The 46,751-nt window shown below is 70.7% G+C and carries 3 protein-coding genes; all 3 read right to left on the bottom strand.

Annotated features, from left to right (window positions below):
* Positions 1–19,718: non-ribosomal peptide synthase/polyketide synthase (locus tag ACFTZC_RS39135; protein ID WP_382898527.1), on the bottom strand; the 19,718-nt coding region annotated here is incomplete at its 3' end.
* 132 nt (positions 19,719–19,850) lie between these two features.
* Positions 19,851–32,972 carry an amino acid adenylation domain-containing protein gene (locus ACFTZC_RS39130; protein ID WP_382898525.1) on the bottom strand — a complete coding sequence of 4,374 codons (13,122 nt, stop codon included), beginning with the start codon at positions 32,970–32,972 and terminating at the stop codon, positions 19,851–19,853.
* A 60-nt stretch (positions 32,973–33,032) separates the two neighbouring features.
* The coding region (locus ACFTZC_RS39125) for an amino acid adenylation domain-containing protein (RefSeq protein ID WP_382898524.1) at positions 33,033–46,751 on the bottom strand (13,719 nt) is incomplete at its 5' end.

Genomic DNA, 46,751 nt, shown 5'->3' with positions numbered 1-46,751 from the left:
CGCACCCGATCCACCGGCAACTCCAACACACCCAAACCAGCCAACTTCCCCCGCCAATACTCAAGCTGCCCCTCCAACACCACACCCCCCAAACGTTCACGCTGCCACACCGCAAAGTCCGGATACTGCACCGGAAGAGCAGCAAGCACCGCACCCACACCACGCACCGCCGCCCCATACAACTCACTCAACTCACGCGTCACCACACCCATCGACCACCCATCCGTCACGATGTGATGCATCGACAGAACCAGCACGTGATCGTTGTCTTCGATCTCGGCGAGCAGCACCCTGACCAGTGGCCCTGTCGTCAGGTCGAAGGGTGCGGCGGCCTCGGCCCGGAGAAGGGCGTCCAGTTCTTCCGGGGTGCTGGTGACGACACGGCGTACCGGCACGTCCACGGAGTCGTGCACCACCTGCACGCCACGACCCGCGACGGAGTCGAATGTCGTACGCAGCGCTTCATGCCGCGCGACCAGTCCCGCTATCGCGGTTTGCAGGGCGGGGAGATCGACGGCTCCGGTGAGCCGAAGGCCTCCCGTGATGTTGTACTCCACTCCGCCGGGCGTGAAGTTCTCCAGGAACCAGAGGCGTTCCTGGGCGAAGGACAGGGGCAGATAGCCGTCCCGGGCCGCCGGCTCGATGGCCGACCCGATGGCCGTCTCCGCGACCTCGTCACGGGTGGTGATCTCCTCGGCGAGCCGGGCGACGGTGGGGTGGTCGAAGAGTGCGCGCGGCGACAGCCCGGCCCCCAGCGCGGCCCGGATACGGGACACCACCTTCAGGCTGGAGATGGAATCCCCGCCCAGCTCGAAGAAGTCGTCCTCCACCCCCACCCGCTCCACACCAAGAACCTCAGCCCACACCTCGGCCACCGCCCGCTCCGCCTCGGTACGCGGAGCGACATACTCGTCCCCCGCCTCGAAAACGGGCTCCGGCAACGCACGCCGGTCCACCTTCCCGTTGACCGTCAACGGCAACGCCTCCAACACCACAAAGGCCGTCGGCACCATGTACTCGGGCAAGAGGGCCGCCGTGTGCTCACGTACGGCGGAGAGATCGACATCGTCGGTCGCACCCGACGGTACGAGATAGCCCACCAGGCGCTTCACACCCGGCCGGTCCTCCCGCGCCACCACCGCAGCCACACCCACCGCAGCGTGCCGGACCAGCACCGCCTCGATCTCCCCCACCTCGATACGGAACCCCCGCACCTTCACCTGACCATCACCCCGGCCCAGGAAATCCAACCGCCCATCCCCACGCCACCGCACCACATCACCCGTCCGGTACAACCGCCCACCCGAACCGAACGGATCCGCCACAAACCGCTCCGCCGTCAAACCACCCTGACCGTCATACCCCCGCGCCAGCCCGGTGCCACCCAAATACAACTCACCCGGCACCCCCACACCCACCGGCCGCAACACACCATCCAGCACATAACCCCGCGTGTTATCCATCACCCGGCCCAACGGAACCGAACCACCCACCACATCCCCCACACCCACCGGACCACACACAGCGAACGTCGTCGACTCCGTCGGACCGTACCCATTCACCAGCACCGTCCCCGCGCAGGCGGCCAGCATCCGCTCCGCCGCGACCGCGGGAACAGCATCACCACCCGTCCACACCTCACGGAGCCCCGCAAAACACCCCGCATCCTCCTCCACCAACACCCCGAACAACGCCGCCGTCACCCACAACCCCGTCACCCCACACCCCACCGCACCCCGCACCACACCCACCGACAACTCAGCCTCAGCCACCACCACCGTCCCACCATTCAGCAACGGCACCCACACCTCATACGTCGCCGCATCAAACGAATGCGGAGAGTGGAACAGCACGCGCTCATGCGCACCCGACGACCAACGGGAATCAGCAGCCAACGCCACCACATCCCCATGCGTCACACCCACCCCCTTCGGCACCCCCGACGACCCCGACGTAAACATCACATACGCCAGCCCAGCGGCCCGTACCGCATCCGGTAGCCGCACCTCACCCGCCGGTTCCGCGTCCACCTCCGCCACCGGTACGCCGGCGACCGCGGCCCGTGCCCTCAGGGCCGGGTCCGTCAGGATCAGGGCCGCGCCGCTCTGCCCCACCACCTGGCGTATCCGCTCATCCGGATACCCGGGGAACAGCGGAACGTACGCACCGCCTGCCTTCAGCACGGCGAGCATCGCCACCACCACGTCCACCGAGCGCTCCAGCAGCAGGGCCACCCTGCTCTCCACGCCGCTGCCCGCGCCCACGCCCGCGTACGCACTCATGCCCGCGCTCATACCCGTACCCGCACCAACGCCTCGTTCGACGAGCACCCGCGCCAGCCGGCTGGACCGCTCGTCCAACTCTGCGTAGGTCAGTTTGGCTTCGCCGCACTCGACGGCCACGTCGCCCGGTGCGAGGGCCACCCGCTCGGCGAAGGTGCTCACCACCGTGCGAGGGGAAGGAGCCTCCTCGACCGTGCCGCTCCACTTCTGGATCACCCGCTGCCACTCCGTGTCCGGGAGGAGCGAGAGCCCGCCCAGAGGTGCATCCGCGTCCTCGGTCAGAGTGGTGACGGCCTGGTTCAGTCGGCCCGCGAGGAGTTCGACCGTACCGGCGTCGAAGAGGGCGGGATCGTATGCGAGCACCATGTCCAGTTGGTCGCCCATCGCCGAAGCCACCAGCGTCAGGGCGTAGTTCGTCGACTCGACGGCCTGTACGCCCCTGACGCTCAGCCCGTGGCGTGCGGCGGACTCCGTGTCGACCGGGTAGTTCTCGAAGACCACCAGGCTGTCGAAGAGCGAGACCCCGGGCTGCACGCCCGAGTCGATGTCCGTGAGGGCCACGTACTCGTACTGCCGCGCCTCGGCCATGTCCGCCTGTACCTCACCGAGCCAACGGGCGGTAGGCAGCTCGGCGTTGACCTTCACGCGCACCGGCAGCGTGTTGATGAAGAGGCCGAGGATGTCCTCGGCTCCCGGCAGATCCGTCGGCCGGCCGGAGACCGTCGTACCGAACACCACGTCGGACGTGCCCGCGTACGGGGCGAGGACCAGTGCCCAGGCACCCTGCACCACCGCGTTCACCGTGAGGCGGTGCCGGCGTACGAAGGCGCTCACGCGCGCAGCCACCGCCGGTTCCACCGGCACCCGCACCCGTGCGCTCGACTGCCCACGCCGGGCCTGCTCGGGCGCGCGGTCGTACGGCAGTTGCACCGGATCGCCGAACCCGGCGAGCGCCGCCCGCCAGTAGTCCTGACCGGCCTTCTGGTCCTGACCGGCCAGCCAGCGCACGTAGTCACCGAACGATCCACGCGCGACCGGGGCCGCTTCCAGGGCTCCGCCGAGCGCCGCGTACTCGGCCACCACGTCGGAGAGCAGTGCCGCGTTGCTCCAGCCGTCGAGCAGCAGGTGGTGGAAGGTCCACACCACGCGAACGTCCTGGGGCGAGAGCCGCGCGAGTGCCACCCGCAGCAGGGGGCCCGCTGTCAGGTCGACCCCCCGGGCCCTGTCCTCGACCAGTAGGTCCGCCAGCAGCTGATCCTGTTCGGTCTCGCTCGCGTCCGACCAGTCCAGGGTCCTGACCGGGAGTTCTGCCTGACGGTGCACCACCTGTACGGGGTCGGGCACACCTTCCCAGACGAGGGATACGCGCAGCGCGTCCGAGCGCTCGATCACGCGCTGCCAGGCACGGGTCAGCCGTTCGAGATCGCTGACGCCTTCCAGAGTGAAGGCCAGCTGCTCCAGGTAGGCGGCGGAGTCGGGCTCGGCCAAGGCGTGGAAGAGCATGCCGGACTGGAGGGGCGTCAGCGGGTAGATGTCCTCAACCGCGTTTCCGTCCCCGGCGATCCGGTCCACCTCGTCCTGCGTGAGGCGGACCAGGGGGAAGTCCGAGGGGGTGCAGCCGCCGGCGTCCGGCCGGGCGCAGTGCTCGGCGAACGCCACCAGCTCCGCCGCGAATCCCTCCGCCACACTCCGGACGGTCTCCTCGCGGTGGGTGACGTCGGAGTAGAACCAGGAGAACACCAGCCGGCCGTCCTGCACCGCGCCCACGACGTCGAGCAGATGCGGCCGGAACTCGGCGGGGGCATGGTCGGCGCCCTCCGTGGGGAGGGCCTCCCTGAGCAGGCCGCCCTCCGTACCGTCGCCGGACACATCGAACTGACCGTGGTAGTTGAAGCTGATCTGCGGGTCCAGGGCGGCCAGGGCACCGACCGGTGCGTCGCCCAGGTAGCGCAGCGCGCCGTAGCCGACACCCCGGTGGGGAACGGCCCGCAGCTGCTCCTTCACACTCTTGATCGTGGCGGCCCAGTCGTCGGCCTCCGGTGCGTCGGAGCAGTCCTCGCCCCCGGGAAGCGGGGGAAGCGTGAGGGCGACCGGGTAGATGGAGGTGAACCAGCCGACGGTACGGGTCAGATCCGTGTCGTCGAAGATCTCCTCCCGGCCGTGCCCCTCCAGGTTGACCGCGACCCGGTCATGCCCGGTCCACGTACGCAGCGCACGGGCGAGGGCGGCCAGCAGGACGTCGTTCGCCTGGGTGCGGTAGACGGCAGGGACCCGGTGGAGCAGGGCCTCGGTGTGTTCCGGTGTGAGCGCCACGGAAACGGCGCGCTGCGAAGCGACAGTGTTACGTCCGTCGGGAAGATCGCCGGGGAGCCGGGTCGTCGCGCCGTCCGTGACCGCCTGCCAGTACGGAATCTGGTCGTCGAAGCCGCCGGCGGCCGTGTGCTCGGCGAGCCGCGCCGCCCACTGCCGTACGGACGTGCCCTTGGGACCGAGATCAGGCTGCCGACCGGCCACGATCTGGTCGTACGCCGTCGACAGGTCCTCCATCAGGACACGCAGCGACACTCCGTCCATGACCAGGTGATGCGCGATCACGGCGAGCCGGGCAGGTCGGTCGGAGCCCCCCGAACCGTGCCTGCCGAGGACGAACCGGATCAGGGGCCCCTGGGCGAGATCGAGTCCGCACTGCGCGTCGACGACGGCACTGTGCCAGCGCGCGTCCGCGTCGGCCGCCGGCTGCGGCGGTTCCGCAAGCTCGGGCGAGTCCGTCAGGTCGTGGACCTCCAGCACGGACTCCACCCGCAGAGCATCCCCGTAGACGGCATTCCTGGTGCCGTCGACGGTTGACGGCGCTCCGAAGGTCATGCGCAGTGCGTCGTGGTGGGCGAGTACAGCGGCGAGCGCGGCGCGTAGCGCGCCCTCGTCGTAGCCGGGCGCGAGAGCGACCGCGACGGAGAGGTTGAAGTGCCCGGGCGCCACAGGATGGGTCTCGAAGAACCACTCGTGTGCGGGCAGGGTGAGCACCGCTCCCGACAGTGCGCCCTGCTCGGCAAGGGTCTCCGTGTCGCCGTCGGAGGGCTGGACCGCCAGCGCAAGTGCGGAGATGGTGGGGTGGAGGAAGACGTCGCGGGAGGAGAGGGCGAGTCCGGCGCGGCGGGCGCGGGAGACGACCTGGAGGCTGATGATGGAGTCACCGCCGAGGTCGAAGAAGTTGTCCTCGGTTCCTATTCGTTCCAGCCCGAGGACTTCGGCCCAGACCTCGCACAGCACGCGTTCGGCCTCGTTGCGCGGCGCGACGAAAGCCGTTCCCTGGGCCTCGAATTCGGGTGCGGGCAGCGCACGCCGGTCCAGCTTCCCGTTCGCGTTCAACGGCAGCGCGCCCAGGACCACGAAGGCGGCCGGGACCATGTACTCCGGCAGCGCGGACGCGACATGCGCACGCACGGCAGCGATGTCCACGTCCCCCGCGCGCTCGGCCACCACATAGGCGGCCAGCCGCTTCACCCCCGGCACATCCTCCCGCGCGACCACCGCCGCACGGGCCACCCCCGGATGAGCCGACAGTACGGACTCGATCTCACCCAGCTCGATACGGAAACCCCGCACCTTGACCTGGTCATCCCCACGCCCCGCATACTCCAACGACCCATCCACATGCCACCGCACCACATCACCCGTACGGTACAAACGCCCACCCGAACGGAAAGGATCAGCAACAAAACGCCCAGCCGTCAGACCCGGACGCCCGAGATACCCCCGCGCCAAACCACCCCCCAGATACAACTCACCCCACACACCAACCGGAACCGGAACCAACCCACCACTCAGCACATACGTCGCCTTACCGGCCACCGCACGCCCGATCGGCACCACCGGACCCTCAACATCCTGATCACGGTCCGAGAACCAGCCCGTCGCATAAACGGTCGCCTCGGTGGGGCCGTAGATGTTGGCCACCACAGCACCCGGGATCGCCTGCCTGGTCTGCTCCAGCAACCCCGCCGGGAACGCCTCACCCGCCAGCACCACCAGACCAGCAGACACCTCCGTCCCCTGACCCAGCACTCCCGCGAACGCCGACGGCACCGCCGACACCAGCGAACCCGACCAGCCTTCCCCCTCTGTCAGAGCCAGCACATCCCGGACGACCTCCACCGTCCCACCCGCAGCCAACGTCCCGAACAACTCGAACACCGAAACATCGAAGTTCAACGACGTCGAGAACAACGTCCGCGCAAACCTCTCCACCCCCAGACCCACCGCCCACTCCACCAACCCCGCCATCGCCCCGTGCGACACCACCACACCCTTCGGACGCCCCGTCGAACCCGACGTATAAATCACATACGCCGCAGACAACAATGAAACGGGGACGGGAACCGGCACCGGCACCGGCACCGGCACCGGCACATCCACCACATCCAGAAGACCCGCCAGCATCCCCTCGTCCACCACCACCCGCACACCACTGTCCGCCTTCATGAACTCCAGACGATCCACCGGATAACCCGGATCCAACGGCACATACGCACCACCCGCCCACAACACACCCAACACCCCCACCACCAAATCCACCGACCGCCCCAAACACACACCCACCCGCGACTCCACACCCACACCCAAACCACCCAAATGCCCCGCCAACCTCCCCGCCCGAACCCCCAACTCCCCATACGTCAAAACCTCACCACCACCGATCACCGCAACCGCATCCGGCGACTCCACCATCCGCTCCCGAATGACAGCCATCACCGAACGGTCCGACACCCCCTCCCCAGAACCCGCCCACCCCATCAACAACCGCTCAAGCTCCCCCGCATCCAACATCCCCAACCGCGCCAACGGCACCGAAGGCTCCACCACCACCCGCTCCGCCAACGCCACCCAATGCCGACACAACCGCTCCACCGTCGCCACATCGAACAGATCCGTATTGAACTCCGCGACACCGACGAGTCCGCCGTCCCCGCCCTCTTGGAAATGCAGACCGAACTCGAACTGGGCTGCGGTACGCGGGACTTCGTACTCCGAGACTTTCAGCCCGGGCAGCTCGAAGGCGCCGACCGGCGTGTTCTGGAGCGTCATCATCACCTGGACGAGCGGGGTCCGGCTGGTGTCCCGCTCCGGGGACAGCTCCTCGATCAGCCGGCTGAAGGGCACGTCCTGATGGGCGAAGGCATCGAGTGTGGTGTCCCGTATGTCCGTGAGCAGCTCGCCGAACGAGCGCGCCTCGTCGATCCGGGACCGCAGTACGAGCGTATTGACGAAGAAGCCGACCAGTCCCTCAAGTTCGGCTCGCTCACGGCCGGAGACCGCGGTTCCCACCGCGATGTCGCGCCGACCGCTGTAGCGGGAGAGGAGAAGCTGCGTCACTGCCAGCAGCCCCATGAAGAGGCTCGCGCCCCGAGGATGTCCGAACGCCGTGAGCCGTTCCGTCAGCTCCGCAGGAACCGAGAAGACATGCGTGTCCCCTGATGCCGTCCTGACCAGGGGGCGCGGCCTGTCGGTAGGCAGTTCCAGCGGCTCCAGTCCCTCCAACTGGGAGCGCCAGTAGCCGATCTGGGCATCCAGCGCATCCCCGCCCAGGCGCTCGCGCTGCCACACCGCGTAGTCCGGGTACTGCACCGGAAGGTCGGCGAGCGCCGCGTCCTCGCCACATACGGCCGCCGCGTACAGATCGCTCAGCTCACGGGTGATCACACCCATGGACCAGCCGTCGGTGACGATGTGATGCATCGAAATGGTAAGGACGTGCTCGTCCGGGGCGAGCCGTACGAGCAGTACGCGCACGAGAGGGCCGGTGCGGAGGTCGAACGGTGTGACGGCCTCGGTCCGCAGCTCCGTATCGAGCCCGGACGGGTCACTCACGGCGACCGTGCGTACGGGCACGTCGAAGGCGTCGTGCACGACCTGGACCCCGCGGCCGTCCACCGAGTCGAATGTCGTACGGAGCGACTCGTGCCGGGCGACCAGGCCCACGAATGCGCTTCGGAGCGCGGCCTCGTCGAGCACGCCGGCCAGCCGGAGCGCGCCGACGATGTTGTACTCGATCGCGCCCGGAGTGAAGTTCTCCAGGAACCAGAGCCGCTCCTGGGTGAGGGACATCGGAAGCTGCCCACCCCGGGCCACCGGTACGACCGCGCCCGGGTCGGCCGGACCCGTTGCCGCAGGTCCGCTCGGCTCCGCCTCCGTCAGAGCGGCGAGCCGGGCGACCGTGGGGTGGTCAAAGAGCGCGCGCGGCGAGAGCCCCGCCCCCAGCGCGGCCCGGATACGGGACACCACCTTCAGGCTGGAGATGGAGTCCCCGCCCAGCGCGAAGAAGTCGTCCTCCACCCCCACCCGCTCCACGCCAAGTACCTCAGCCCACACCGCGGCAAGAGTCCTCTCCGCCTCGGTGCGCGGAGCGACATACTCGTCCCCCGCCTCGAAAACGGGCTCCGGCAACGCACGCCGGTCCACCTTCCCGTTGACCGTCAACGGCAACGCCCCCAACACCACAAACGCCGACGGCACCATGTACTCCGGCAACAGACCCGCCACGTACTCCCCCAGCCCCACCACATCCAGATCCCCGTCAGCAACCACATACGCCACCAACCGCTTCACACCCGGCCGGTCCTCACGCGCCACCACCGCAGCCACACCGACCGACCCATGCCGGACCAGCACCGCCTCGATCTCCCCCACCTCGATACGGAACCCCCGCACCTTCACCTGACCATCACCCCGGCCCAGGAAATCCAACCGCCCATCCCCACGCCACCGCACCACATCACCCGTCCGGTACAACCGCCCACCCGAACCGAACGGATCCGCCACAAACCGCTCCGCCGTCAAACCACCCTGACCGTCATAACCCCGCGCAAGCCCCGCACCACCCAAATACAACTCACCCGGCACCCCCACACCCACCGGACGCAACACACCATCCAGCACATAACCCCGCGTACCATCCATCACCCGGCCCAACGGAACCGAACCACCCACCACATCCCCCACACCCACCGGACCACACACAGCGAACGTCGTCGACTCCGTCGGACCATACCCATTCACCAGCACCGTCCCCGCGCAGGCGGCCAGCATCCGCTCCGCCGCCACCACCGGCACAGCATCACCACCCGTCCACACCTCCCGAAGACCCGCAAAACACCCCGCATCCTCCTCCACCAACACCCCGAACAACGCCGCCGTCACCCACAACCCCGTCACCCCACACCCCACCGCACCCCGCACCACACCCACCGACAACTCAGCCTCAGCCACCACCACCGTCCCACCATTCAGCAACGGCACCCACACCTCATACGTCGCCGCATCGAACGAATGCGGCGAATGGAACAACACGCGCTCATGCGCACCCGACGACCAACGGGAATCAGCGGCCAACGCCACCACATCCCCATGCGTCACCCCCACACCCTTCGGCACCCCCGACGACCCCGACGTAAACATCACATACGCCAAAGACTCCGACGACAGCCGACCGGACAGCGTCTCCCGCCCCCGCTCAGGCGTTTCCCGACCCGCCGGCTCCATGGCGACCTGAACCGTCGCCACGCCACCGATCGTGTCCACACGCCGGTCGGTCAGTACCAGCAGAGCGCCGCTCCGCTCCACGACGTCACGCAGTCGCTCCTCCGGATATCCCGCATGCAACGGAACGTACGCACCGCCCGCCTTCAGCACCGCGAGCATCGCCACCACCACGTCGACCGACCGCTCCAGCAGCAGTCCCACGCGGGAGCCCCCTAGGACGCCGTGCGCCGCGAGTACCCGCGCAAGCGCCTCCGCTCGGACGTCCAACTCGGCGTACGTGAGCGAGACTTCGCCGCACTCGACGGCGACCGCTTCCGGCCCGGCGGTGACCCGCCCGGCGAACGCCTCGGGAATGGACACGCACGGGGCCTCTCCCGGCCCGCGGCTCCACTCGTCGAGCACCTGCGCCCGCTCGGCCGCGCTCAGCAGGTCCACTTCCCCGACCGGCGCCTCGGCGTGCTCGATCAGGCGCGTGACCGCGGTGGAGAGCTGGGCCGACAGGCGTTCCGCCGTCGCGAGGTCGAAGAGCGCCGGATCGTAGGCAAGTGTCATGTCCAGCCCGTCACCGACGGCCGCGGCGATCAGCGTCAGGGCATAGTTGGTCGACTCGATGGCCTCTGCCCCGCGGATGCCGATGCCGTGCCGCTCCGCGGCGGCCTCGTCCACGGGGTAGTTCTCGAAGACCACCAGGCTGTCGAAGAGCGAGGCACCGGCCGGCACGTCCGTGTCGATGTCCGACAGCGCCACGTACTCGTACCGGCGCGACTCTGCCTGTGTGTCCTGGACTTGTCGCAGCCAGTCCGCGACCGACTGCCCGGGGGCGGCCGTGACACGGACGGGGAGGGTGTTGATGAAGAGGCCGAGGATGTCCTCGGCGCCCGGCAGATCCGCCGGGCGGCCGGAGACCGTCGTACCGAACACCACGTCCGACGATCCCGCGTACTGCGCGAGCACCAGTGCCCACGCCCCTTGGACCAGGGCGTTGGCGGTGATCCGGTGGCGGCGTACGAAGCCGCTCACCCGGGCGGACACCGGCTGCTCCAGGGTCACCGGGACCCGCGCGCTCGACTGTCCACGCCGCGCCTGCTCGGGCACCCGGTCGTACGGCAGCGGCACCGGCTCCTCGAAGCCGGCCAGCACGCCACGCCAGTAGTCGCCGCCCGCCGCCCGGTCCTGTTCCATGAGCCACCGCACATAGTCGCCGAACGCGCCCCGAGAGACGGGAGGTTCGGCTGCGGTTCCGTCGAGGACCGCGTACTCGGCCAGCACGTCCGAGAGGAACGCGGAGGTGCTCCAGCCGTCGAGGAGAAGGTGATGGAAGGTCCACACCACCCGGACCGTGCCGTCCGAGGTACGGGCCAGGGCGACCCGCATCAGTGGGGCGGAGGTCAGCTCGATACCGCGGGCGCGGTCCGTCCGGAGGAAGTCCTTGAGCAGTGCTTCCTGTTGGGCGTCGTCGGCGCCGGTCCAGTCCAGGTGGAGCATGGGCACGGTGACCCGGCGATGGACCACCTGAACCGGCTCGCCGATCGCCTCCCACACCAGTGACACACGCAGGGCGTCCGAGCGGTCCACGGTCCGCTGCCAGGCACGCGCCAGCCGGTCGGAGTCCGTGACCCCGTCCAGAGTGAAGGCGAACTGCTCGACGTACGCGGGAGAATCGGGCTCGGCCAGCGCATGGAAGAGCATGCCCGACTGGAGGGGCGTCAGGGGATAGACGTCCTCGACGTCCTGAGCGGCGCGACCGTTGCCGCGTACGATCCGGTCCACCTCGGTCTGTGTCAGCCGCGCCAAGGGGAAGTCCGACGGCGAGCAGCCGCCCGCCTCCGGCTCGGCGCAGTGTGTCACGAAGGCGGTGAGCTGGGCGGCGAAGTCGTCCACCAGGGCCTGGACGGTCTCCTCGCGGTGCAGCCCGGCCGAGTAGTGCCACGAGAAGACGAGCCGGCCGTCGAGGAGTCCTGCCGTGATGTCGAGGAGGTGGGGACGGTTCTCCCGAGTGCTGTGCTCTCCCCCGGGGTTCAGGGTGGCCGACCGGTACCAGTCGTCCGTGCCACCGCCCGCCGCCATGTCGAGTCGGCCGAGGTAGTTGAAGCTGATCAGGGGATGGGCGTGCTCGGCGAAGACATCGCCCAGATAGCGCAGCGCTCCGTACCCCACACCCCGGTCGGGAACGGCGCGCAGCTGCTCCTTCACCGACGTGACGGCCGCTCCCCAGTCGTCACCGCCGGGGAGGGCGAGGGCAACGGGGTAGATGGAGGTGAACCAGCCGGCCGTGCGGGTCAGATCGATGTCGTCGAAGATCTCCTCGCGGCCGTGGCCCTCCAGATCGACGGCCGTCCGGTCCTGCCCCGTCCAGGTACGCAGGGTGCGCGCCAGGGCCGTCAGGAGTACGTCGTTGATCTGGGTGCGGTAGACGGCGGGGACCTGCTGGAGGAGGTCTTCCGTCGCCTCCCGTGTGAGTGCGCCGGAGACGACCGCCTGCGCCGCGACGGTGTTGTCGCCGTCCGGACGGTCGAGCGGTACGTCCGTCTCCGCGCCCTCCAGAACGGCGTTCCAGTACGGGATCTGGACGTCGAAGCCACCGGCTGCCGTGTGCGCGGCGAGCCGCGCCGCCCACTGCTGCACGGAGGAGGTCTTCGGCCGCGGAACGGCGGGGGCGCCTGCGACGGCGCGGGCGTAGCCGGACCTCAGGTCTTCGAGGAGGATGCGCCAGGTCACACCGTCCACGAGAAGGTGATGGGCGACGATGAGCATGCGTACGGTCCGTTCAGACCGTTCGGTACGTTCGGTACGGTCCGCGTCGTCGGCGCCTCGCGTGCCCACGAGGACGCGGAACAGCGGTCCGCTGTCCGCCAGGCTGAAACCGGCCTGCGCCGCGTCCTTCAAGCCCTGCCAAGTCACCGTCTGGGCGCAGGCGGCTTCGGCCTCGGCTTCGGCGAGGTCGTGAACCGTCAGGATGCCGTCGATGTCCGCGTCGGGGGCTATCCGTCCCGTCCGGTGTCCGTCCGGCCCTTCCTGCCCTTCCGGCCCTTCTGTGAACGTCATCCGCAGGACGTCGTGCTGAACGAGCAGCCCGCGCACCGCCTCGCGGAGCGCCGGCAGGTCGGTGTCCGCGGGGAGTTCGACCTCCATGGACATGTTGAAGTGGGCGGGGTGGACGGTATGGGTGGCGAAGAACCACTCACGGACAGGTGTCGGGCCCACCTCTCCCGACACCACACCCTGGTCCGCCGACACCGCGGTGGCGGACCCGGTCGCCCCGGCCCCCGCGGCGAGCGCGGAGACGGTCTGGCGGGCGAAGACGTCACGGGAGGAGAGTTCGAAGCCGGCCTGCCGGGCCCGGGAGACGACCTGGATGCTCAGGATCGAATCGCCGCCGAGGGAGAAGAAGTTGTCGTCGACCCCGACGCGTTCCACTCCGAGGATCTCGGTCCAGATCTCCGTCAGGACACGCTCGGCCTCGGTCCGGGGAGCGACATACGCGTCAGCGGGCTCGTCGGAGGGGACGGGAAGCGCCCTGCGGTCGACCTTGCCGCTGGCATTCACCGGCAGCGCGTCCAGCACCACGAAGGCCGAAGGCACCATGTACACCGGCAACCCACGCGCCGCGAAGTCCCGCAGCTCGACCACGTCGACGCCGTTCACGACGACACCGTCCGCTTCGACGCCGTCCGCCGGACCTGCGGCGGGCACGACGTAGGCGACGATCCGCTTCGCCCCCGGACGGTCCTCACGCACCATCACCGAGACCTGGGCCACCGCCTCGTGCCGCCCGACCACCGCCTCGATCTCACCCAACTCGATGCGCAGGCCGCGTACCTTCACCTGATCGTCGCCACGGCCCACGTACTCCAGCTGGCCGTCCTCACGCCAGCGCACCACATCGCCCGTCCGGTACAAGCGGCCTCCCGAACCGAACGGGTCGGCCACGAAACGCCCGGCGGTCAGCCCACCACGCCCGTGATATCCGCGCGCCAGCCCCACGCCCGCCACATACAGCTCGCCGGGCACGCCCACCGGCACCCGACGCAGCCAGCCGTCCAGCACTGCCACCCGCGCGCCACCCACCGGGACACCGATCGGCGGGACCTCCCCCGGCCCCGCACCACCGGGGAGTTCCCCGCTGATCGACGCCGCGATGGTCACCTCCGTCGGGCCGTACGCGTTGAACATCCGGCGCCCCTGCGACCACCGCTCGACCAGCCCCGCGCCCAACGCCTCGCCACCCGACACCAGCGCCTTGAGCGCCGGCAGCTCGCCCGCCGGAACGCTTCCCAGCACCGTCGGCGGCACCAGGGCGTGCGTCACCTCCTCGCCCGCGAGCACGTCGAACAACTCGCGCCCCGCCAGGGCCCGGCCGCCCTCCGGAACGACCAGTGTCCCGCCGCCGCCCAGCGCCATCAGCAGCTCCATCACGGAGGCGTCGAAGCCCGCCGAGGCCAGCTGCAGCACCCTCGACGAGCCATCCAAGCCGAAACGCTCCACGACGGCGGCGACAAAGCCCGCCACGCCCGCGTGCGACACCACCACGCCCTTGGGCACACCTGTCGACCCGGACGTGTAGATCACATACGCGGCGGACAGCAGGGACACCATCGGAACGACACCCGCGCCGAACTCGGGGGCCGCGCCAGGCCCCGTCCCGAAGGCCGGCAGCCCTGCCAGCCACTCCTCCGTCATCACCAGCGTCACCCCGCTGTCCGCCCGCACGAACTCCGACCGCTCCACCGGCCACTCCGGATCCAGCGGCACATACACACCACCCACCCGCACCACCGCCAGCAGCCCCACCAGCCAGTCCACACCCCGCGGCAGGCACACCCCCACCCGCGTCTCCACCCCGACACCCTCGGCCACCAGCCACCCCGCCAGCCACTCCACCCGCCCGGCCAGCTCCCCGTACGACAGGGACGCCCCGCCGCACACCACCGCGGTCCGGTCGGGAGACGACGTCACGCGGGACTCCACCAGGCCCCACAGGGAGACCCCCGCCGCACGGCCGCCTACCCTCGACACTCCCCAGGCGCCCGCCAGCACATCCCGCTCGGCACCCGAGACCAGCCCCACACCGCACAGCCGGCGCCCCGCGCCGACGCCCACGACCACACCGGCCAGCTCCAGCCAGTGCCGGCACAGCCTCTCCACCAGCACACCGTCGAACAGGTCCGTGCTGTATTCGGCCGCCGCGAGCAGCCGGCCGTCCTGCTCGGAGAACGCGAATGTGATGTCGAACTGGGACGCGTCCCTGACCGAGGGGATCGCCTCGGCCCGCAGGCCGGGCAGGTCGAACTCCGCGTGCGGCGTGTTCTGGAGCACGATCATGGCCTGGACCAGCGCGGTCCTGCTGGTGTCACGCTCCGGGGACAGCTCCTCGATCAGCTTGCTGAACGGGACGTCCTGGTGGGCGAAGGCGTCCAGTACGGTCGTACGGACCCGGGAGAGCAGCTCCTCGAAGGTCTCGGACTCGTCGATCTCCGTCCGCAGAACGAGCGTGTTCACGAAGAACCCGACCAGGTCCTCCAGTTCCGGCCGCTCCCGACCCGACACACCTGTTCCGAGGGCGATGTCCGTCCGGCCGCTGTAGCGGGCCAGCAGGAGCTGTGTCACGGCCGTGAGCACCATGAACAGGCTGGCGCCCCGGTCGCGGCCGAGCACCGTCAGACCGCGCGTGAGCTCTGCCGGTACCTCGAAGGTGTGCAGGGCGCCGGCCGATGTGCGGACCGCCGGGCGCGGCCGGGACGTCGGCAGCTCCAGCGGCGCCAGTCCGTCCAGCCGCGCGCGCCAGTAGTCGAGTTGGCCGTCCAGGGCGGCGCCGGCCAGCCGGTCGCGCTGCCAGACGGCGTAGTCGGGGTACTGCACCGGGAGGTCGGGAAGAGCTGGGCGCTCTCCCCGTACGGCCGCGGCGTAGAGCGCGCTCAGCTCACGGGTCACGACCCCCATCGACCAGCCGTCCGTGACGATGTGATGCATCGTCAGCATGAGCGTGTACGTGTCGTCGCCGGTCGTGGCGAGCAGTACGCGCAGCAGGGGCCCGGTCCGCAGGTCGAACGGCTCCGCCGCCTCTGCGCGGAGTACGGCGTCCAGCTCGGCGTCCGTGGCGGGGGCGGCGGTCCGTACCGGCACCTCCACCGTGTCGTGGACCAGTTGGGTCCCCCGGCCGTCCACCGCCTCGAAGGTGGTGCGCAGCGCCTCGTGGCGGGCGACGAGGCCCGCGACGGCGGTGGTCAGCGCGGTGCGGTCCAGTGTGCCGGTCAGCCGCAGGGTGCCGCAGACGTTGTACTCGGCGGCGCCGGGCGCGAAGTCGTCGAGGAACCAGAGGCGTTCCTGGGCGAAGGAGAGCGGCAGCCGGCCGTCCCGCGGCGCCGGGGCGATCGGCTCGGTCCCGACCCCGACCTCGACCCCAACGTCGGCCCCGGCCCCGACCTCTGCCTCGGCCTCCGCCTCTGTCGCCAGCAGGCCGTCCACAGCGGCGGCGAGGTCGGCGAGCCGGGGCGCCTCGAAGAGGTCGCGTACGGTCAGTTCCGCGCGCAGGCCGTTCCTGATCCGGCTGATCACCCGGGTGGCGAGCAGGGAGTGTCCGCCGAGCGCGAAGAAGTCGTCCTCGGCGCCGACCCGTTCGGTACCGAGCACCTCGGCCCAGATCGCCGCGAGCGCCGTCTCCGTGGCGGTGCCCGGCGCGACATACGCGGCGGAGTCCGCCCAGTCGGGGGTGGGCAGCGAGCGGCGGTCGAGTTTGCCGCTGGAGGTCAGCGGCAGGGCGTCGAGCGGAACGAACGCGGCGGGCACCATGTAGTCGGGCAGGCTCTGCCGGACGAGATCGCGCAGTGTGCGCGCCGCCGGCAGGGAGTGCCCCCCGGCCGGTACGACATAGCCGGCCAGGCGCGCCGTGCCCTGGCCGTCCTCCCGTACGACGACCGCGGCATCGGCGACGGCGGGGTGCAGCCGCAGGGCGGCCTCGATCTCGCCGGGTTCGATACGGAAGCCGCGCACCTTCACCTGGTCGTCCGCGCGTCCGAGGTGTTCCAGGGTGCCGTCGGTGGTCCAGCGGACGAGGTCGCCGGTGCGGAAGAGCCGTCCCGAGGCGTCGAACGGGTCCGCGACGAACCGTTCCGCCGTACGGTCGGGCCGGTTGGCGTACCCGCGCGCGAGCCCGGCTCCCGCCACGTACAGCTCGCCCGGCACCCCGCGCGGGACGGGCCGGAGCCTCGCGTCGAGCACGTACACCTGGTTGTTCCAGACAGGCCTGCCGATCCGCACGTCCGGTCCGTCCGCCTCCCATACCAGGCTGTCGGCGCTGATCTCCGACGATCCGTAGAGGTTGAGCAGCCGTGCGTGCGGCAGCCGTGCGCGGAAGCGGGCGGCGAGGGCGCGGCTCAGTGGCTCACCGCTGCTGATCCAGCTGGTGCAGGAGGCGAGGGCGGCCGGGTCGACCTCGTCGAGGAGGACCGACAGCAGGCTGGGGACGAGGGTCAGCCGTTCGACGCGGTGGCGCTCGACGAGTGCCGCCAGGGCGAGGGAGTCCTTCGCCTCGTCGTCGGAGGCGAGGACGATACGGCCGCCGTGGACGAGGGTGCCGAGGATCTCCGTCGCGCTGTCGAGGAAGCTGACGGAGCTCTTCGCGCACACCACGGAGTCGCGCCACTCGGGGTAGGTCTCGGCGAACCACGCCCAGCGGCTGAGCAGCCCGCCGTGGAGACCGAGGACCCCCTTGGGCCGGCCGGTGGAGCCGGAGGTGTAGATCACGTAGGCGGTGTTGCCCGCGGCGACGGCCACCTCGGGGGTACGGGTCGGCAGCCCGGCGATCCGCTCGCGCAGCCGGTCGACGTGGACGACGGTGCGGAGTGTGACGGGGGTGGGGGGCGTAACAGGGGTGTGGGGTGCGTCGGGGGCGAGGGGGGTGTGGGGAGCGAGGGGGGTGTGGGGTGTGACGGGTACGTCATGGCCGCTCGGGGTCGCTTCGGGCAGCAGCCCGGCAAGCGAATCCACCGTGACCGCGACGCGGACGCCGCTCTCCGCGAGCATCCACGCGACGCGGTCGCGCGGCAGCGCCGGATCCACCGGCAGGTAGGCGCCGCCGGCCTTGAGGACGGCGAGGATGGCGACGACGAGATCGGTGCCGCGCGGCAGGCAGATCGCGACCGGTTCCTCGGGGACGACTCCGCAGTCGAGCAGGTGGTGGGCCAACTGGTTCGCACGTGCATGGAGTTCGCGGTACGTGAGGGTCTCGCCGCTCGTGCCGGTGAGGGCGGGCGCGTCGGGCGTACGGGCGGCCTGCTCGGCGAAGCGCGCCGGTATCGTGCCCTCGGCCGCCTCGGGACGGGTGTCGGACTTGCCGTCGGCGAGGAGACCGGCCAGTTCGCCGGGGGCGAGCGGCGCGGCTTCGGCCAGTGGCCGTCCGGGGCCGGTGACGACGGCGTGCGCCAGGGCGATGAAGTGCCGGCCCATGCGCTCGACGGTGGCCGCGTCGAAGAGGTCGGTGCTGTACTCGATCGCGCAGTGCAGTGCCTCCCCGCTCTCCTCGAATTCCCAGCTCACCTCGTACGGTGATTCCTGACGGGCGAGAGTTCCGCGCTCGACCCGCAGGCCCTCGAAATCCCCCGATTCGGTGGGGGTGTTCTGGAGCACCACCATCGACTGGACGAGTGGTGTACGCGAGGTGTCGCGTTCCGGAGCGAGGATTTCCACCAGCCGCTCGAAAGGAACGTCCTGGTGTTCGAATGCCTCCAGTACGGTTTCCCGTACCTGGGCGAGATATTCGGTGAACGAACGGCTCTGATCGATCCGGGAGCGCAGCACGAGAATATTGATGAAGAAGCCGACGAGATTCTCCACCTCGGCGCGCTCTCGTCCGGGTACGGCGGTGCCGACCGCGATGTCGTTCCGGCCGCTGCGCCGGGCCATGAGGAGCTGGGTCACGGCGGTCAGGGTGACGAAGAGGCTGGCGCCCCCGTCCTGGCCGACGGCGCGCAGCCCGGCCGCGACATCGGCGGGCAGCGTGAAGGCATGCACGGCGCCCGAACCCGGGCGCGAGTCCGAGCGCGAGTCCGAACCCGGGGCGGAGTTCGCCGCCTCGGGGGCCACCGCGGCGGTCACCCCGGCGGTCGGGCGCGGCCGGTCGGTCGGCAGCTCCAGGGGCTGGATGCCGTCCAACTGGGCGCGCCAGTAGTCGACATGGCGGCCGAGCGCGTCGCCGGTGAATCTGGTCCGCTGCCAGGCCGCGTAGTCCGCGTACTGGACGGTGAGCGGCTCAAGTCCGGCCGCGCCGAGGTCTCCGCGCAGAGCTGCGGCGTAACTCGCCCGCACTTCACGGACGATGATCTCCATGGAGGCGCCGTCCGTGACGATGTGGTGCATCGCCAGCAGGAGCCGGTGCGCGTCCTGGGCGACCCTGACGAGCAGCACGCGTACCAGGGGGCCGGTCTCCAGGTCGTACGGTTCCGCCATCGCGACGGAGATCAGCCGGTCGCACTCCTGCTCCAGGCCGGCCCGCGCCTCCTCCGACTCCGACGCTGTCAGGTCGACGTACGTGAACGGCAGTTCCATCGCCGGATGGACGATCTGCCGCGCCACGCCTTCCTCCGCCGCGAAGGTGGTGCGCAGCGGCTCGTGCCGCGCCACGATCGCGTCCAGCGCGGCGCGGAGCGCGGCGACGTCCAACGTGCCGGTCAGCCGCAGGCTGAGCCCCGAGTTGTTCTCCGTGGAGTCACGCTGGTACTCCGTCATGAACCACAGCCGCTGCTGGGCGAAGGAGAGGGGGAGCGTCCCGTTCCGGTCCACCGGCCCGATGGTGTTGCGGTTCCGGCCGCTCGCGCGCCCCGCGAGCCGGCTCCGGAGTTTCTCCTGCACGTGTTCCGGCAGCGAGCTGATCCGGGCCTCGCGCGAAGACGCGGCGTCCATGGAAAACTCCCTCACATCCACATCATGAAAACAAGCAGGCAGAAGCGCGCGTGCGCGGTCGACGGAACCGGATGTCCACCGGTCCCGTCGACGCGCACGCGGATGACGCGTTGGTGTGTGTCCGGGCCCCTCCTAGAGGGCCACGTCCTCGCCGTTCTCGATTTCCGCGATAATCAACTCCTCGACCTTCCCGGCGAGTTGTTCAATCGTCGGGAAATCGAACATCACACGCGCCGAGGGGTCGATGTCGAACACTGTCCGGACCCTAGCAATCACGCGAAGACTGAGGACCGAGTTTCCGCCCAGGCTGAAGAAGTCCTCCTCGACACCCACCCGCCCGGGCTCCAGTCCCAGCACCTCGGCCCAGATCTCCGCCATGGCCTCTTCCGTCGGGGTACGCGGCGCCACGTACGTGTTCCGGCCGCCGTACGCGGGGGCGGGCAGAGCACGGCGGTCGAGTTTGCCGTTCGTGGTCAGCGGCAGCCGCTCCAGTACGACGAACGCGGCCGGGACCATGTACTCCGGCAGAGCCGCCGCCAGCGAACGGCGCAGCGCGCCCTCGTCGAAGACTGCGTCTCTGCTTGCCGCATCTTGCCCCGGCACGACGTATGCCACCAGCCGCTGGTCGCCGGGCTGGTCCTCCCGTACCACCACGGCGCCTTGCGCCACGCCCGGGTGGCGCACGACCAGGGCCTCGATCTCCCCCAGCTCGATGCGGAATCCGCGGATCTTCACCTGGTCGTCGTTGCGCCCCAGGTAGTCGAGGCTCCCGGCGCTGTTCCAGCGTGCGGTGTCACCCGTCCGGTACATCCGGGTCCCGGGCGGACCGAACGGATCGGCGACGAAGCGTACGGAGCTGAGGCCGGGCCGTTCCAGATAGCCGCGCGCCAGACCTCCTCCGGCGATGTACAGCTCGCCCCGTACGCCCGGCGGCACCGGGCGGCAGGACGTGTCCAGGACGTACGCGCGCAGATGGGGCAGTGCGCGGCCGATCACACTTCCCGCGCCGGCCGCGGCATACGCCGGTTCCGCCCGACGGCTGGTGACATGCACGGTGGTCTCGGTGATCCCGTACATGTTGACGAGGACGGGCCCGCCGTTGCCGGACCACTCCACCCATCCGGCGATACGCGTCCAGTCGAGTGCCTCACCACCGAACACCACGGCCCGCAGCGCGAGTTGATCCCGGACGCCGGGCTGCGCGTCGATCTCTTCGGCGAGCCGGTAGAACGCCGAGGGGGTCTGGTTCAGTACGGTCACCCGCTCGTCGGCGAGGAGCCGCGCGAAGTCCGCGGGCGCGCGGGCCACGTCCCTGCCGACCACGACCAGCCTGCCCCCGTAGGCGAGCGCGCCCCACAGCTCCCACACGGTGAAGTCGAACGCGTAGGAGTGGAACATCGTCCACACGTCGTCCGGGCCGAACGCGAACTCCTGCTCGGTCGCGGCGAGCAGCCGGGCCACGTTCTCGTGGGAGACGACCACTCCCTTGGGCCGTCCGGTCGATCCGGAGGTGTAGATGACGTACGCGGCCGACTCGGCGCGGACGGCCGGCGCGGGCCGGTCCCCGGGGCCGGCGGCGAGCGCCCGCAGCGTCTCGGGGGCGTCCAGCACCACCGTACGGGCGCCACCCGGCCCGGAACCACGCCCGGCGGCCGGACCGGACGCGTTCCCGGCGACGCTCTCGGGGATCTCAGGGATCTCGGGAATCTCGGCAATCTCGGGGATCGCGCCTGCGGTCTCCCGGGACGTGACCACCAGCTCGACCGAGCTGTCCTCGAAGATGTACGCGATCCGGTCGGCCGGCGACGCCGGATCCACCGGCACATAGGCCCCGCCGGCCTTCAGCACGGCCAGGACGGCGACCACCAGATCGACCGAGCGCGGCAGGACCAGCCCCACCCGTGACTCGGGGCGGACGCCCCGCGCGGCCAGGAGCGCGGCGAGCCGCGTGGCACGCGCGTCCAGCTCGCCGTAGCCGATGGTGGTGCCTTCGTACGTCACGGCGGGCGCGTCCGGCGTGGCACGGGCCCGCTCCTCGAACATGGCGAGCGGCGACACGGCGGGGGTGCCCGGGTCCCCGCTCTCGTTCCAGGTGTCGAGGAGCCGGGCGCGCTCATCGGCGGAGAGCGGGTCGTACTCCCGGAGGGGCCGGGCGGCCGGCGCGTCGGCAGTCAGCGGCTCGGCGGTCAGCAGGTCGGCCAGGGACAGCCAGTGCTGGACCATCCGCGCGATCGTGGCCCCGTCGAACAGTTCGCTGTGCACCGCCACGGCCTCCAGCCCGCCGCGCGCTCCTGGCTGGAACTCCAGGTGGAGATCGAACTGCGCGGTGTCGCGCGGCGGCAGGAACTCCTCCACGCGCACACCGGGGAGGTCGAAGCCGGCCCGTGGCGTGTTCTGAAGGACGAGCATGGCCTGCACGAGGGGGGTGCGGCTCGTGTCCCGCTCGGGCGACAAGGTCTCTATCAGCGTGCTGAAGGGTACGTCCTGGTGGGCGAAGGCGTCGAGGACGGTGCTCCTCACCTCGGCCAGGAACGCGCCGAACGTGCACGACTCGTCCACCCGCGAGCGCAGCACGAGGGTGTTGGCGAAGAAGCCCACCAGCCCTTCCGTCTCGGCCCGCTCCCGGCCCGACACGACCGTGCCCAGCGCGATGTCCGCACGGCCGGTGTAGCGCGCGAAGAGCAGTTGCGTGACCGCGGTCAGCACCATGAACAGGCTCGCGCCCTCCCGCTGCCCGGCCCGTAGCAGCCGTTCCGTCAGCTCCTCCGGTACGTCGAACGCGTGCAGCGCCCCCGCGGCGGACCGCACCGCGGGACGAGGTCGGTCCGTCGGCAGTTCCAGCGGCTCCAGGCCGTCCAACTGGGCGCGCCAGTAGACGAGATCGTCATCAAGGGACGTCCCGGCGGCGAGCCTGTCGCGCTGCCAGACCGCGAAGTCGGGATACTGCACCGGCAGTACGTCGAGGTCGGGCTCCTCGCCCCGTACGGCGGCGGTGTAGAAGGCACTCAGTTCGCGCGTGATCACCCCCATCGACCAGCCGTCGGTGACGATGTGGTGCATCGCCAGGACGAGAACGTGCTCCTGCTCGGCGACGTCCGCGAGCAGCACTCGCAACAGGGGCCCCGTACGCAGATCGAAGGGCATGGAGACGGCGAGCGCCAGTGCGTCGTCCAACGCGGCTGTCCGCAACGGCACTTCGACGGAGTCGTGCACGATCTGCACACCCCGTCCGTCGACCGAGTCGAAGGTCGTCCGGAGGGATTCGTGCCGGGCCACCAGCAGCGAGACCGCGGTCAGCAGTGCGTCCCGGTCGAGATCCCCGGTGAGGCGGAGCGCGGTGACGACGTTGTACTCGACTCCGTCCCGGGCGAAGTCGTCCAGGAACCAGAGGCGTTCCTGCGCGAACGACAACGGCAGGCCGCCCGCCGCCCGGGGAGCCGGAGCGATGCCGGTCTCCTCGGGCTGAGGGCGTACGGCCTGGGCCAGGCGGGCGACGGTGGGGTGGTCGAAGAGGGCGCGGGGCGACAGCCCGGCCCCCAGAACCGTTCGGATCCGGGAGGTCACGCGCAGGCTGGAGATGGAGTCCCCGCCCAGGGCGAAGAAGTCGTCCTCCACCCCCACCCGCTCCACGCCAAGAACCTCAGCCCAAACAGCAGTCAGAGCCCTCTCCGCCTCGGTGCGCGGAGCGACATACTCGTCCCCGGCCTCGAAAACGGGCTCCGGCAACGCACGCCGGTCCACCTTCCCGTTGACCGTCAACGGCAACGCCTCCAACACCACAAAGGCCGTCGGCACCATGTACTCGGGCAAGAGGGCCGCCGTGTGCTCACGTACGGCGGAGAGATCGACATCGTCGGTCGCACCCGACGGTACGAGATAGCCCACCAGGCGCTTCACACCCGGCCGGTCCTCACGGGCCACCACCGCAGCCACACCCACCGCAGCGTGCCGAGCCAGCACCGCCTCGATCTCCCCCACCTCGATACGGAACCCCCGCACCTTCACCTGACCATCACCCCGGCCCAGGAAATCCAACCGCCCTTCCGCACGCCACCGCACCACATCACCCGTCCGGTACAACCGCCCACCCGAACCGAACGGATCCGCCACAAACCGCTCCGCCGTCAAGCCGCCCTGACCGTCATAACCCCGCGCCAGCCCGGTGCCCCCCAGATACAACTCACCCGGCACCCCCACACCCACCGGCCGCAACACACCATCCAGCACATAACCCCGCGTGTTATCCATCACCCGGCCCAACGGAACCGAACCACCCACCACATCCCCCACACCCACCGGACCACACACAGCGAACGTCGTCGACTCCGTCGGACCATACCCATTCACCAGCACCGTCCCCGCGCAGGCGGCCAGCATCCGCTCCGCCGCCACCACCGGCACAGCATCACCACCCGTCCACACCTCACGAAGACCCGCAAAACACCCCGCATCCTCCTCCACCAACACCCCGAACAACGCCGCCGTCACCCACAACCCCGTCACCCCACACCCCACCGCACCCCGCACCACACCCACCGACAACTCAGCCTCAGCCACCACCACCGTCCCACCATTCAGCAACGGCACCCACACCTCATACGTCGCCGCATCAAACGAATGCGGAGAGTGGAACAGCACACGCTCATGCGCACCCGACGACCAACGGGAATCAGCAGCCAACGCCACCACATCCCCATGCGTCACACCCACCCCCTTCGGCACCCCCGACGACCCCGACGTAAACATCACATACGCCAAAGAATCGGACGAGACCTCAGGAAGAACCGCGCTTCCCTCCCCCACCTGCCCGGAGTCCACGGCAACCGCCCGCACGCCACCGACCCGGTCCACACCCCGATCGGTCACCACCAGTACAGAGCCGCTCCGGCCCAGCACGTCCCGTACCCGCTCCTTCGGATACCCCCCATGCAACGGAACGTACACACCCCCCGCCTTCAACACCGCGAGCATCGCCACCACCACATCCACCGACCGCTCCAACAGCAGACCGACCCGCGACTCCACCCCCACACCACCCGCACACAACACCCGCGCCAACCCCTCCGCCCGCGCATCCAACTCCCCGTACGTCAACGACACATCACCGCACTCCACCGCCACCGCACCCGGGCTGCTTGCCACGTGGTGGCCGAAGCTGTCCACGATCGAGAGGTCTGTGGTGGCGCCCCCGCCGGCGCTCCAGTCCAGGAGCAGCCGTTCCCGTTCGTCGTCCGGCAGCAGCGGCAGTGACCCGACGCGGGCGCCAGGGTCGGCGCTGAGGGCATGGAGCAGGTGCTCCACCTGGGCCGCGAGGCGGTGAACCGTCTCTCCGTCGAAGCGGGCGGGGTCGTACCCGAGGTCGAAGCGCAGCCGGTCGTCGCCCGCGTAGGCCGTCATGGCCAGGGGGTAGTTGGTGGTCTCGTTGACCTCGATGTCACGGAGCGACAGACCGAAGCGTTCCGCACCCTCCGTGTCGATCGGGTAGTTCTCGAAGACGAGCAGACTGTCGAAGAGCGCGGCGCCGGACGGAAGTTCGGTGTCCAGATCGCTGAGCCCGATGTCCTCGTACCGACGGGCCTCGACCTGGGCGGACTGAAGGTCGCGGAGCCAGTCCGACACGGTCGGGCGGGGGTCGACCCGTACGCGGACCGGTTGCGTGTTGATGAACAGGCCGAGGATGTCCCCGGACCCCGGCAGATCCGCCGGGCGGCCGGAGACCGTCGTACCGAACACGACGTCCGACGATCCCGCGTACTGCGCGAGCGTCAGCGCCCACGCGCCTTGGACCAGGGCGTTCACCGTCAGGCCGTTCTGCCGGGCGAAGCCGGTGACCCGTGTCGACAGCGTCTCGGACGCTTCGAGCGAGACCCGTGCGGTCGACCGGCCGTGACTCGCCCTGCCCTGCGGGGCGTGGTCGTACGGCAGGGCCGTCGGCTCCGTGAAGCCGGCCAGCCGCTCCTTCCAGAAGGCCCGGCCGGCCGATGCGTCGCGTGCGGTGAGCCACTCCAGGTAGTCCCGGAAGGGCGCCCGGTCCACCCGATGCACCCGGTCCGCCGAGTGCGCCCGGTCCACCGACTCGCCGGTGTCCCCACCGCTCCGTCCGTCCCGGCCGGTGAGGGCCGCGTACTCGGTGATCACGTCGGAGAGCAGCGCGGCCGTGCTCCAGCCGTCCAGCAGGAGATGGTGGAAGGTCCACACCACCCGGACGGCGTCGGGCGATAGCTGGATCAGTGTGAGCCGCATCAGTGGCGCGGCCTCCAGGTCGATGCCGCGCGCCCGGTCCTCCTCCAGCAGCTGGCTCAGCGCGGCCTCGCGCTCGGCGGCGGCCAGATCCGACCAGTCCAGCGTCCGTACGGGCAGCGTGACTCGGCGGTGTACCAGCTGCACGGGCCGGCCGATTCCCCGCCAGGCCAGGGAGACGCGCAAGGCGTCCGCGCTCTCCACCGTCCGCTGCCAGGCCGTGCGGAGGGCGTCGATGTCGTGCGCGCCTTGGAGGGCGAAGGAGAACTGTTCGAGATACGAGGGAGAATCGGGCTCGGCCAAGGCGTGGAAAACCATGCCGGCCTGGAGCGCCGTCAGCGGGTAGATGTCTTCCACGGCCCCGACGGCATCCACTGCCCCGACGGCCTGATCGTCGCCGTGGAGAAGGTGGTCCACCTCGTGCTGGGAAAGCGTGACGAGCGGGAAATCGGAGGGGGTACGGCCACCGGCTCCGGGCTCGGTGCAGTGGCGCAGGAAGACGTCCAGTTCGCCGGCCATGTCGGCGGCCAGGCGTTCCATGGTGCTCCGACGGTGCCGGGCGCCGGAGTACGACCAGGTCAGGATGAGCTGTCCGTCCCGTACCTCCCCGATCACATCCACCTCGTGCGGTCGGGCCTCGGCGGGGCTGAACTCACCGCCCGGGTTCATCCTCATCGACCGGTAGAGGTCCTGGTTGCTCGTCAGGCCGTCGAGTTGACCCAAATAGTTGAAGCTGATCTGCGGTTCGGCTCCAGCAGTGCCCTCCTCGGCGTCCTCCGAAACCGAAGCCGAGGCCGAGGCTGAGGCTGAGGCTGAGTCCGAAGCCGAGCCTGCCCCAAGGTGGCGCAGTGCGCCGTAGCCGATGCCGCGCCCCGGGACCGCGCGCAGCTGCTCCTTCACCGACTTGACGGCCGCGCCCCAGTCGCCGTCCTCGGGGAGGGCGAGAGCGATCGGATATATCGTGGTGAACCAGCCGACGGTGCGGGTCAGGTCGATGTCGTCGAAGATGTCCTCGCGGCCGTGCCCCTCCAGGTCCACGGCGATCCGGTCGTGCCCGGTCCAGGTACGCAGCGTCCGGGCGAGCGCGGTCAGCAGTACGTCGTTCACCTGCGTGCGGTACACCGGCGGGATCTCGTGGAGCAGCGCCCGCGTCTGCTCCCGGTCGAGCGCCACGCAGACCGTCTCCTGGGCCACCACGGTGCTGTCCCCGTCCGGGACGTCGAGGGGTACGGTCCCCTGGTGCGTGTGCTCGGCGACCGACCGCCAGTGGTCGCGCTCGGCCTCGAAGCCACCGCGCTCGGTGTGCTCGGTGAGGCGCTTCGCCCACTGCCGTACGGAGGTGGTCTTCGCCCCGAGATCGACGGGGCGGCCCGCGCAGACCTGGGCATGGGCGGTGGCCAGGTCCTCCAGCAGAATGCGCCAGGACACCCCGTCCATCATCAGGTGGTGCACGGCGACGAGGACACGGGTCGCGTGGGGGGCGCCGCCGACCGGGACGCCGACGAGCACCCGTATCAGCGGGCCTCGCGCCAGGTCGAACCCCGCCTGCGCCCGCCCGGTCAGCTCCTGCCAGACGGCTTCGGCATCGGCATCGGCATCGGCATCCGCGTCCCTCTGCTCTCCGGGCAGTTCATGCACCGTAAACACCTCGTCGAGATCGAGCTGCTGCTGGATCCGTCCGGTCCACTCTCCGTGCCCGGTCCGTACGAAGACGGTCCTCAACGCGTCGTGGTGGGCCAGTACGACGGCCAGCGCATGCCGCAGGGTGTCCGGGTTCGTGCCGGGGGCGGGGGTGAACTCCATCGCCATGTTGAAGTGTTCGGGCGCCACCGGGTGGTGGGCGAAGAACCACTCCCGGATGGGGGTCGTGCCGACCTCGCCCGACACCGTGCCCTGTTCCGCCAGCGCGGCGGGGCCCGTACCGATCACTCTCACACCGGCGGCGAGGGCGGCGACGGTCTGGCGGGCGAAGATGTCACGGGAGGAGAGCTCGAACCCGGCCTGCCGGGCCCGGGAGACGACCTGGATGCTCAGGATCGAATCGCCGCCCAGGGAGAAGAAGTTGTCGTCCACGCCGACCCGCTCACGTCCGAGCGCCTCGGCCCAGATCTCGCAGAGCGTCCGCTCCGTGTCCGTACGAGGAGCCGTGTACCCGGCGGCCGACCCGGATTCCGGGGCGGGCAGGGCGGTGCGGTCGACCTTGCCACTGGCGTTCACGGGGAGCGCGTCCAGCACCACGAACGCCGACGGCACCATGTACACCGGCAGCTCACCCGCGACGAACTCCCGCAGTCCGTCCACATCCACCCCGTCCACATCCAGCCCGTCGGCACCCTCCATGGGCTCGGTGCCCTGTGCGCCCGCCGGCACCACATACGCGACGAGCTGCTTCACACCCGGACGGTCCTCACGCACCACCACCGACACCTGGCCGACCGCGCCGTGGCGCCCCACCACGGCCTCGACCTCGCCCAGCTCGATCCGCAGACCGCGCACCTTCACCTGGTCGTCAACCCGCCCCACGAACTCCAACTGGCCGTCCTCACGCCACCGCACCAGGTCGCCCGTCCGGTACAACCGCCCGCCCGAACCGAACGGATCGGCCACGAAGCGACCGGCCGTCAGCCCCGCACGACCGTGATATCCCCGCGCCAGCCCCACGCCCGCCACATACAGCTCGCCCACCACACCGGCCGGCACCCGACGCAGCCAGCCGTCCAGCACCGCCACCCGTGCGCCACCCACCGGAACACCGATCGGCGGTACGCCCCCGTCGCCCGACAACACCCCACTGAATGACGCGGCGATCGTCACCTCTGTCGGGCCGTACGCGTTGAACATCCGGCGCCCCGCGGACCACCGCTCCGTCAGCCCCGCGCCCAGCGCCTCCCCGCCCGACACCAGCACCCGGAGCCCCGGCAGGTCACCCGCCGGAACGCTCCCCAGCACCGTCGGCGGCACCAGCGCGTGCGTCACCCGCTCCCCCGCCAGTACGTCGAACAGCTCCCGCCCGGCCAACGCCCGGCCGCCCTCGGGGACCACCAGTGTCCCTCCGCCGCCGAACGCCATCAGCAGCTCCATCATCGACGCGTCGAAACCGGCCGACGCCAGCTGCAGCACCCTCGACCCGCCGTCCAGCCCGAAGCGCTCACCCACCGCGGCGACAAACCCCGCCACGCCCGTGTGGGACACCACCACGCCCTTCGGTACCCCCGTCGAACCCGACGTATAGATCACATACGCCGCGGACGACAGCGGCACGGACACCCGGGGAGCCACCACACCCGAATCGCCTTCAGGACCGCCCACGGAAACGCTCCTGACGCGCAGGCCCGCCAGCCATACCTCGGTCATCACCAGCGTCACCCCGCTGTCCGCCCGCACGAACTCCGACCGCTCCACCGGCCACTCCGGATCCAACGGCACATACACACCCCCCACCCGCACCACCGCCAGCAACCCCACCAACCAATCCACACCCCGCGGCAGACACACCCCCACCCGCGTCTCCACCCCGACACCCTCCGCAACCAGCCACCCCGCCAACCACTCCACCCGCCCAGCCAACTCCTCGTACGACAGCGACACTTCGCCGCAGGCCAGCGCGTCCGCACCCGGCGTCTCCGTCACCCACCGGTCCACCACGTCCCACAGGGACACCCCCACCGCGCCCGATCCCACGCCCGACACACCCCAACCGCCCGCCAGCACATCGCGCTCAGCACCCACCACCAGCCCGGTGCCGGACAGACGACACCCGGCACCACCGCCCACCACCGCACCCGCCAGTTCGACCCAGTGACGGCACAGCCGCTCCATCAGCACACCGTCGAACAGGTCCGTGCTGTACTCCAGTTCGCCCGACAGCCCGCCGTCGTGGCGCCAGAACTCAAAAGTCAGGTCGAACCGGGACGAGTCGCGCGGCACGTACTCCCGTTCCGCGGCCATCTCCCCGAAGGTGGCCAGGTCACCGAAGGCGTTCTGGAGCACGATCGCCGCCTGCACCAGCGGGGTCCTGCTCGTGTCCCGCTCGGGTGCGAGCGCGTCGACCAGACGGTCGAACGGCACGTCCTGGTGGGCGAACGCCTCCAGCGTGGTGTCGCGGACGGAGGCCAGGAGATCGCGGAACGAGCGGCTCTCGTCGACCCGCGTGCGGAGTACCAGCGTGTTGACGAAGAAGCCGATCAGGTTCTCCGTCTCCTCGCGGTCCCGCCCGGAGGTGACGGTGCCGATCGCGATGTCCGCGCGTCCGCTGTAGCGCGCCAGCAGCAGCTGCGTCACCGCCGTGAGCACCATGAAGAGGCTGGCCCGCTCGGCGCGGCCCAGCGCGGCCAGCTCATCGGCCAGCTCGCGCGGCACCTCGAAGGTGTGGACCGCACCGGCCGCCGTACGGACCGCCGGGCGCGGCCGGGACGTCGGCAGCTCCAACGGCTCCAGGCCCGCCAGCCGCCCACGCCAGTAGTCGAGTTGACCGTCCAGCGCCGAGCCGGCCAGGGCGTCCCGCTGCCACAGGGCGTAGTCCGCGTACTGGACCGGCAGCTCCGGCAGCGCCGCGCGGTCTCCCCGTACGGTCGCCGCGTACAGCGCGCCCAGGTCCCGTACGAGCACGCCCACCGACCACCCGTCGGTCACGATGTGGTGCAGGGTCGCCATCAGTACGTGTTCCGCCGGGGCGAGCCGGATGGTCAGGATGCGCAGCAGCGGTCCGGTGCGCAGGTCGAACGGTGTGGCCTGCTCCGTGCGGAGCGCCGCGTCCAGCGCCTCGGCGCGGGCGTTCTCGGCGAGCTTCGAGAGATCGATATGGTGTACGGGGACGGCGGGCGCCGCCGTCCCCGCCGCGTGGACCACCTGCACCGGGCGGCCGTCGATGGACGCGAAGGTGGTGCGGAGGGTTTCATGGCGGGTTACCAGCTCGGCGATAGCCTCGCGCAGCGCGGTACCGTCGAGTTCGCCCGTCAGCCGCAGCGCGGCGGCGGTGTTGTACTCCACGCTGCCGGGGGTGAATTCGTCGAGGAACCAGAGGCGTTGCTGCCCCGGGGCGAGCGGGAGCGGCAGGGAGGCGTCACGGTCGGCGACCGGGATCGCGGCCTGCGGAGCGGCGAGCGGCTCACCGCCCACCGGGCCCGCGCCGCCCGCCGGACCCCCGCCACCCGCCGTGTCCACCGCCTCCGCCAGGGCCTCCACCGTGGGCCGGTCGAACAGGGTGCGCCAGGAGAGCACGACGGAGGTGGTGCTCCGTACCCGGGAGACCACTTGCAGGGCGAGGATGGAGTCGCCGCCGAGAGCGAAGAAGTCGTCGTCGACGCCCACCTGTTCGACGCCGAGGACCTCGGACCAGATGGCGCACAGCGCCTGTTCGGTACCGTTACGGGGGGCGAGGTACGGCCGCGCCGCACGGTCCGTCGCGTACTCGGGTACGGGCAGCGCGCGGCGGTCCAGCTTGCCGTTGGCGGTCAGCGGCAGCGCGTCCAGCGTGACGAAGGCCGCGGGCACCATGAACTCGGGGAGCAGGTCCGCGACATGGGAGCGCAGGGCCTGGACGTCCGGGCCGTCCCCGTGTTCCGGTACGAGGTAGGCCGCGAGCCGCTTGGCTCCCGGCTGGTCCTCCCGGGCCACGACGACGGCGCTGCGCACACCGGGGTGGCGCGCCAGCACGGCCTCGATCTCACCGGGTTCGATGCGCAGGCCGCGGATCTTCACCTGGTCGTCGGTGCGTCCGCCGTACTCCAGCGTTCCGTCGCTCCGCCAGCGCACGACATCCCCGGTCCGGTACAGCCGTTCGCCCGAGCCGAACGGGTCCGCGACGAACCGCCCGGCGCTCAGCCCGGCCCGGTCGTGGTAGCCGCGGGCGAGGGGGCCGCCCAGATAGAGCTCACCCCAGCTCCCGACCGGTGCGGGCCGCAGCGCGTCGTCGAGCACCTGGGCCCGGGTGTTGGCGATCGGGGCGCCGATCGGGTACGGCCCCGTGCCGTCGGCGGGGAGCGGCGCGCTGAGGGTGGCGCAGACGGTGGCCTCGGTCGGCCCGTAGGCGTTGAGCACCCGGCGCCCGCCGGCCGACCAGCGGGCGACGATGTCGTCGGGGCAGGTCTCGCCACCGACCACCACCGTGCGCAGGTGCGGCAGTTCGCCTTCGGGGAGGGTGCCGAGGACGACGGGGGGCACCATGAGATGGGTGATGCGCCGCCCGGCGAGCAGGCTCATCAGCTCGTCCCCCAGGGGCTGGCCGGCGGCCAGGACGAGCGTGGCCCCCGCGGTGAGCGTCATCAGGATGTCGGCCATGGCGACGTCGAAGCTGGGCGACACGTATTGGAGCACCCGGCTCCGGCCGTCCAGGCCGAGCGCCTCGGCATGGGAGACGGCCAGACCGAGCAGACCCGCGTGGGGTACGACCACGCCCTTGGGGCGGCCGGTCGATCCCGAGGTGTAGATCATGTACGCGGCGTTGTCCATCGCCACGGGCTCGTCGGCGACGTGCTCCCCGTGCACAGGCTCCTCGGGGACGGCCGCGTCGAATTCCTCCAGCTCCAGGACCGCCCGCACCGATTCGGCCCCCGTACCCGCAGCCGCGTGCCCGCCCCGTCGGGTGACGAGCACCTGCGGCCGGCTGTCCGCCAGGATGTAGGCGATGCGGTCGGCGGGGTACCCGGGGTCGATCGGCACGTACGTACCGCCGGCCCGGGCCACCGCGAGCAGCGACACGATCAGATCGGCCGACCGGTCGAGGCGGACTCCCACCCTCGCCTCGCGTCCCACACCGTGCCCGCGCAGCCGGCGTGCCAACCTGTCCGACTGATCGGCGAGTTGGCGGTATGTCAGGCTCCGGCCCCCGTCGCCCGCCTCCTCGATCGCGAGGGCGTCCGGTGTTCGTTCGGCCCAGCGGAGGACGGCCCCGAGCACGGAGACACCGAGCAGTTCGGTCCGTGCGGTGTCGTTCCAGCTCTGCGGCACCGGGCGGCCCTCGTCAACTGCCGTGACGGGCGCGGACTTCCGGTGCGGCGAGGACGCCGTGTTCATGAATCCCCCTATGACTGGTTCCTGCTCGGTGCGCAGTGCTCGGTGCGCAGTGCGCAGTGCTCACTGCTGCCGTATCGACTCTTCGAGTTCCTGGAGGATGCGTTCCTCCACCGCCGTCGCGAGACCGGCGACCGTGGGCGCGTCGTAGAACGCGCGGACCGAGAACGCGACCCCGAAGGCCGTACGGATCCGGGAGATGACCTGGAGGATCTGGATGGAGTTGCCGCCCAGGTCGAAGAAGTCGTCCTCGGCGCCGACCCGTTCCGTACCGAGCACCTCCTGCCAGATCCCCGCCATCACCTCCTCGCCCGTGTCACGCGGCGCGACATACGCGGTGCCGCTCTGTGCCGCGGGCCCGGGCGCGGGCAGTGCCCTGCGGTCGACCTTGCCGTTCGCGTTCAGCGGCAGTTCCGCGAGTTCCACGAGGGCCGACGGCACCATGTAGCCGGGCAGCAGGCCCTTGAGGTGTGTGCGCAGCGGACCCGGCTCGAAGGTGTGCCCGTCCCGTACGACCGCGTAGCCCACCAGGCGCGTCGCGCCCGCGTCGTCCCTCCGTGCCGCGACCACGGCCCGCGCCACGGAGGGGTGCCGGCGCAGGGCGGCCTCTATCTCACCGGGCTCGATGCGGAATCCGCGTACCTTGAGCTGCTCGTCCGCCCGGCCCGCGAACTCGATGCTCCCGTCGGGGAGGTATCTGGCCCGGTCGCCGGTCCGGTAGAGCCGGTTCGCCGGATCGCCGCCGAAGGGGTCGGCGACGAAGCGCTCCGCGGTCAGGGCGGGCCGGTTCAGATAGCCACGGGCCACGCTCGGTCCGCCCACGTACAGGTCGCCGGTCACACCGACGGGCACGGGCCGCAGTGCCGCGTCGAGGAGGTACATCCGGATGCCGGGGTTGGGCCGGCCGATGGGCACTCCGGCGGTGTCGGGCAGCGCGCCCCGTACGGCGGGGTAGAGCGAGGACTCCACCGTGGCCTCGGTGACGCCGTACGTGTTGAGGACGGTGGTGGCCGCGTCGGCCCGCTCCAGCAGTCTGCGGCAGTCGTCGGTACGCCACAGGTCGGCGCCGGCGGCCAGCACCCGCAGCGGCGGGAGCGGTTCCCCGCGCCGGGCCGCCTCGTCGACGAGAGCGGTGGCCAGCGCCGGGACGGTGTCGAGGTGGGTGACCCGGGCGGAGCGGATGAGGTCGAGCAGCCGCGCGGGGTCGGCGACGGCTTCGGAGGGGGCGATGACCAGGGCCCCACCGTGGCAGAGGGCGTGCACCAGGTCGGAGACGAACACGTCGAAGGACATGCTGGCCACGTTGAGCTGACGTACCGGCCCGTCGGTGTCGCCGCGGCGACCTGGGCCGTTCGGTGTGAGGATCGCCGTGTCGCCCGTGAATCCGTACGCCGCGTCCCATGACGCCGCGCCGTGGCTGACGCTGCGGTGTTCGACCAGGACGCCCTTGGGCCGCCCGGTGGAGCCGGAGGTGTAGATGACGTACGCGGCGTCGCGCGGCGTCACACCGGTCTCCGGGGCCCGGTCGGGCAGCGCCTCGAACCGCCCCGTCTCCGTGTCGAGGGTCAGCACCGGCACAGGTGTGGCGGGCAGGTCGCCTGCGAGGGAGAGCTGGGTGACGACAAGGGTGGCTGCGCTGTCGGCGAGCACGTACTCCAGCCGTTCGGCCGGATGTGCCGGGTCGAGCGGTACGTAGGCGCCGCCCGCCTTGAGGACGCCGAGCAGGGCGACGACCATGTCGACCCCGCGTTCGAGGCAGATGGCGGTCACGGTCCCCGGGCCGACGCCGAGGGTGACGAGGTGCTGGGCGAGCCGGTTGGCGCGCGTGTCGAGTTCGGCGTAGGTGAGCGAGCGGGTCCCGGAGAGCACGGCTTCGGCCAGGGGCGTGCTGCGTGCCTGCCCGGCGATGAGTTCGTGCAGGCAGGCGCCGTGGGCGAAGGGGATCGCGGCGCCGCTCCAGCCGTCCGCGCCGAGCAGCCGCGCGTTCCCGGCGGCGGAGAGGAGCGGCAGTTCCGCGGGCGGACGGTGTGCGTGCTCGGGCATGCTCCGCAGCAGTACGGCGAGGTGCTCGGCCATGTCGTCGATCCTGTCCCGGTCGAAGAGCTCCGGGTCGAAGGCGAGCACGAGCGCCAGCTTGTCCGTGTCGGTGTAGGCGGTCAGGTCGAGGGGGTAGCCGGCCGTGTCGACGGCGGTGACATCGGTGACGCGCAGTCCGTGTGCGGCGGCGGCCTCCTCGTTGCCGGGGTAGTTCTCGAAGACGACAAGGGACTCGAACAGCTCGGTCCCCGACGGTAGTTCGGCGCACCGGCGGATGTCACGGAGAGCGAGATGTTCGTAGCCCCGCGCCTCGGCCTGCTCGCTCTGGATCCGGCCGAGCCAGTCGAGCAGGCTCTCGCCGCCGGATCCGGCCGTGCGGATCCGGACGGGCAGTGTGTTGAGGAAGTTGCCGACCGTGGACTCCATGCCGGGGAGCTCCGCCGGGCGTCCGGAGACCGTCGCGCCGAAACACACGTCGCTCTCGCCCGCGTAGCGGGAGAGGAGCAGGGCCCAGGCTCCCTGCACCACCGTGTTCAGGGTGAGGTGATGGCGCCCCGCCAGCTCCGACAGGGCTCCGGCCTGCACCGCCGTGAGTTCGATCCGTACCCGCTCGGCCGCGTGGGAGCGGTGTCCCGGGGCGGGCCGGCGGTCGGTGGGCAGCGGGGTGGGCGAGCGGAACCCGGCCAGGGCGGCGCGCCAGTAGGCCCGGGCGGCCCCGGTGTCCTGCCGGCCCAGCCACTCCACGTAGTCCCGGAACGGCGGACGGGTCATCGGCGCCACCGCCCGGGCGTCCTGTTGGGCGTCCGGCCGTGCGGTCGGCCGGGCCGACGGCTCGGACGCGCCGGCCGCGTCGCGGAGCGACCGGTACTGGGCGAAGACGTCCTCGAAGATCTGCGTGGTGCTCCAGCCGTCGAGCACCACGTGGTGGAAGGTCCACACCACGCGGACGGCGGCTCCGGACACCCGCACCAGGACGACCCGCATCAGCGGCCCGGTCGACAGGTCGATACCGGCCGCGTGCTCATCGGCCGTCAACCGGGCCAGCAGCACGGCCTGTTCCGCCATCGGGACACCGGTCCAGTCGAGCTGCCGAATGTCGAGGACGGCGCGCCGTCGTACCACTTGAAGGGGCTCGGGCACGCCCTCCCACACCAGGTGGGTACGGAGCGCGGGCGTCGCGTCCACGAGCCGCTGCCAGGCGGTGGCCAGCAGTCGGGGGTCCTCGGCGCCTTCGAGGAGGAAGGACACCTGGTCGAGGTAGACACCGGGGTCGGTCAGGGTGTGGAGCAGCATGCCGCTCTGCATGGGGGTGAGCGGATAGATGTCCTCGACCTCGGTGCTGGAGGCATCCGTGCCGACCAGGGCGTCGACGGCCGGCTGGTCGAGCCGGGCGAGCGGGAAGTCGGAGGGGGTACGGCCGCCGGTTCCGGGCCGGGCGCAGTGGTGTACGAGCGCCCGGATCTCGGCGGCGAAGGCGTGGGCCAGCCGTTCGACCGTGGACGGGAGGTGCAGTTCGGTCGAGTACGTCCAGGTGAAGGTCAGCCGTCCCTCGCTCACCACACCGATCACATCGATGAGATGGGCCCGCTGCTCGTCCGGATGGTGGTCCTGCCCGAGGGCGGGGAGGGCGGACCGTATCGGTCCGGCACCGGACGGGGACGTGCCGTCTCCGGTGGCGTCGAACCGACCGTGATAGTTGAAGCTGATACGAGGTTCGTCGGCGCCGGCGAGCGGTCCGGGACGGCCGGGTTCACCCGCCGCCACGAGATGGCGCAGCGCGCCGTACCCGATCCCTCGCTGAGGCACCGACCTGAGCTGTTCCTTCACGGACTTGAGCGAGGCGGCCAGGTCGTCGCCCTCGGCACCCCCCTGGCCGTCGCCGCGGGGAAGGGCGAGGGCGACCGGGTGGATCGAGGTGAACCAGCCGACCGTACGCGTCAGGTCCACGTCGGCGAACAGTTCCTCGCGGCCATGGCCCTCCACGGCAACTGCCGTGCGCTCGCGCCCCGTCCATGCGCAGAGGGTGCGGGCAAGGGCGGTCAGCAGTACGTCGTCGGTACGCGTCCGGTACGCGTCCGGCACCTGGTGCAGCAGAGCCCCGGTCTCCTCGGCGTCCAGGGTGAGGTCGTACGTTGCCTGGACGGCCATCGTGTTGCCGCCACCCGGGAGGTCGACCGGCAGCTCGGTGACGGCCGCGTCGGTGACGGCACGCCAGTGGCCCACCTGGTCGTCGAAGCCGCCCGCGGCGACATGGCCGGCCAGCCGCTCGGCCCACTGGGCGACGGATGCGGTCTTCTCCCCGAGCTGTACGGGGCGCCCCGCGGCGGCCTGCCCGTACGCTCGGGTCAGGTCCTCCAGCAGGATGCGCCAGGAGACTCCGTCGACCAGCAGATGGTGCGCGGCGACGAACAGCCACGCGGGCCGGTCCGGGCCGCGGTCCCCGACGAGGACCCGGAACAGCGGGCCCCGGGAGAGGTCCATGCCGCTCTGGACGGCGCACACGTGCTCCTGCCAGGCGGCGGCACCGGCGTCCTCGGCGCCGTCCGCACGCGTGAGATCGGACGTACGGGTGAGGTTGTGGGCGGTGAACACCACGTCCAGGTCGACGGCCGGGGTGATGTGCCCGGTCCAGCCGCCGGCTTCGGTACGGGTGAAGAGCGTACGCAGCGCGTCGTGCTGGGCCACCAGCGCGGCGACGGCGGAGCGCAAAGCGGTCAGGTCGGCGCCGGCGACCAGCTCGAAGGCCATGGACATCGCGAAGTGATGCGGCGCGACGGGGTGATGGGCGAAGAACCACTCGCGGATCGGTGTCGGTCCGACGGGTCCGCTCACCACACCCTGCGGCGCGGCGAGGCCGGTTGCGGGCGCGGCGGCGGTGGCGGACGCGGCGAGGTCGGAAATGTTCTGCCGGAGGAACACATCGCGCGAGGTGAGGGCGATCCCGGCACGGCGGGCCCGGGAGACGACTTGGAGGCTGGAGATGGAGTCGCCGCCGAGGGAGAAGAAGTTGTCGTGCACCCCGACCCGCCCGACACCCAGCACCTCCGACCACACAGCCACAAGCGCCCGCTCGGTCTCCGTACGCGGGGCAACGTACTCGGAAGCGGCGGAAGCCAGATCGGGCGCGGGCAGCGCACGCACATCGACCTTGCCGTTCACCGTCAACGGCAGGCCCTCCAGCACGACGAACGCCGACGGAACCATGTACTCCGGAAGCAACCCAGCCGCATACGCACGCACCTCCGCAACCACAACCGCGTCCGCCACACCGGCCGGAACGAGGTACGCCACCAGGCGCTTGGCACCCGGACGATCCTCACGGACCACGACCGAGACCCGCCCCACCCCCGCATGACGCGACAGCACCGCCTCGACTTCCGCCAGCTCGATCCGGAACCCCCGGATCTTCACCTGACCATCCCGCCGCCCCAAAAACTCCAGCCGCCCATCCCCACGCCACCGCACCACATCACCCGTCCGGTAGAGCCTGCCACCGGAACCGAACGGATCCGCCACAAACCGCTCCGCCGTCAAACCACCCTGACCGTCATAACCCCGCGCAAGCCCCGCACCACCCAAATACAACTCACCCGGCACCCCCACACCCACCCGACACAACCCACCATCCAGCACATAAACCCACGTACCATCCATCGGACCACCCAACGCAACCACCGCACCCGCCGCATCCGCACCGGTCACCGGGCCGCACACGGCGAACGTCGTCGACTCGGTCGGCCCGTACACATGCACCAGGTCCAGTTCCGGGCACGCGTCCAGGACCCGCGCCATCGCCGCACCCGACGCCGCCTCCCCCCCCGTCCACACCTCACGAAGCCCCCCGAAACACCCCGCATCCTCCTCAGCCAGCAGATCGAACAGGGCCTTCGTCAAAAAGACCCCCGTCACCCCACGCTTCACCGCATCCCGCACCACATCCACGGACAGCTCCGCCTCGGCCACCACCACCGTGCCGCCGTTCAGCAACGGCACCCACACCTCATACGTCGCCGCATCAAAAGAGTGCGGGGAGTGAAACAGCACGCGCTCATGCGCACCCGACGACCAACGGGAATCAGCGGCCAACGCCACCACATCCCCATGCGTCACCCCCACCCCCTTCGGCACCCCCGACGACCCCGACGTAAACATCACATACGCCAAAGACGCGGACGAAACCACAGGACGATCCGCGCCACTCTCCCCCACAGGACCGGAACCCACAGCAACCGCCCGCACCCCACCGACCCGATCCACACCCCGGTCCGTCACCACCAGCACCGCACCACTACGCCCCAGCACCTCCCGTACCCGCTCCTCCGGATACCCCCCATGCAACGGAACGTACACACCACCCGCCCTCAACACCGCCAACATCGCCACCACCACATCCACCGACCGCTCCAACAGCAGACCGACCCGCGACTCCACCCCCACACCACCCGCACACAACACCCGCGCAAGCCCCTCCGCACGCGCATCCAACTCCCCATACGTCAACGACACACCACCACACTCCACCGCCACCGCACCCGGCGAAGCAGCCACCCGCCCCGCAAACACCTCCACCACCGAACCACCCGGCACCACACCCACCCCACCACACTCCACACCCACCACAGACTCCAACTCCACACCCCCCACCATCGACACCCCACGCAACACAGCCCCACCACCAGCCACCAACCCACCCGCCAACTCCACCCAATGCCCCGCCAACCGCTCCACAGACCCCGCATCGAACAAATCCGTGCTGTACGAGACGACGGCGAACAGCCCTTGTCCCGGACGGGGTTCGAATTCGAAGTTGAGGTCGAACTGGGCCGTCTCCACCGGTGGCAGTGTCTCCTCCACCCGCAGCCCGGGCAGGGTGAACGTCTCGCGTGGCGCGTTCTGGAGCGTGACCGCGACCTGGACCAGAGGCGTCCTGCTCGGGTCGCGCTCAGGGTCCAGTTCTTCGACCAGTCGGCTGAACGGCACCGCCTGGTGGGCGAAGGCCGCGAGCGTCGTCTCCCGCACCTGGCCGAGCAGAGTGGCGAAGTCGGCCGCGTCGTCGATCCGGGTCCGCAGGACGAGCGTGTTGACGAAGAAGCCGACGAGTCCTTCGAGTTCGGTACGTTCACGCCCCGAGACGGCCGTGGCGACCGCGAGGTCGTTCTGTCCGCTGTAACGCGCGAGCAGAAGCTGAGTCACCGCCGTCAGCGCCATGGAGGTCGTCCCGCCCTGGCCGCGCGCCGCTTCGGTCAGCGCGGCCGCCAGCTCCTCCGGCACCCGGAAAGTGTGCAGCGCACCACGACCGGTCCGTACGGCAGGGCGCGGCCGGTCCGTGGGAAGTTCGAGTACGGGCAGCTCCCGAAGCTGCTCCCGCCAGTAGTCCAGGTGTGCGTGGAGCGCGTCGCCCGCGAGCCGGCCGCGCTGCCAGACGGCGTAATCCGGGTACTGCAAGGGGAGTTCGGGAAGTGTGTGGGCCGTGTCCCGGACCGCCGCGGTGTACAGCTCGTTCAGCTCCCGGGTGATGACGCCCATCGACCAGCCGTCCGTGACGATGTGGTGCATGGTCAGCATCAGGGTGTGCAGGGAGGCGGAGCCCGACTCCGGCTCCACCACCAGCAGGGCACGCATCAGCGGCCCGGTGCGCAGATCGAACGGTGTCGCCGCCTCTGCACGGAGCGTCGTCTCCCGCTCCGCGTCCGAGCCCGCCTCGACCACCCGGATCTGTACGTCGAGTCCGGCATGGACCCTCTGCACGCCCCGCCCGTCGACGGAATCGAATGTCGTGCGCAGGGCCTCGTGCCGTTCGACCAGTCCGGAGACCGCCGTGCGCAGCGCCGGCAGGTCCAGGGCGCCGGTCAGCCGGAGCGTGGTGACGACGTTGTACTCGCGGGCTCCCGGTGTGAACTCGTCCAGGAACCAGAGCCTTTCCTGCGCGTACGAGAGCGGCAGCTCGCCGTCCCGGTCCGCGGGCGCGATTCCGGGGTCGGGCAGCGGCGACGCGCTCACGGCCGTGGCCGTGTCGACGGCGACGGCCAGGCCGGCGACGGTGGGATGGTCGAAGAGCGTACGCGGGGAGAGCCCGGCGCCCAGTGCGGCGCGGATGCGGGAGACCACCTTCAGCCCCGCGATGGAGTCCCCGCCGAGGTCGAAGAAGTCGTCGTGGGCGCCGATCCGTTCGGTGCCGAGCACCGTCGACCAGATGCCGGCGACGGCTGTCTCCGTGCCGGCCCGTGGCGCGACGTACACCGACTCGGGGGCAGCGCCCGGGACGGGCAGTGCGCGCCGGTCGATCTTGCCGTTGACCGTGAGGGGCAGTACGTCCAGCTCGACGAACGCGGCGGGCACCATGTACGCGGGGAGTACCGTGTCAAGGTACGCGCGCAGGACGGGTACCTCCAGTGTGGCGCCGGTCGCCGGGACCAGATAGCCGACGAGCCGCTTCACGCCCGGCCGGTCCTCCCGCGCGTCGACCACGACGGCACCGACTTCGTCGCGGGCTGCCAACGCCGCCTCGATCTCGCCGAGTTCGATACGGAAGCCACGGATCTTGACCTGTCCGTCGCCTCGGCCGAGGAACTCCAGCCGGCCGTCGTCCAGCCTCCGTACGACGTCACCGGTCCGGTAGAGCCGCTCCCCCGAGCCGAACGGATCGGCCACGAATCGCTCGGCCGTCAGGGCCGCCCGGCCGTCGTAGCCCCGCGCGAGACCCGACCCACCGAGGTAGAGCTCTCCCGGCACCCCGACCCCGACCGGTCGCAGGGCCCCGTCGAGCACATAGGCCAGCGTGTCGTCCATCGGGCGGCCGAGGGGTACGGGGCGTACGCCCCCCGTGTCACCAGGCCCGACCGGGCCGCAGAGCGCGAAGGTCGTGGCCTCGGTCGGCCCGTACACATGGACCAGCTCCGTGTCCGGGCAGTGCGCGGCCATCCGGGCCATCGCTGCCGGGGAGGCCGCCTCACCCCCGGTCCAGACCTCCCGCAGTCCGGCGAAACACCCCGCGTCCTCGTCCGCCAGTGCTCCGAAGAGCGCGGTGGTCAGGAACATCGCCGTGACACCACGCTCGGCGGCGCGCCGTACCACCGGCGCCGACAGGTCCTCGTCGGCCACCTCGACGCAGCCGCCGTTGAGCAGCGGTGCCCACACCTCGTACGTCGCGGCGTCGAACGAATGCGGCGAGTGGAAGAGCACGTGCCGGTGGGCGCCGGAGGTCCATCTGCGGTCGGCGGCCAGGGCGACGACGGAGCGGTGGGTGACGGTGACGCCCTTCGGCTCGCCGGTCGACCCGGAGGTGAACATCACGTATGCCGGGTCCTCCGCCGCCGGCGCCGGGTGGCCGGACTCGCCATCGGAGGAATCGGCAAGGGAATCGACGACGGAATCGACGGCACGCGGTGCTTCCGCCGCGTGGGCCATGTCGAAGAGGGCGATGTGATCCGGCACGCGGTGCGCCGTTCCGTCCGTCAGCAGCAACTCTGCACCACTGCGTCCCAGGATCTCCGCCATCCGCTCGGCCGGATGATCCGCGTGCAGGGGGACGTACGCGGCTCCCGCCTTCAGCACGGCCAGCATCGCCACCACCACGTCCGGCGACCGCTCCAGCAGCAGTCCGACGCGCGACCCGACGCCGACACCACGCTCCCGCAGCGCGTCGGCGATCCGGTCGGCCCGTGCGTTCACGGCCGCATACGTGAGGGTGGCTCCCCCGTGCCGTACGGCGATCGCGTCCGGTGCTGCCGCCACGTGTCCCGCGAAGACCTCCGGTACGGAGGCGGCGGGGCGCAGCACACCGATGCTGCCGCTCCACTCCCCGAGCACGCGCCCGCGCTCGTCCCCGCCGAGCAGTGGCAGCGCGGCCACGGTCCGCTCGGCGCTGTCCCCCGACTGCCCTGCCCCTGCGAGCACTTCGAGGGAGCGGGCACAGCTCTCGGTGAGCCGCCGTACCGTCTCCGCGTCGAACAGTGCCGGGTCGTATCCGACGGTCAGCTGGAAGTCGCCGGAGGGGCGGACGGTGAGCGTCAGCGGGTAGTTCGTCGACTCCACCGCGTCGAGGCCGGACAGCACGATGCCGTGGTCCACGCCGGCGCCGGTGTCCACCGGATAGTTCTCGACCACGACGAGGCTGTCGAACAGCCCGGCCCCCGGGGCCACTTGGGTGGGCATCTCGTGCAGGGCGACATGGGCGTACTCGACCGCTTCGGCCTGTTCCTCGCCGATACGCCGCAGCCACGCGCCCACCGGTGCGGCGGGCGCGACGTCGACCCGTACCGGCACGGTGTTGATGAACAGCCCCACCGTGTTCTCGGCACCCGGCAGTTCGGCCGGCCGGCCGGAGACCGTCGTACCGAAGACGATGTCCGAGGAGCCCGCGTACTGGGACAGTGTCAGTGCCCAGGCTCCGTGCACCATCGTGCCGACGGTCACCTGGTGACGACGGGCGAAGTCCGTCACGGAGCCGGCCGTCCGGGCGGGAAGGCACAGCGAGATCCGTGCCGTCGAACGGGCGCGGTGCGCCGTGCCGGGTGCGCGGTCGAAGGGCAGCGCGGACGGCTCCTCGAAGCCGGCCAGCCTGTTCCGCCAGAACTCCAGTCCCACCGTACGGTCGCGCGCGGCGAGCCATGCCAGGTGGTCGCGGAACGCCCCCCGGGCGACGCGCCGTTGAACAGGTTCGCCGACTCCCCCGGCGGCGTGCTCTGCGTACTCGGCCATGACGTCCGACAGCACGGCCGCACTGCTCCACCCGTCTAGCAGGATGTGGTGGAACGACCAGAGCACCTGTACCCGTCGCTCCGACAACCGGGCCAGCGTCACCCGGGTGAGGGGTGCCCTGCCGACGCCGAGGGCCATCCCCACGGCCCGGTCGTCGGCGAGCAGTGAGGCGAGCGACTCGCCGCACTCAGCCTCCGTACGGTCCGACCAGTCCAGCCGAGTCACCGGAAGGGTGACGTTCCGATACACGATCTGGACCGGCTCGGACACACCTTCCCAGGCGATCGACACCCGCAGCGCGTCCGACGCGTCGACGGCGTGCTGCCAGGCGCGGGCGAGGGCGTCCAGGTCGGTGACGCCGTCCAGAAGAAACGTGAACTGTTCGAGGTACGAGGCCGATTCGGACCCCGAGTCGGGGGTGGGAGCGGGGCCGGATGCCGGGGACGACTGGCTCAACGTGTGGAAGAGCATGCCCGACTGGAGAGGCGTCAGCGGGTAGATGTCCTCGATGTCTCCGCCGCCTCCACCCGTTGCCCGGGCGGATCCGGTGATCAGATCGATCTCGTCCTGGGTGAGCCGTACGAGCGGGAAGTCCGAGGGGGAGAACCCGCCGGCCTCGGGGCCCGCACAGTGCGCGATCAGCGAGCGCAGCTCGGCCATGTACCGCTCGGCCAGGCCCACCACGGTCGCACGGTCGTGCAGTTGGTCCGAGTACGACCAGGTGAAGGTCAGCACTCCGTCCTGGACCGCCCCCACGACTTCCAGAACATGGCCACGCCGCTCGACGGGGTGGTGCTCGCCCCCCGGGTTGAGAGTGAGGGCGCCGGCCCACCGGGCGGGGTCGTCGGCTCCGCCGAAGTGCCCCAGGTAATTGAAGGCCAACTCGGGTACGGGCGCGTCGGCCAGGGGTGCACCGGCCTGGCCCGGATCACACCGGAGGTAACGCAGGGCTCCGTAGCCGACACCCTGGTCCGGCACGGCCCGCAGCCGCTCCTTCACCGCCCGGATCGTCCGCCGCCAGTCTGCGGGGGCACCGGATTCCTCGGCGTTCGGAAGATCCAGGGCGACGGGGTGGATGGAGGTGAACCAGCCGACGGTACGGGTCAGATCCGTGTCGCCGAAGATCTCCTCGCGGCCGTGCGCCTCGATGTCCACCGCCCAGCGCCGCCCGCCGGCCCACGGCCCCACCGCCCGGGTCAGGGCGGCGAGCAGCACCTCGTTCGGCCGGGTCCGGTACACGGACGGAACGGCGTGCAGCAGCTCCGCCGTCTCTGCGGCCGTCAGCCGGAGGGAGACACTTCGCTCGGACTCCACGGTGTTGTCGCCGCCCGGACGGTCCACGGGGAGACGGATGGTCACGCCTTCCGTCATCTCCAGCCAGTACGGCACCTGCCCGTCGAAGCCGCCGGCGGCCGTGTGCTCGGCGAGCCGGTCCGCCCACTGCCGTACGGACGTGCCCTTGGGGCCGAGCTCCGGCTGACGGCCACGCGCGATCCGCTCGTACGCGGATTCCAGATCCTCCAGCAGAATGCGCCAGGACACCCCGTCCATCACCAAGTGGTGTGCGATCAGCACGACATGGACGGCCTCGTCGGCGCCGGGCACGCCCACGAGTACGCGAAACAGTGGACCGTGGGCCAGATCGAGTCCGGCATGCGCCTGGGCCACAAGGGCGTCCCAGGCGACGGTGGAGGGAGAGGGAGAAGGTGATGACGATAGCGAGCAGGATTCATGGACCGTGAAGACGGCGTCGAGCGGCACCTCGGAAACGATCTTCCCCTCCCACACCCCCTCGGTGGTACGGGTGAAGGTGCTGCGGAGCGCATCGTGCTGAGCCAGCAGCGCGCCCACGGCGTCACGGAGGACTCCGATGTCCGTGCCGGGCGGCAGGGTGAACCCGGCCCCCATGTTGAAGTGCGCCGGGGCAACCGGATGTGTCTCGAAGAACCACTCCCGTACGGGAGTCGTCCTCACGATGCCGGTCACCGTTCCGTGTTCGGCGAGCCGCACGGGGCCGGTGTCGACCCGGCCCGCCTTGGGGGCGAGAGCAGCGGGCGTGGGGTGGAGGAAGACGTCGCGGGAGGAGAGGGCGAGTCCGGCGCGGCGGGCGCGGGAGACGACCTGGAGGCTGATGATGGAGTCGCCGCCCAGGTCGAAGAAGTTGTCCTCGGTCCCGATCCGGTTCAGGCCCAGCACCTCGGCCCAGACCTCACACAGGACACGCTCGGTCTCGTTGCGCGGCGCGACATACACCTCGTCCGCGGTCGTGAACTCAGGCGCGGGCAGCGCACGCCGGTCCAGCTTCCCGTTCGCGTTCAACGGCAGCGCGCCCAGCACGACGAAGGCCGCCGGGACCATGTACTCCGGCAGCGCGAACGCGACATGCGCACGCACGACAGCCACATCCAGTCCGCCACCACCCGCCACCACATAGGCCACGAGCCGCTTCACCCCCGGCACATCCTCACGGGCCACCACCACGGCCGCACTCACCGCCTCATGACGAATCAGTACGGCCTCGATCTCACCCAGCTCGATACGGAAACCCCGCACCTTGACCTGGTCATCCCCACGCCCCGCATACTCCAACGACCCATCCCCATGCCACCGCACCACATCACCCGTACGGTACAAACGCCCACCCGAACGGAAAGGATCAGCCACAAAACGCCCAGCCGTCAGACCCGGACGCCCGAGATACCCCCGCGCCAGACCACCCCCCAGATACAACTCCCCCCACACACCAACCGGAACCGGAACCAACCCACCACTCAGCACATACGTCGCCTTACCGGCCACCGCACGCCCGATCGGCACCACCGGACCCTCAACATCCTGATCACGGTCCGAGAACCAACCCGTGGCATAAACGGTCGCCTCGGTGGGGCCGTAGATGTTGGCCACCACAGCACCCGGAATCGCCTGCCTGGTCTGCTCCAGCAACCCCGCCGGGAACGCCTCACCCGCCAGCACCACCAGACCCGCCGACACCTCCGTCCCCTGACCCAGCACCCCCGCAAACGCCGACGGCACCGCCGACACCAG

The organism is Streptomyces sp. NPDC056987 (genome assembly GCF_042673865.1).
Classification (GTDB): domain Bacteria; phylum Actinomycetota; class Actinomycetes; order Streptomycetales; family Streptomycetaceae; genus Streptomyces.
Note: the sequence above shows the minus strand (reverse complement) of the source record. Positions and strands in the feature narration are given on the sequence as shown.

Bases quoted from the DNA above. Each gene is read 5' to 3' on its own strand.
- ACFTZC_RS39130 (WP_382898525.1), bottom strand. From the start codon at position 32,972: ATGAACACGGCGTCCTCGCCGCACCGGAAGTCCGCGCCCGTCACGGCA.